The 57153-nt window shown below is 35.2% G+C and carries 62 protein-coding genes; 49 read left to right on the top strand and 13 right to left on the bottom strand.

Annotated elements, in window-relative coordinates:
• Positions 1 to 38 precede the first annotated feature (38 nt).
• The 13 genes from AC4BB2_RS00965 to lacC all read left to right on the top strand — a co-directional run bounded on the left by AC4BB2_RS00965 (position 39) and on the right by lacC (position 9826).
• Positions 39 to 431 carry a YxeA family protein gene (locus tag AC4BB2_RS00965; protein ID WP_490473606.1) on the top strand — a complete coding sequence of 131 codons (393 nt, stop codon included), beginning with the start codon at positions 39 to 41 and terminating at the stop codon, positions 429 to 431.
• Between the two features lie 64 nt (positions 432 to 495).
• On the top strand, positions 496 to 711 hold the full coding sequence (locus tag AC4BB2_RS00970; RefSeq protein ID WP_490473607.1) for a hypothetical protein: 216 nt from the start codon (positions 496 to 498) through the stop codon (positions 709 to 711).
• Positions 712 to 910: 199 nt separating this feature from the next.
• Positions 911 to 1636 carry a YebC/PmpR family DNA-binding transcriptional regulator gene (locus AC4BB2_RS00975; protein ID WP_490473608.1) on the top strand — a complete coding sequence of 242 codons (726 nt, stop codon included), beginning with the start codon at positions 911 to 913 and terminating at the stop codon, positions 1634 to 1636.
• A gap of 87 nt (positions 1637 to 1723) precedes the next feature.
• Positions 1724 to 2125: a DUF1801 domain-containing protein gene (locus AC4BB2_RS00980; RefSeq protein ID WP_490473609.1), complete on the top strand. Its 402-nt coding sequence runs from the start codon at positions 1724 to 1726 to the stop codon at positions 2123 to 2125.
• A gap of 470 nt (positions 2126 to 2595) precedes the next feature.
• The gene (locus AC4BB2_RS00985) at positions 2596 to 3036 is read left to right on the top strand and encodes a PTS sugar transporter subunit IIA (protein ID WP_490473610.1); all 441 of its coding nucleotides are present in this window, start codon (positions 2596 to 2598) and stop codon (positions 3034 to 3036) included.
• 2 nt (positions 3037 to 3038) lie between these two features.
• Complete coding sequence (yajC, locus tag AC4BB2_RS00990) at positions 3039 to 3311, top strand: preprotein translocase subunit YajC (protein ID WP_490473611.1); 273 nt, start codon at positions 3039 to 3041, stop codon at positions 3309 to 3311.
• A 28-nt stretch (positions 3312 to 3339) separates the two neighbouring features.
• Positions 3340 to 3816, top strand: coding sequence for a PTS N-acetylgalactosamine transporter subunit IIB (gene agaV, locus AC4BB2_RS00995; RefSeq protein WP_490473612.1), 477 nt, complete (start codon positions 3340 to 3342; stop codon positions 3814 to 3816).
• Between the two features lie 21 nt (positions 3817 to 3837).
• Positions 3838 to 4638 (top strand): PTS mannose/fructose/sorbose/N-acetylgalactosamine transporter subunit IIC, encoded by an 801-nt coding sequence (locus AC4BB2_RS01000; RefSeq protein ID WP_490473613.1) that lies wholly within the window; start codon positions 3838 to 3840, stop codon positions 4636 to 4638.
• Positions 4628 to 5653 (top strand): PTS system mannose/fructose/sorbose family transporter subunit IID, encoded by a 1026-nt coding sequence (locus AC4BB2_RS01005; protein ID WP_490473614.1) that lies wholly within the window; start codon positions 4628 to 4630, stop codon positions 5651 to 5653. Before AC4BB2_RS01000 ends, AC4BB2_RS01005 begins: the two co-directional genes overlap by 11 nt.
• Before the next feature lie 131 nt (positions 5654 to 5784).
• Positions 5785 to 6507 carry a GntR family transcriptional regulator gene (locus AC4BB2_RS01010; RefSeq protein ID WP_490473615.1) on the top strand — a complete coding sequence of 241 codons (723 nt, stop codon included), beginning with the start codon at positions 5785 to 5787 and terminating at the stop codon, positions 6505 to 6507.
• 55 nt (positions 6508 to 6562) lie between these two features.
• Positions 6563 to 7738 carry an SIS domain-containing protein gene (locus AC4BB2_RS01015; RefSeq protein ID WP_490473616.1) on the top strand — a complete coding sequence of 392 codons (1176 nt, stop codon included), beginning with the start codon at positions 6563 to 6565 and terminating at the stop codon, positions 7736 to 7738.
• 35 nt (positions 7739 to 7773) lie between these two features.
• The gene (lacD, locus tag AC4BB2_RS01020) at positions 7774 to 8769 is read left to right on the top strand and encodes a tagatose-bisphosphate aldolase (RefSeq protein WP_490473617.1); all 996 of its coding nucleotides are present in this window, start codon (positions 7774 to 7776) and stop codon (positions 8767 to 8769) included.
• 115 nt (positions 8770 to 8884) lie between these two features.
• On the top strand, positions 8885 to 9826 hold the full coding sequence (gene lacC, locus AC4BB2_RS01025; protein WP_490473618.1) for a tagatose-6-phosphate kinase: 942 nt from the start codon (positions 8885 to 8887) through the stop codon (positions 9824 to 9826).
• A gap of 78 nt (positions 9827 to 9904) precedes the next feature.
• On the opposite strand, the gene AC4BB2_RS01030 is transcribed toward lacC, so the two are convergent.
• Positions 9905 to 10831 (bottom strand): LacI family DNA-binding transcriptional regulator, encoded by a 927-nt coding sequence (locus AC4BB2_RS01030; RefSeq protein ID WP_490473619.1) that lies wholly within the window; start codon positions 10829 to 10831, stop codon positions 9905 to 9907.
• 21 nt (positions 10832 to 10852) lie between these two features.
• The gene (locus AC4BB2_RS01035) at positions 10853 to 11137 is read right to left on the bottom strand and encodes a hypothetical protein (RefSeq protein WP_490473620.1); all 285 of its coding nucleotides are present in this window, start codon (positions 11135 to 11137) and stop codon (positions 10853 to 10855) included.
• 249 nt (positions 11138 to 11386) lie between these two features.
• On the opposite strand from AC4BB2_RS01035, the gene lacD (AC4BB2_RS01040) reads away from it, so the two are divergent.
• The 6 genes from lacD (AC4BB2_RS01040) to AC4BB2_RS01065 all read left to right on the top strand — a co-directional run bounded on the left by lacD (AC4BB2_RS01040) (position 11387) and on the right by AC4BB2_RS01065 (position 17202).
• The gene (gene lacD, locus AC4BB2_RS01040) at positions 11387 to 12376 is read left to right on the top strand and encodes a tagatose-bisphosphate aldolase (RefSeq protein WP_490473621.1); all 990 of its coding nucleotides are present in this window, start codon (positions 11387 to 11389) and stop codon (positions 12374 to 12376) included.
• A gap of 194 nt (positions 12377 to 12570) precedes the next feature.
• The gene (gene ald / locus AC4BB2_RS01045) at positions 12571 to 13683 is read left to right on the top strand and encodes an alanine dehydrogenase (protein ID WP_490473622.1); all 1113 of its coding nucleotides are present in this window, start codon (positions 12571 to 12573) and stop codon (positions 13681 to 13683) included.
• A 116-nt stretch (positions 13684 to 13799) separates the two neighbouring features.
• Positions 13800 to 14294, top strand: coding sequence for a YehS family protein (locus AC4BB2_RS01050; RefSeq protein WP_490473623.1), 495 nt, complete (start codon positions 13800 to 13802; stop codon positions 14292 to 14294).
• 93 nt (positions 14295 to 14387) lie between these two features.
• Positions 14388 to 15311 (top strand): helix-turn-helix transcriptional regulator, encoded by a 924-nt coding sequence (locus tag AC4BB2_RS01055; RefSeq protein WP_490473624.1) that lies wholly within the window; start codon positions 14388 to 14390, stop codon positions 15309 to 15311.
• 84 nt (positions 15312 to 15395) lie between these two features.
• The gene (locus AC4BB2_RS01060; RefSeq protein WP_490473625.1) at positions 15396 to 15605 is read left to right on the top strand and encodes a hypothetical protein; all 210 of its coding nucleotides are present in this window, start codon (positions 15396 to 15398) and stop codon (positions 15603 to 15605) included.
• Between the two features lie 220 nt (positions 15606 to 15825).
• Entirely contained in the window at positions 15826 to 17202 is a 1377-nt protein-coding gene (locus AC4BB2_RS01065) for a MucBP domain-containing protein (protein ID WP_490473626.1), read from the top strand.
• Positions 17203 to 17283: 81 nt separating this feature from the next.
• On the opposite strand, the gene AC4BB2_RS01070 is transcribed toward AC4BB2_RS01065, so the two are convergent.
• Positions 17284 to 18282, bottom strand: a complete 999-nt coding sequence (locus tag AC4BB2_RS01070) for a linear amide C-N hydrolase (RefSeq protein ID WP_490473627.1) — start codon at positions 18280 to 18282, stop codon at positions 17284 to 17286.
• Positions 18283 to 18512: 230 nt separating this feature from the next.
• On the opposite strand from AC4BB2_RS01070, the gene AC4BB2_RS01075 reads away from it, so the two are divergent.
• From AC4BB2_RS01075 to AC4BB2_RS01085, 3 genes are all read left to right on the top strand, one after another.
• Entirely contained in the window at positions 18513 to 18830 is a 318-nt protein-coding gene (locus AC4BB2_RS01075; protein WP_490473628.1) for a hypothetical protein, read from the top strand.
• 22 nt (positions 18831 to 18852) lie between these two features.
• Complete coding sequence (locus AC4BB2_RS01080) at positions 18853 to 19410, top strand: hypothetical protein (RefSeq protein WP_490473629.1); 558 nt, start codon at positions 18853 to 18855, stop codon at positions 19408 to 19410.
• A gap of 95 nt (positions 19411 to 19505) precedes the next feature.
• Positions 19506 to 19706 (top strand): LPXTG cell wall anchor domain-containing protein, encoded by a 201-nt coding sequence (locus tag AC4BB2_RS01085; RefSeq protein WP_490473630.1) that lies wholly within the window; start codon positions 19506 to 19508, stop codon positions 19704 to 19706.
• Between the two features lie 194 nt (positions 19707 to 19900).
• Here the strand turns inward: AC4BB2_RS01085 and AC4BB2_RS01090 are convergent, their stop codons facing one another.
• Entirely contained in the window at positions 19901 to 20620 is a 720-nt protein-coding gene (locus AC4BB2_RS01090; RefSeq protein WP_490473631.1) for an SDR family NAD(P)-dependent oxidoreductase, read from the bottom strand.
• 261 nt (positions 20621 to 20881) lie between these two features.
• On the opposite strand from AC4BB2_RS01090, the gene AC4BB2_RS01095 reads away from it, so the two are divergent.
• Both AC4BB2_RS01095 and AC4BB2_RS01100 read left to right on the top strand, forming a co-directional pair.
• The gene (locus tag AC4BB2_RS01095; protein ID WP_490473632.1) at positions 20882 to 21559 is read left to right on the top strand and encodes a replication initiation protein; all 678 of its coding nucleotides are present in this window, start codon (positions 20882 to 20884) and stop codon (positions 21557 to 21559) included.
• A 243-nt stretch (positions 21560 to 21802) separates the two neighbouring features.
• A complete protein-coding gene (locus tag AC4BB2_RS01100) occupies positions 21803 to 23587 on the top strand; it encodes a collagen binding domain-containing protein (RefSeq protein WP_490473633.1) in 1785 nt (594 codons plus the stop codon).
• 127 nt (positions 23588 to 23714) lie between these two features.
• Here AC4BB2_RS01100 and AC4BB2_RS01105 read toward each other — a convergent pair whose 3' ends face one another.
• The 3 genes from AC4BB2_RS01105 to AC4BB2_RS01115 all read right to left on the bottom strand — a co-directional run bounded on the left by AC4BB2_RS01105 (position 23715) and on the right by AC4BB2_RS01115 (position 25264).
• Complete coding sequence (locus AC4BB2_RS01105) at positions 23715 to 24101, bottom strand: VOC family protein (protein WP_490473634.1); 387 nt, start codon at positions 24099 to 24101, stop codon at positions 23715 to 23717.
• 136 nt (positions 24102 to 24237) lie between these two features.
• The gene (locus AC4BB2_RS01110) at positions 24238 to 24846 is read right to left on the bottom strand and encodes a hypothetical protein (protein WP_490473635.1); all 609 of its coding nucleotides are present in this window, start codon (positions 24844 to 24846) and stop codon (positions 24238 to 24240) included.
• A 91-nt stretch (positions 24847 to 24937) separates the two neighbouring features.
• A complete protein-coding gene (locus AC4BB2_RS01115) occupies positions 24938 to 25264 on the bottom strand; it encodes a winged helix-turn-helix transcriptional regulator (RefSeq protein WP_069646005.1) in 327 nt (108 codons plus the stop codon).
• A 556-nt stretch (positions 25265 to 25820) separates the two neighbouring features.
• On the opposite strand from AC4BB2_RS01115, the gene AC4BB2_RS01120 reads away from it, so the two are divergent.
• Entirely contained in the window at positions 25821 to 27329 is a 1509-nt protein-coding gene (locus AC4BB2_RS01120; protein ID WP_490473636.1) for a DUF1846 domain-containing protein, read from the top strand.
• 1017 nt (positions 27330 to 28346) lie between these two features.
• On the opposite strand, the gene AC4BB2_RS01125 is transcribed toward AC4BB2_RS01120, so the two are convergent.
• Positions 28347 to 28766, bottom strand: coding sequence for a VOC family protein (locus AC4BB2_RS01125; protein WP_490473637.1), 420 nt, complete (start codon positions 28764 to 28766; stop codon positions 28347 to 28349).
• Positions 28767 to 28829: 63 nt separating this feature from the next.
• Complete coding sequence (locus AC4BB2_RS01130; RefSeq protein WP_490473638.1) at positions 28830 to 29603, bottom strand: helix-turn-helix domain-containing protein; 774 nt, start codon at positions 29601 to 29603, stop codon at positions 28830 to 28832.
• Between the two features lie 295 nt (positions 29604 to 29898).
• Between AC4BB2_RS01130 and AC4BB2_RS01135 the strand changes: the two genes are divergently transcribed.
• The 8 genes from AC4BB2_RS01135 to AC4BB2_RS01170 all read left to right on the top strand — a co-directional run bounded on the left by AC4BB2_RS01135 (position 29899) and on the right by AC4BB2_RS01170 (position 34944).
• Positions 29899 to 30165, top strand: coding sequence for a DUF3130 family protein (locus AC4BB2_RS01135; RefSeq protein WP_490473639.1), 267 nt, complete (start codon positions 29899 to 29901; stop codon positions 30163 to 30165).
• Positions 30166 to 30172: 7 nt separating this feature from the next.
• Positions 30173 to 30535: a hypothetical protein gene (locus AC4BB2_RS01140; protein WP_490473640.1), complete on the top strand. Its 363-nt coding sequence runs from the start codon at positions 30173 to 30175 to the stop codon at positions 30533 to 30535.
• Positions 30528 to 32069 (top strand): EndoU domain-containing protein, encoded by a 1542-nt coding sequence (locus AC4BB2_RS01145; RefSeq protein WP_490473641.1) that lies wholly within the window; start codon positions 30528 to 30530, stop codon positions 32067 to 32069. The genes AC4BB2_RS01140 and AC4BB2_RS01145 overlap by 8 nt, the downstream gene beginning before the upstream one ends.
• A gap of 21 nt (positions 32070 to 32090) precedes the next feature.
• The gene (gene cdiI, locus AC4BB2_RS01150) at positions 32091 to 32480 is read left to right on the top strand and encodes a ribonuclease toxin immunity protein CdiI (protein ID WP_490473642.1); all 390 of its coding nucleotides are present in this window, start codon (positions 32091 to 32093) and stop codon (positions 32478 to 32480) included.
• Positions 32481 to 32584: 104 nt separating this feature from the next.
• Positions 32585 to 32929 carry a hypothetical protein gene (locus AC4BB2_RS01155; protein WP_490473643.1) on the top strand — a complete coding sequence of 115 codons (345 nt, stop codon included), beginning with the start codon at positions 32585 to 32587 and terminating at the stop codon, positions 32927 to 32929.
• A 162-nt stretch (positions 32930 to 33091) separates the two neighbouring features.
• Complete coding sequence (locus tag AC4BB2_RS01160) at positions 33092 to 33814, top strand: hypothetical protein (RefSeq protein WP_490473644.1); 723 nt, start codon at positions 33092 to 33094, stop codon at positions 33812 to 33814.
• Positions 33815 to 33826: 12 nt separating this feature from the next.
• A complete protein-coding gene (locus AC4BB2_RS01165) occupies positions 33827 to 34462 on the top strand; it encodes a hypothetical protein (protein WP_490473645.1) in 636 nt (211 codons plus the stop codon).
• 266 nt (positions 34463 to 34728) lie between these two features.
• Positions 34729 to 34944: a helix-turn-helix domain-containing protein gene (locus AC4BB2_RS01170; RefSeq protein WP_490474653.1), complete on the top strand. Its 216-nt coding sequence runs from the start codon at positions 34729 to 34731 to the stop codon at positions 34942 to 34944.
• 160 nt (positions 34945 to 35104) lie between these two features.
• On the opposite strand, the gene AC4BB2_RS01175 is transcribed toward AC4BB2_RS01170, so the two are convergent.
• Entirely contained in the window at positions 35105 to 35437 is a 333-nt protein-coding gene (locus AC4BB2_RS01175) for a winged helix-turn-helix transcriptional regulator (protein ID WP_490473646.1), read from the bottom strand.
• Positions 35438 to 35561: 124 nt separating this feature from the next.
• Between AC4BB2_RS01175 and AC4BB2_RS01180 the strand changes: the two genes are divergently transcribed.
• Both AC4BB2_RS01180 and AC4BB2_RS01185 read left to right on the top strand, forming a co-directional pair.
• Entirely contained in the window at positions 35562 to 36086 is a 525-nt protein-coding gene (locus AC4BB2_RS01180) for an NAD(P)H-dependent oxidoreductase (RefSeq protein ID WP_490473647.1), read from the top strand.
• A 37-nt stretch (positions 36087 to 36123) separates the two neighbouring features.
• Complete coding sequence (locus AC4BB2_RS01185) at positions 36124 to 36192, top strand: cysteine-rich KTR domain-containing protein (RefSeq protein ID WP_490474654.1); 69 nt, start codon at positions 36124 to 36126, stop codon at positions 36190 to 36192.
• 541 nt (positions 36193 to 36733) lie between these two features.
• Here AC4BB2_RS01185 and guaA read toward each other — a convergent pair.
• Both guaA and coaA read right to left on the bottom strand, forming a co-directional pair.
• Positions 36734 to 38290, bottom strand: coding sequence for a glutamine-hydrolyzing GMP synthase (gene guaA / locus AC4BB2_RS01190; RefSeq protein ID WP_490473648.1), 1557 nt, complete (start codon positions 38288 to 38290; stop codon positions 36734 to 36736).
• 349 nt (positions 38291 to 38639) lie between these two features.
• Positions 38640 to 39563: a type I pantothenate kinase gene (gene coaA, locus AC4BB2_RS01195; protein ID WP_490473649.1), complete on the bottom strand. Its 924-nt coding sequence runs from the start codon at positions 39561 to 39563 to the stop codon at positions 38640 to 38642.
• 214 nt (positions 39564 to 39777) lie between these two features.
• Between coaA and AC4BB2_RS01200 the strand changes: the two genes are divergently transcribed.
• The 8 genes from AC4BB2_RS01200 (at position 39778) to AC4BB2_RS01235 (ending at position 46842) form a co-directional block, all read left to right on the top strand.
• The gene (locus AC4BB2_RS01200) at positions 39778 to 40368 is read left to right on the top strand and encodes a GDSL-type esterase/lipase family protein (RefSeq protein ID WP_490473650.1); all 591 of its coding nucleotides are present in this window, start codon (positions 39778 to 39780) and stop codon (positions 40366 to 40368) included.
• A 10-nt stretch (positions 40369 to 40378) separates the two neighbouring features.
• Entirely contained in the window at positions 40379 to 40984 is a 606-nt protein-coding gene (locus AC4BB2_RS01205) for a class I SAM-dependent methyltransferase (RefSeq protein ID WP_490473651.1), read from the top strand.
• Between the two features lie 149 nt (positions 40985 to 41133).
• Positions 41134 to 42093: a LacI family DNA-binding transcriptional regulator gene (locus AC4BB2_RS01210; protein ID WP_490473652.1), complete on the top strand. Its 960-nt coding sequence runs from the start codon at positions 41134 to 41136 to the stop codon at positions 42091 to 42093.
• 79 nt (positions 42094 to 42172) lie between these two features.
• Positions 42173 to 43054 carry a ribokinase gene (gene rbsK, locus AC4BB2_RS01215; protein WP_490473653.1) on the top strand — a complete coding sequence of 294 codons (882 nt, stop codon included), beginning with the start codon at positions 42173 to 42175 and terminating at the stop codon, positions 43052 to 43054.
• A complete protein-coding gene (rbsD, locus tag AC4BB2_RS01220; RefSeq protein WP_490473654.1) occupies positions 43051 to 43440 on the top strand; it encodes a D-ribose pyranase in 390 nt (129 codons plus the stop codon). Before rbsK ends, rbsD begins: the two co-directional genes overlap by 4 nt.
• A 20-nt stretch (positions 43441 to 43460) precedes the next feature.
• Positions 43461 to 44942, top strand: coding sequence for a sugar ABC transporter ATP-binding protein (locus AC4BB2_RS01225; protein WP_490473655.1), 1482 nt, complete (start codon positions 43461 to 43463; stop codon positions 44940 to 44942).
• A gap of 2 nt (positions 44943 to 44944) precedes the next feature.
• Positions 44945 to 45889, top strand: coding sequence for an ABC transporter permease (locus tag AC4BB2_RS01230; RefSeq protein ID WP_490473656.1), 945 nt, complete (start codon positions 44945 to 44947; stop codon positions 45887 to 45889).
• Positions 45890 to 45909: 20 nt separating this feature from the next.
• Positions 45910 to 46842 (top strand): D-ribose ABC transporter substrate-binding protein, encoded by a 933-nt coding sequence (locus AC4BB2_RS01235; protein WP_490473657.1) that lies wholly within the window; start codon positions 45910 to 45912, stop codon positions 46840 to 46842.
• 82 nt (positions 46843 to 46924) lie between these two features.
• On the opposite strand, the gene AC4BB2_RS01240 is transcribed toward AC4BB2_RS01235, so the two are convergent.
• Positions 46925 to 48364, bottom strand: a complete 1440-nt coding sequence (locus AC4BB2_RS01240) for a helix-turn-helix domain-containing protein (RefSeq protein ID WP_490473658.1) — start codon at positions 48362 to 48364, stop codon at positions 46925 to 46927.
• A gap of 166 nt (positions 48365 to 48530) precedes the next feature.
• On the opposite strand from AC4BB2_RS01240, the gene AC4BB2_RS01245 reads away from it, so the two are divergent.
• From AC4BB2_RS01245 to AC4BB2_RS01270, 6 genes are all read left to right on the top strand, one after another.
• Complete coding sequence (locus AC4BB2_RS01245) at positions 48531 to 51626, top strand: hypothetical protein (protein ID WP_490473659.1); 3096 nt, start codon at positions 48531 to 48533, stop codon at positions 51624 to 51626.
• Between the two features lie 99 nt (positions 51627 to 51725).
• Positions 51726 to 52355: a WxL domain-containing protein gene (locus tag AC4BB2_RS01250; RefSeq protein WP_490473660.1), complete on the top strand. Its 630-nt coding sequence runs from the start codon at positions 51726 to 51728 to the stop codon at positions 52353 to 52355.
• A gap of 111 nt (positions 52356 to 52466) precedes the next feature.
• Positions 52467 to 53489 (top strand): WxLIP family cell surface protein, encoded by a 1023-nt coding sequence (locus AC4BB2_RS01255; RefSeq protein ID WP_490473661.1) that lies wholly within the window; start codon positions 52467 to 52469, stop codon positions 53487 to 53489.
• A gap of 209 nt (positions 53490 to 53698) precedes the next feature.
• Positions 53699 to 54646 (top strand): ABC transporter permease, encoded by a 948-nt coding sequence (locus AC4BB2_RS01260; RefSeq protein ID WP_490473662.1) that lies wholly within the window; start codon positions 53699 to 53701, stop codon positions 54644 to 54646.
• A 15-nt stretch (positions 54647 to 54661) separates the two neighbouring features.
• The gene (locus AC4BB2_RS01265) at positions 54662 to 55582 is read left to right on the top strand and encodes a carbohydrate ABC transporter permease (protein ID WP_490473663.1); all 921 of its coding nucleotides are present in this window, start codon (positions 54662 to 54664) and stop codon (positions 55580 to 55582) included.
• A gap of 43 nt (positions 55583 to 55625) precedes the next feature.
• Complete coding sequence (locus tag AC4BB2_RS01270) at positions 55626 to 57092, top strand: ABC transporter substrate-binding protein (protein WP_490473664.1); 1467 nt, start codon at positions 55626 to 55628, stop codon at positions 57090 to 57092.
• Positions 57093 to 57153: the final 61 nt, after the last annotated feature.

Below are 57153 nucleotides of genomic sequence, written 5' to 3' on the forward strand. Positions count from 1 at the left end.
TGAATGAAACAAAAAAATGAAGTAGTGAGGGATCTCTGATGAAGCATTTCTGCAAATCAGTGTTAGCGATAATTGCTCTTTTTGCAATTGCTTTAGTTGGGCTTAGGATATATACATATAACAATACATCAACTACTGCTGCCATAATTGACCGTTTAAATCCGCTAGTTAAAACTGAAATTCTTTATGTTAAGACAACTAAAAGATATGAGTATAAATTTCCAGATGCAGTCAGTAAAATAGAGAATTTTACTTATGTTCAAACCTGCTATAATCGTAATGGTGATAAACGGAAGTTAGAATATATTTCGTTTGGAAAACAGCTAAAATCAGATAAATTTCTTCAACTAACAGTAAAGGGACAAGGGGTTTTAAACTGGAAAGAAATCAATCAACTAGACGTACCAAAAAGGATCATCCCACTATTGTAATTAAAAAAATTATAAATAAAATAGCTAAAATAAAAAAATCCTTCTATAATGATAAGGGGGAGTGATGGAAATAGAGAAGGTAGTTATTAATAAAAATAAAACAAGAGATACCTCAACAATCGCTAGTTTAGGGATGTTTGCTTATCGTATTTTTGCTGATACGCAATGCATTAATATCCAGTTGTTGACTGAACAACAAGAAGAATGTACCCTTCCTTTTAAAGAAGGAGAGGTATTTACATTAAGGAATACAGTACTTAGATTGTCGATTGTTGATTAAAAAACAGGGAACGCTACTTATTTTAGAATAGGTTGTATTCCCTGTTTTTTAGTTCGTTTAATAATAAATCATAATTTTATATGCTACGTTAGTGTAGGAAATGGCTGGAATGATAGTAAAGGTTGCAAGTATTAGGAACCATAGTAAAATAGAAGGTAAATGAACGTTTGAAAAGCGTATAATATAAGGAGGATTTCCAATGGCAGGACATAGTAAATGGAAGAACATTCAAGGACGGAAAAATGCACAAGATGCAAAACGAGGAAAGATTTTCCAAAAATTATCTAGAGAAATCTACGTAGCAGCAAAAGCAGGCGGGACTGATCCAGCAACGAATGCGGCGTTAAGATTGGTGATGGATAAAGCAAAAGCAGCGAATATGCCAAATGACAATATTGATCGTGCCCTTAAAAAAGCTGGTAGTGCTGGTGAGAACGAACACTATGATGAAATTACTTATGAAGGATATGGACCAGCAGGTGTTGCGATTTTAGTTTACGCATTGACTGATAATCGTAATCGTACAGCGACTAATGTACGAGTGGCTTTTACTAGAAATGGTGGTTCTTTAGGTGAGACAGGTTCTGTGAGTTACATGTTTGATCGTAAAGGTTATATTGCAATTGAGCGTGCAGGACTTTCTGTTGATGAAGATACGATGTTTGAAAATATTTTGGAAGCAGGAGCAGAAGATCTGGAAACATCCGAAGAAGTATTTGAAGTTTATACAGCGCCAGAAGATTTCACAACGGTCAGAGATGCATTGGAAAAAGACGGTTATACTTTAGCTCAAGCTGAACTGACAATGATCCCTCAAACTTTAGTAGAATTGGCAGATGATCAACAAGAGCAGTTACAAATTTTGATTGATAAACTAGAAGAAGATGATGATGTGTCGGAAGTCTTTACTTCTGCGGATATATGATTTTCTTGTTAGAGATTAAATGCTGACAAAAAGGTGTCATCATTTGTATGTTAATTTATAGGCATCAAATGAATGGAGATTATGCAAATGAAAGAAATGACAGATGTAAGTGTAGCTACTGTTTTTAAACATTATCCTGAAGGCTATCGCCAACCTTTACTGGAAATTAGGGAATTAATTTTTGATACTGCTGCGGGCTTGCCAGTTGTTGGTGAGTTGGAAGAAAGTTTAAAGTGGAATCAGCCTTCTTATGCAACTAAGGTGACAAAATCAGGTAGCCCCATACGTATTGATCGTTTTAGCACTGAAAAAATCGCAGTTTTCTTTCATTGCCAAACAACATTAGTAGAAGAATTTAGAGCTTTGTTTGGTGATATTTTTGAGTTTTCTAAGAATCGAGCAATCGTGCTTGATCCTGAACAAGAATTACCAATCAAAGAGTTAACGTTTTGTATTGAAAGAGCATTGACGTATCATCAAAAAAATTAAAACCAACGCGCTAATAGTTTCTTTAACGAATTTACGTTAGGATATATTAGTTAGTCTGGATAGTAGTCATAAGTTAGAATAAAGAGGAGAAGGGCACGGTAAAAGTATCTATCCCTTAGAAGCTGATATGATCGAAGTGTAGTCTACTTTTTTCTCACCATTTATTCCAGATTTAGGGAGCGAAACAAAACTGATTTGTCGTTTTGTTTCGCTCTATTTTTTTTGCTTAATGTTAAAACAAAAAATATGAATGTTACAACGTTGTGATTATAGAAAGTGGTTTGTTTTAAAAAAATATCATAAGAATCCTGGATCTATCTTTGTTTTTTTACATAAATACTGTCTTATTAAGCTTTAAAAGGTTTTTCTATTATGTTTATCGATAAAAATAGTTAGAAATTGCTTGACAAAGAAAGCGGTTTACATTATATTCGGTATGTGGTTACTACCAGTTGGAGAGGAGGATAAAAATGATTAGCTGTATTTTAACAGGTCATGGCAGCTTCGCTTTAGGAATGATGGGTGGATTGGAGATGATAGCAGGACCGCAGGAGTTATTTGAAGTGATACCATTTGAAGATGGTACTAGTCTAGAATTATTCGAAATGCAGATGAAACAAGCCGTGGAAAAATTAGGAAGTGAAAGTGACGGTGTTTTGATTCTTTCTGATCTTCTTGGCGGTACACCCTTCAAAACAGCTATGTTGGCATCAAATGGGAATGATAAGGCCACCGTGCTTACAGGTATAAACTTACCTATTCTGATTGAATTTAGTACTATGCGCATTGCAAGTGAAAATCTTCAGCAGCTAACAAAGCAAATGATGGATGTAGGCAAAAGGGGAATTATACAAGGTCAATTAATTATTCCCGCAACTAATCAGTCAAACAAAGAGGAAGAAGGGATTTGAAGATGTTTACGAAAATCATTGTTTATGCTGGAATTATGTTCGTTTTACTGGTTGTGATGGTGTTGTTTTACGTTTTCTTCAATTTAAAGAGAGTACACAAACAAAAAGAGCATTTTGCACAGTTACATCAGAATTTAGTTGTTGGCAAAAAAGTGATTTTTTTAAATGGGATTCGTGGAGATTTAACTCGTGTGGGAGATGAAACAGTAGATATTCGTGTGAAATCTGGAGAAATAATGGAAGTTTCACGTTATGCCATTTCCGAAATTATCTAACAAGCAAAAACGAAAGGAGCAACACATTATGCCAAACATTTTATTAACTCGTATAGATAATCGCCTCATTCATGGTCAAGTTGCAACTCAGTGGAATGGTTCCTTAGGATCGAATTTGATTTTAGTTGCCAATGACAAAGTAGCAAAGGATAAAGTAAGGCAAGGATTAATGGACATGGCGGCACCAGCAGGAGTTGCTACGCGTTATTTTTCGTTGGAAAAAACGATTGATATTATTGACAAAGCTTCACCTAATCAAAAAATTTTTATCATTGTAGAAAATCCAGAAGATGCTTTGATTTTGGTAGAAGGCGGAGTGCCGATCCAAAAGGTCAATATCGGCAATATGCATATGGCGGAAGGAAAGCGACAAGTGGCAACTACTGTTGCAGTGAATGCTGAAGATGTCTCGGCATTTAAAAAATTACAAGAGTTAGGCGTGGAGCTAGAGATCAGACGGGTTCCGACAACATCGATTGAAGACAGCAATAAATTATTTAGTTGATATAACAGGAGGGGACAAACAATGGATTATAGTTTCTTGCAGATAGTGTTAGTCTTTATTATTACGTTTATCGCAGCAATTGACCAATTCAGTTTTTTGGAATCGCTTTATCAGCCTATTGTTACAGGGATGGTTATTGGATTAGTTTTAGGAGATCTAAAAACGGGCCTGATCGTAGGCGGTACCTATCAGTTGATGACAATCGGCAATATGCCTGTCGGTGGAGCACAGCCACCTAATGCAGTTATTGGCGGAATCATGGCAGCCGTCTTAGCGATAACACTTAAATTAGAACCTACCGTTGCTGTAGCTACAGCAATCCCATTTTCTTTGTTGGGGCAATATGGCGTAACGTTAATTTTCTCTCTGATGTCACCAGTTATGTCTATAGCAGATAACTATGCGCATGAGGGGAATACAAAAGGGATTGATCGAATCAACTACCTAGCGATGGCAGCTGTTGGAACGATCTTCGGAATTATTGTTGTTTTATTCTTTATCGGCGGACAAGCCTTTGGACAAACGGTTGTTGATAGTATTCCAGCTTGGTTGATGGGTGGCTTAAGTGCTGCTGGTGGAATGATGCGTTACGTTGGTTTCGCTATTTTACTAAAAGTGATGGTTTCAAAAGAAATGTGGGGATTTTACTTCTTTGGTTTTGCAATGGCAGTAATTGTAATGGCCGCCCCTGCATTAAGCGGACCTGCTTTGATTATCTTGGCGTTTATTGGTTTTGCCTTAGCTTTCTGGGATTATCAAGTTCAAATAAAATTCAAACAACCTGCGACTGCTAATTTTGGAGGTGAAGAAGATGGCATATAACATTCCAGATACTTATAAAAATACGACGCCAGCTGCTAGCTTAGATAAAAAGACCTTGAATAAAATGGTATGGCGCTCACTCTTTTTGCAGGCTTCTTTTAACTATGAACGAATGCAGGCAGGTGGTTGGCTTTATGCGATTTTACCTGGCTTAAAAAAAATTCATGGTAAGGATAAAGAAGATCTTGCGGCGTCAATGAGTCATAACTTGGAGTTCTTTAATACCCATCCTTTTCTAGTAACCTTTGTTATGGGGATTGTCTTATCTCTGGAACAAAATAAAGCGGATATTCCAACGATTCGTGCCGTTCGTGTGGCAGCAATGGGACCGCTTGGCGGGATTGGTGATGCGTTATTCTGGTTTACATTAGTTCCGATTACTGCCGGAATTACGGCGAATATGGCGATTGATGGAAATATTGCTGCACCATTTATTTTTCTGTTGGTGTTTAATGTGGCTCAATTTGCTTTACGTTTCTTTCTAATGAGTTGGTCGTACAAACTGGGAACAGATGCAATCGGAGTTTTAACGGAAAATGCAAAAGAATTTACTCGTGCTGCAAGTATTCTCGGAATTTTTGTTGTAGGGGCATTAACTTGTGTATATGGTGCTACTAAAATAAATGTTCAAATTCCCAATGGTACAACCAATGAAGTAACTCAAGTGACGACAATCGTTCCAACAAATGAACAACATAAATATGATGAATTTGTCTATAAAAAAGAAGATAATGGCAGCTTAACAAAAGAACTTCAAGAAAATGCTGCTGTAAAAAAACTGGCTACTGGAGAATATCAAATTACCTTTAACCAAAATGAAAGCAAACCTGTTACCATTGATATTCAAAAAATCTTGGATGGCATTTTACCCCAAGTAATCCCGTTAGCTCTAACCTTGATTCTTTACTTTTTCCTATCCAAACGGGGCTGGACGCCTTTGAAATGTATTGGCTTAGTTCTCGTAATTGGTCTGTTAGGATCAGGTTTTGGTTTGTGGCCAACCATTTGGCCGTAGTTCATTTAGGCACTTGTAAATACAAAACTCCTCTATAAGGAAAAAGATACCAGACAGGATAATCAGTTGATTTTGCTATTAGAATAAGATAAGCTTGTCCTGTGGTAGATACCAGAAAAGGGGAGTCAAAAATGAATAAAAAAAATAAACAACCGTTATACGATCAGTTGGTGGAATTATTAAAAGAACAAATTGAAAATGAATTGGAGCCTCATGCAAAACTTCCTTCTGAACGTGAATTGTCCGATAAATATGGATTAAGTAGAACAACTGTCCGTTTAGCTTTACAGGAATTAGAAAAAATGGGCTACATTTACAGACAACATGGAAGAGGCACAATGGTTTCAAACATTAATCAGCAAGCAACTAACCTTGCGAGTGGCTATAGCTTTACTGAACAGATGAAAGCGTTAAAGAAGAAACCTGAAACGAAAATTCTCTCTTTTGATGTGATTGAAGCAAATAAATTTTTTGCAGAACATCTGGGACTGAATCTTGGCGAAAAGATCGTTAAAATGAAACGTCTCCGCTTAGCAGATGGTATGCCTATGATGGTTGAGCGTACGTATCTGCCATATCGAAAATTTTTACTCTTAAAAAAAGAACAGTTGGAACAAAAACCACTGTATAACCTATTTAAAGAAGACTTTGATGAAACAATCAAATTAGCAGATGAAGAATTTTATGCTAGTATAGCTAGCGATGAAGATGCTGAACTATTGCAAGTTCATTCAGGTGCGCCTAGTCTGAATCTAGTTCGAACAACCTACAATATAAAAAACGATATCATCGAATTTACATTGAGCGTTGCCCGTTCTGATCAGTTCCGTTATAAAATACGTCACACTCGTTAAAAAGTTTTTTTGCTGGTAGCTGATTATTCATTCTAATTATGAGGAGGAGTTTCCCATGTTTGAACAGAATCAAGCAGCTCTCAGCGCATTAGGAGCGCAAATCACTACAAGTGAAATAAAACAGCAACCTAAATTATGGCAGGAAGCACTGAAAAATTATAAAGAACAAAAACCTGTGATTACTGAGTTTCTTGAAAAAGTAAAAAAAGAATCAGATAAAAAAATCCGCATCATTTTCACAGGTGCAGGAACATCCCAATATGTCGGAGATACAATCGTCCCGTATTTAAATAAAAAAGGTGACAATCAACATTTTACCTTTGAAAGTATTGCTACAACAGATATTGTTGGAGCCCCATTAGAGTATTTACGAAAAGATGAAGTTACTGTATTAGTGTCATTTGCTCGAAGTGGTAATTCTCCAGAAAGTTTAGCTGCAGTCGATTTAGTAAATCAACTTGTGGAAACGGTTTATCATATTACTATTACCTGTGCACCAGATGGACAATTGGCGCAAGCTGCAAAAAATGAAGGACGTAATTTGTTATTACTAATGCCGGAAGGTTCCAACGATCAAGGATTTGCTATGACCGGCAGCTTTAGTTGTATGACATTAACTGGATTATTGGTTTTTGATGTAACCGAGATTGAAGTGAAAGAAACCTATATCAGTGCATTAGTGAATATGGGAGAAGAGGTTATCCAGCGGGAAAATGAAATCTTAGAGTTGATTGGCAATCAGTATCAGCGAATTGTTTATCTAGGTTCTGGTAGTTTATCAGGACTGACTAGAGAAGCGCAATTAAAAGTGCTGGAACTGACAGCAGGTAAAATTGCGACGGTGTTTGATTCTTCTTTAGGATTTAGACATGGACCAAAATCATTTGTAGATGAAAAAACAATCGTCTTTGTTTTTGTCAGCAATGATCCTTACACAAGAAAATACGATAATGATATCCTTACAGAACTTGCTAGGGATGAAATCGCTGAAGCTGTAATAAGTATCAATCAAGCTGGTTCAAAGGATAACGATCAAGGAAACCATTTTACTTTTAACGAAAAAAAAATTTTGTTACCGGATGCTTATTTAGCATTGCCGTATGTTATGTTTGCTCAAACAGTGGCTTTAAATAGTTCTATACAAGTCAAAAATACCCCAGATACACCTTCAGCTACAGGCAGCGTTAATCGTGTAGTAAAAGGGGTCACGATTCATCGACTAACCACTTAAATAATTGAAGTATAAAACATAAGGGAGCGGAATATATGCTGAAAATAAGTAAAGAAAAAAAAGCTGCAATGGATCGTTTATCTACAACTGATGGATTAATCGAAGCGTTAGCAATTGATCAACGAGGCGCTTTGAAAAAAATGATTCAGGCGTTAGGAAAAGAAGCGACGGGAGAACAAATTAGTGACTTTAAAGAACTTGTTTCAACAGAACTCACATCCTACTCTTCATCGATCTTGTTAGATCCTGAATATGGACTCTCAGCAGCAAAAGTTCGTAAGGATAATGCAGGACTTTTACTGGCCTATGAAAAAACGGGTTATGATGCGTCTACACCAGGCCGTTTGCCAGATGTGCTAGAGGATTGGTCTGTGATAAGCTTGAAAGAACAAGGGGCAGATGGGATTAAATTTCTTCTATATTATGATGTTGATGAATCAGTTGAAATCAATCATTTGAAACATGTTTTTGTGGAGCGTTTAGGCAGTGAATGTTTAGGTGAGAATATTCCTTTTTATTTGGAACTACTTTCTTATGACGCTGAAAATAGTGATACAGGATCAAAAGAATTTGCAAAAGTGAAACCCCATAAAGTAATTGAAATGATGAAAGAATTCTCAAAACCTCGCTATCATGTGGATGTCTTGAAAGTGGAAGTCCCTGTAAATATGAACTTTGTAGAGGGATTTGTAGAAAAGGCTGAGGACGTTATCTATTCAAGAGAGGAAGCTTTAAAGTATTTCAAAGAACAAAGCGATGCTACTCAATTACCTTTTATATTTTTAAGTGCGGGCGTTTCTGCAAAATTATTCCAAGAAACACTATTATTGGCTAAAGAAGCAGGTTCTACATTTAATGGCGTACTTTGCGGTCGGGCAACATGGAAAAACAGCGTAGCACCATTTGTTGAAGAAGGCGATCGAGGAGCAGTAGAGTGGTTGATGTCTAAAGGCAAAGAAAATATTAACACGCTAAACGCTGTTGTTAAACAAACAGCAACTTCTTGGCATGACAAAATAGAAGTTGGCTAAAAATAATCAGTAGAGCAAGATAAAAGCACAAACTTTAAGGGATGAAAGATCGGGTTTATTTCTAAAAAGTTCCTTTTATCTTGCTTTTTAATCGCTTAAAGAAAAGGAGAAAGCCATGATCTTAACAGTAACAATGAACCCTTCTGTGGATATCTCATACCCATTAACGCATTTTCAACTAGATGACGTGAATCGAGTGACAAAAACATTTAAAACAGCTGGCGGAAAAGGCTTGAATGTTACTCGTGTTCTTCATTTATTAGGAAAACCTGTGATTGCCACAGGGGTAGTTGGCGGTTATTTAGGAGAATCTATCAAAAATAAGTTGACGGAATCTGGCATTAAGCATCAATTTTATACGATTCAAGAAGAAACGAGAAATTCGATAGCTATTTTACATGACGATGGGCAGCAGACGGAGATTTTAGAAAGTGGACCCAGTGTTACTGGGAAAGAAGAAGAAGGTTTTTTAGAACACTATCAAAACCTTGTACGTGAAGTTAGGACAGTAACGATTTCAGGGAGTCTAGCTAAGGGATTATCAGTTGATTTATACACGACGCTGATAGCAATTGCTAGGCAAAATAACTGCGCTGTTTTATTGGACACTTCAGGAGAAGCTTTAAAACACGCTGTTCAATCAAAGGAAAAACCAGCATTGATTAAACCAAATGAAACAGAAATTAGCCAATTACTTGGAGAAAAAGTAGAAGAAGTATCAACAGCAGAATTAGTAAAACGCTTAAAAAAACCGCTTTTTGACGGCATTGAATGGATTGTTGTTTCTATGGGAGCTAAGGGAGCAATAGCGAAACATGAGGGGGATTTTTATAAAGTCCATATTCCAAAAATCAATGTAGTAAATCCTGTAGGGTCGGGAGACGCCACTTTAGCTGGATTTGCTTTAGCTATGGACCAGCATTGTTCAGATGAACATCTATTGAAAACAGGAATGACGACTGGAATGCTGAACGCTATGGAACAGCAAACGGGTTGGATTTCAGCAGAATATTTTGAAACGTATTATGATCAAGTAATTGTGGAGGCAATTTTTTAATTCTAAATGACATCTAAAATGCAACCAGCTTCTTATTCGTTAGAAGATAAGAAGCTGGTTGCATTTTACTCTATTTTTCTAGCCTCGTTCAATGAAAGTATAAGGAATCGTTACGGTTTTATTCTGCTCTTGCCAAAGTAAACGAAAAGCTTCTTCGCCGCACTGATCCAAATGATGTTCAACTGTGGAAAAGTTTAGTAGTTGGCTGGATAATAAATTTTCTTCACCAATCACTTTTACCGTATCGCTAGAAACATGCTGCAAGACACCAGCAGCGACATCATCTCCATTCGTAACGATTACTTCAAGATCCTCAATTTTTGAAAAGTGTTTGCCAGCTGTTATTCCATCTGAATACTCTCGGCAATTTCTCACAATCAGAGAATCATCCAAATCCCCAATGATCATTTTATAAGAATCTAAAACCAAACTAGTACTGGCGCTGACCTTTTCAGTTCGTCCAACCGTCAACCCGATCTTTCGGTAACCTTGTTTTTTCAATGCAGAAAACAGGTCGATATATGATTTTTCTCGTTTGATTGAAATACAAGAAATTGGAAATTTCCCTGTATCTTCGCAACAAACGATGGGGGCATATTTCAAATATCCGGCAATGACATCAAAAGATATTTTCTTTGATGTAATAATCATTCCATCCCAAGCCTTGGCGGCAAGATGATCCAAGTATTTTTTCTCAACATCAGGATCATAATTTGTCGGCAGTAAAGTCACCTGATAACCATCATCAAAAGCAGCTTTCAGAATACCACTGACAAGCTTATCCGAATAAGGATGTTTCGTATAAGGGATCATAACTGCGATATGTTTGGATTTTCCAATACTCAAATCCCGTGCTTTAGCATTTGGGATATAATCTAGCTCCTGCATGATCGCTAGTATTTCAAGCCGCTTTTCCTCAGTTACATAAGGATGATTGTTCAACACACGGGAAACAGTAGACACAGAATAACCAGATATTCTAGCGATATCTCGAATATTTGCCATAAACGACTCCTTTCCAAATGACTAACGAATGTTTAACGGTAGGAAGATAGTTTTCAAAAACGGCATTAAATGATTGCCATAATCGATAAATTGATAGTGTTCGTTTTCATAATCAAAACAGACAGAATCAAGATCGCCTTCTTTTTCAAACATTAATCCTTCTATTTCAGCCAATTTTACTGCTTTATAGATAGGTTTGCAATAGTTATTCAAACTGCGGATAAAGAGTGAATCATCTTTAGTTGATAAAGAAACAAAATAATAATCTAATCCTAAATCATCTGTTAATTCAAGCATGCTATTCATTATAAATCGATTCCTCCTGTCTTTTTTTAAACTATAAAGTATGAAACGCGTATCAGGTCAAGGCGAAAGAGATATAAAACTGAACTAGGTGAGATTGAGTAAAGAAAGGACAGTTAAAAAAACGATTTAGTAAATCTGATGTCGTTATATATATATTTATTCAATTAAGAGGGCTTCTTTTTGTTTTTATAAATAACGGCTAGTATACTCAAGGTAAGAGTAAGATAAAAAAGCAAAGGAGTCGTTACCATGATTAAAATTAGTCAAGCAAAAATGGATGCATTAAACCGCCTATCTAATGAAAAAGGATTGATCGAAGCTTTAGCAATCGATCAACGAGGTTCCTTGAAAAAAATGATTGCCTCAGCTAGTACGATGGCAACTGGAGAAGAAATTGTGGACTTTAAAAAGGTTGCTTCAAAAGAGTTAACACCTTATGCGTCAGCCATTTTACTTGATCCAGAATATGGCTTGCCGGCAACGAAGGAACGAGATAAGAACTGCGGATTATTATTGGCTTATGAAAAAACCGGTTATGATACGACAATACCTGGCAGAATGCCGGATTTATTAGAAGATTGGTCTGTTTCACGATTAAAAGCAGCGGGGGCCGATGCAATCAAGTTTTTACTCTACTATGATCCAGATGAGCCTGCAGCAATTAATCATTTAAAACATGTTTTTGTCGAACGTTTAGGCAGTGAATGTCTCGGTGAAGATATCCCGTTCTTTGTAGAGATTGTGACCTATGACACTGAAATTACAGATGCTAACTCAGCGACATTTGCCAGAGTCAAACCTCATAAAGTATTAGAATCAATGATTGAATTCTCTAAGCCACAGTATCATATTGATGTGTTGAAAATGGAAGTACCAGTCAATATGAATTTCGTGGAAGGTTTTGCTGAAAACGAAGTTGTTTATAGCAGAAAAGAAGCATTAGGTTATTTTAAAAAACAAAGTGAATTAACAGAATTGCCTTTTATTTTTCTTAGCGCAGGCGTTTCCACAAAATTATTCCAAGAAACAGTAGCATTTGCCCACGAAGCAGGCTCTAAGTTCAGTGGTGTTTTATGCGGACGAGCAACTTGGCGTGAAGGCGTAAAACCATTTGCGGCAGAAGGTGAAGCGGCTGGTCGTGATTGGTTTAAAACACAAGGGAAAGAAAATATCGAAACATTAAATGAAATCGTTGATCGCTGCGGAACTTCTTGGCGTTCAAAGGTTGAGGTTGGATAAAAAGAAAAAATGTCTAGAGTAGATCAGTTACTGGTTTATTTTAGACATTTTTAGCTATTTAAGGGCTAAAAAAGAAAGAAAAACTATTTATTTTTTCTATGTATTGCAGATGAACTTTCATTAAACTATAATCTAGTATGTAGCGTACAAAATAAAACAATAAGTAATGAGTTCGTTAGAAAGGGTCCTGAACAATGAAAATTGGTATTCCAAAAGAAATAAAAATTGGTGAAAATCGAGTAGCGTTACCAGCCGCAGGCGTTTTAGATCTCATCAAACATGGCCATACAGTTTTTGTGGAAACAAATGCTGGACTGGGTGCTTCAATTCATGATGAAGAATATGTTGCGGTAGGTGCCACAATTGTCCAAACGGCTGAAGAAGCTTGGGCACAAGAACTAGTTTTAAAAGTAAAAGAACCATTAAAAGAAGAGTATCAATATTTAAGAGAAGACTTGATATTATTTACTTATCTTCATTTAGCAGCAAATAAACCATTAGCGGAAGAATTAATGAAGCGTAAGACCAAAACACTTGCTTATGAAAGCGTTCAATTAAGTAACGGGGAATTACCTTTACTAGCGCCAATGAGCGAAATCGCTGGACGTTTAGCAGCCCAAATCGGTGCTCAATTTTTAGAAAAAGTTCCAGAAGGAAAAGGAATTTTACTAGGTGGAGTACCTGGTGTGCGAAAAGGGAAAGTAACAATTATCGGCGGTGGAAATTCCGGCTATAATGCAGCTAAAATTGCGTTAGGACTGGGCGCTGATGTAACGATTTTAGATGTCAATATCAAGAAACTACAAGACATCGATAACCAATTCAACGGAGCAGTAAAAACACTTGTTTCAAACCATTTTAATATTCAAGAACAAGTTAAAGACGCTGATCTTGTCATTGGAGCGGTCTTGATTCCAGGACGCAAAGCACCTGTTTTGGTTACAGAAGAAATGGTAGTTTCAATGCCGAAACATTCAGTGATTATAGACATCGCCATTGATCAAGGCGGAATTTTTGAAACCATCGATGAAGTGACGACACATGAACGCCCGACTTATGTAAAGCATGATGTAATTCATTATGCGGTGGCAAACATGCCAGGAGCTGTTCCCCAAACAGCAACATTTGCTTTAGCTAATGCGACATTACAATATATAGTAGAGTTAGCAGATAAAGGGTTTGAAAAAGCTGTCGAACAAAATTCTGCATTGCTAGCTGGGGTTAATACCTTAAATGGTGCGATGACCAATCGTGGGGTTGCAGCGGATTTGGATTTAACCTATTCTTCTGTCCAATCTGTACTATAGGTATGTACAATTAAATAGATTGTTACTAAAGAATACTAAATTGAAACAAATGGATGCATTCTCCGAAAAAAAGCTTTATACTAAAGAAATGATGATACGTTTTTTGGAGGAGAAAGATGAATAATAATGATATACTGATTCGTTTGCGCTATGCGTTAGACATCAAAGATACAGATATGATCAAGATTTTTAAACTAGGTGATTTAGAGATCACAAGAGAAGAGTTGCGGGTATTATTAACCAAGCAAAATGAAGAGGATGAACTTCCACGAGATGCTGTTTGTGATAATCGTACATTAGAAGCTTTTTTTAATGGTTTGATCACATATAAAAGAGGGAAACCGCCTGTAAAAAATGGTGTAGCGCCTAAACCTACATTTTTGATTACTAGCCAAAGTAATGTCAATAATGTGTTGCTTAAGAAAGTAAAAATTGCTTTAGCTCTTACAAGTGACGATATGCTAGATGTACTGAGACTTGCGGGTGTTTATGCTTCTGATAGTGAATTAAGTGCCATTTTACGAAAAGAAGGGCATCGAAATTATAAAGAGTGTGGCGATCGCTATGCGAGAAACTTTCTAAAAGGTTTAGCAATCAAGTATCGGGAATAACAATTAGATTAGGACAAAACTAGCTGAAATGTGCAAGTTTTGTCTTTTTTTAAGTTTGATTCATAAAATAGCAAAAGTTTGGGAGGCGAAAGTATGCAGAAAATTGAACGGATATTAGCAATCATCGTTATGCTTTTAGATAACGAAGTGGTCTCAACCGCTCAGTTAGCGCAACGTTTTGATGTAACGAAACGAACGATTTTTAGGGATTTAGAAACAATCGAAATGGCTGGATTTCCAATTGTTTCTCATCAAGGCCGTAATGGCGGTTTTTCCATAATTAATTCATTTAAGTTACGAACCTATACCTATAGCGACACAGAGAAAGAAGCTATATTGAGCGCTTTGAATGTCAAAGAAGGGCTATTTGGCATCGTTGATGATGAAGAGCTGATAAAAGAAAAGATTACGCAGCTGCAAGGGAAGCCATCCAGCGAAAATAAAGTGAAAAATCGTTTTTCATTCGAGTCACCAACGATGCATCGCCCAGAGATTGAAAGAGAAACAAAGGGGAAGATTAATCAAATCAATCTTGCGTCGAAACAAGATAAAAAGATTTCGATTGATTACATAGATAATAAAGGTGAACATACACACAGAGTGGTTCATCCATATGAATTAATGCTTCTGAACGGTAGTTGGTACATCTATTCTTTTTGCGAAAATCGGGAAGCGTTTAGGTATTTTAAAGTAACTAGAATTCGCCGAATGGTCATTCAGACAGATACTTTTGAACCTGTTGAGTACTCAAATAAGCAACTACCCCTTACCGAAACGGAAGAAGAAAACATTCAACTACGCTTTAAAAAAGAAGACTTAGGCAAACTCTATGATTACTATACTGAAAATGAAATCGAAGTAGGAGATAATCATGTAGATGTAAAGGTTTATACAAACCAACTAAAAACGTTAGTTCCCTTTTTATTGATGTTTGGTAACGGTGTAAAAGTGATTGCACCAGAAAAATTGAAAAAGTTACATAAACAAGAAATAATCAAATTAAGTGAAACATATTAAAGAAGGCTGATGTGGAGCTACTATTTTCTAGGGTCAATTGTTATATAGTGAATCAATACGGTTTAAGTTTATCTCGTCTAATGGATGCAAGATGATTACCAATACTCAGGGAGTTATGCTTTAGAAATAGGATTCAATCCTATCCCCTTAAAAGAACACAATCTATGGGTTATCGCTCGAAAAGACAAGTTAGTGGTTGAAGTCAAAGAGGATAACAAACACTGTGTAATGATTTCAAAAGTGAATGCTCCAAAAGTAAAATATGATGCAACAGTTGAAGTAGACGGTAGATAAGGCTGGAAACTTAAGAAAGAGCGCTACGCATTGGTTAAACAAAAAAGAATATGTAGAATTGGTGAATGAGACGGTAGGTAAAAGAAATGATTAACGAATGATTCTAGTTAGAAAGCCTCCAATATAAGTCATAGATTGGAAAAACTGAGTTGTCAAGACAGGTTTAGTGTGATAGAGTCAATGTTCACCAATGTAATTTTAGAAGGAGAGAATAGTAGAAATGAAACAAAAAAAATGGATGAGTATTGTAGCAACAGTGATAATGCTTATCTTAATGACTTTTACTCACGTTGATCATGCAGCAGCTTTTGAATTACCTCAGTCCAATTCTTCAGCAAGAGCAGGGAGAGTCAGTATGCCAGGTGAAGTTGCGGTGAATTATCAACTACTCCAAGAAAATGGTCAGCCAATAGACGCAAATACACCATTAAAGATAGGCGAAACGTATCTTGTTTCTATGAGATACCAACTAAAAGAATACGACAATAATCAAGAGATTTATGATCATAATATTATTTTCTCATTTAATGAAGGATTGGATTATGTGGCGGACTCATTTTATATTGGTTCCAACTATTTGCCTCCAACTCATCTTGATGACGAAAGTCTTTCTAGTATCATGCCTGATTTTCCAAATGAAATGAATCTTCCCTTTGCAGGGGTAATGTCAGGTGCTATGGAAATATTTTACCATTTAAAAGTAAAAGTAGGTGATGTTACCGGGAATGTTGACCTGCCTGGTTTGTTCACTGGTGAGACCTCAGATGGTGCAGGCGGTATTAAGCCACTTTCACCAATTACACTATCTTTAGCGGAGCCAAACTTTTTTGTAGCCCCTGATTTTCAGATTCCGCTAACTGTTAGTCAGTCAGAAGCTCAAGTAGGAGATATTTTGACGTATAACTTAACAGTAGAAAATAATGGAGGTAAAGTTGGGGAAAGTGTCCTTAAAAACAGTTTACCTGCTGGCGTTGAATATCTTCCAAATACGACCAAAATCAATGACTCTCTGATTGCCGATAGTGCTTGGAATGGTCGTGAGTTTGCCTATTCATTTACTGACATACCCGAAAATGAAAAGATAGCCTTTAGTTATCAAGTAAAAGTAACTGGAGAAACTCAACTTTCAATCGAGCAAAATGTATTATTAGAAGGTGTGACTAGCAGAGGGCAACAACCTTTCACAGTACAGTCTAATAACGTAACAACAACGATAATTAATGTTCCTGTACTATCAAGTGTTACTGCTTATTTCAAAGATGAAGAGGGTCAGATCTTAAAGCCAAGTATTACCTTAACAGGAGAATCAGGAACTACTTATGAAATTGATAAAGAAATCACTGGTTATCAGTTAAAAGAAGTAATTGGGGATGACAAAGGAATTTTTACAGACCAATCTAAAGAAGTCACTTATATTTATGAAAAAGTAGCGCCAATTGAGCAGGAAATAACTAATACAAATGAAGAACAACCACAAAAAAATTCACAATTACCCAAAACAGGAGAATTGGAACAAAATAAACTATTCCTCTTTACTGGAATGGTTAGTTTACTTCTATTTAGTTTGCTTTTTGGTTTACGAATGAAAAGAAGATAGCTCTAGAATAACGAGAGCCGCACACCACTAATTTTTAGTGGTGTGCGGCTCTTTTCAATCGTTGTTTTGCTTTTTTACGGTCTATTTTTTGCTATTTCGATACAAAATATCTTCGGAATCACCATTAGACCAGATTTTTCCATTTGCAGCATTAAAATCTTCATTAGATAGTTGGATACAGCGGATTCGCTGATTATTGTATGTTTTATAATAGTAATTTAAAGAACTGTTTACCATGATAGATGTGTATTGAGTGTAGTCATAGGCTTGAGATGTTTTTACAACCCCTTTAGGAATATCAACGTTAGATAAAACATGAAACATTGAAATGACGCCGTCCATCTCTGTTTGAACATCTTCCAGACAAGATTTTAAGAAAGCCGCTCTCACAAACCTTGATGGCGGAGTAAAGTCACCTGGAAGTCCAAATGCGCCTGATCCTTCACCAAAAGGTTTCATCACCATGTTTTTTAAATGAACTTCTGATTTTTGCTCAGGTTGCAGACCGATGTAATTTCTTAAATTTGTTGTATGCCATTTATAATCAGGACTATTTGTCATTACACCAATATCATTTTTATAAATGTGTAATTTCTGATCAGTATATTCAATCACAATACTCTCACCAGTCTTTTCAGTGACAACCCAATGAAGAGGCAAGACGATACCTAAAAAATCCAACGTTGCATTTTCAACTTGAGCGTTTTCCATTATCTTAGTCACTTCTTCAAGACTTGAACAAGTAGAGAGTAAAAACGGAACAACATCATGAGGTGCTAAAGAGTATTTTTTATCACTATCCTGGCTGTTATAATCAGCATAACCTGAAAAATAAAGAGCCGCACAAGAAAGTCCTTTTTCATTTAAGCCGTCAGCAAAAACAAAGTGTTTCTTATCTGCTTGACGAGCCATTCCTACAAAGGCATATTCGTTTTTACGATCATAGCTTTTATCATTAGCGAATACAAATTTCTTTCTTGGAATAAAAGTTGGTTCAGCATCTAGAACAACTGCAAAATCCATTGTTCTACCTAATAAAACGTTTTGATCTTTCGTTGTCATCGTAACACTTGTACACATCGATTATCGCTCCCTCTTTTTGTGAAATAAAAGATATATTTAAAAAATAAGATTATATAAGCTAAAGTGAACTTTCTAAAAGTTTAACGTAGTTTAAAATTATAATCAAATAAATACTATAAAATTTTATATAAGAAACATTCAAAAAAGTATATTAATACAGGCTTTTAATTTTTAATGATATGATGGATTTATAGTTTATCGGTTAACAAAAAAGAGGAGGATTTATTATGGGGGAACAGCGATTGGCTAAAAGTGTTCGTATACGAGCAATAGTTCATTTTAGTAGTTTGATTTATCTTGCGTTGTTGTTGTATTTAGTAATCAATCAGCAAGGATTTATTGAAGGGATCATTCGGAAAAATTTCCGACTCACTTTTAATAACGTATTAACTTTTTTTTCATCTAAAAACTGGCAAGAAGGACTTGTCGATAACGTACGGCAAGTGATCTATCAATTATCAATAGTAGTACTTATTCAAAGTGTGGTCATATTAGCAGGATTAGTGCTGATCGGCTTTTTTTTATGGCGATTGAGAAAAAAATGATCGGTGGCATTTGAGCGAAAAAATGCTTGTTATTGGTTATTTATTTTTAGTACTGAGCCTATTGACGATTTTAACGAAAATGACGTTAGAAACGTATCAAACATACGCCGTTATCGATCAACGAATCAACAGTTTGAGTCTAAATGAACTAAACGTATTTCAGGAAAAACTTTCCAGTATTTTTCTTCACGCTACTTTTACGCTAGATCAGCTGATTCCCAGCGTATTATCACTGTTGGAGCAAATGAGAGACTTGATTCAGACAACAAGAAATATCGCAGGTATTCCTAATTTGGTACAACAAACGTGGGAGCAGTTACTTGTTTTGAAAAATTGGTTGGTTGGATTGAGTGTTAGTGCAGTTGGGATTATCTTGGTAGGACATATAGTTGAAGGGCTTCATATCTTAAAAAATAGTCAGTGGGTAGAAACAAAATTGCAACGGACGAAAAGAAGTCGGCAAATAGAAGTAAATGAACGATTGGTAGAAGTGATTGAACAGCAACAACAGCTGATTGAGCTTTTGTCAGAGGGGAAAGGGAGCAACAAAATTAATAAATCTTCAGATAGTCATAAGTAGTCATACAAAAATTAAATAAATTATACAATGAAATAAAACTCTTGGTAGGATAGATAAATGGAACCGGGATACTGAGAGAAACCGCACAAACAATCGTGTATGTATATACAAAAGTTAATAAAGCTTTCTCTAATAATAAGCAAAATCAATCTTTTACGGAAAATAAAGTACATGACAAAGATACCGTCTTCCCCAAGACAGGAGAATTAACAAATAGTCTACTCATATTATTTGGGATAGGATGTATGTTACTCACAGCTTTATTCGCCTGGTTTAGATATTCAAAAAGTAAATAAACTCGTTACATCTAAATGTACCTGCTGACATTGTTAAACCAGTGTCAGCAGGCATTTTTTATTATAATCGGAGTGGCATAGAAAAAATATAACTCTTTGACCACTTCTGTTAATAACGTAACAGTATTTTTTTTCAAAATAGTAAAGCTAATTAGCCTCTAAATAAATAGACACATTTTAATCATAGATGAATGTTAATCTTTTTTGATGCGAACATCAAAGTTTTCTCTAAGTGCATCTTCTTTGAAAATTACTTCTGCCACATCTGTAGCTGTAATTCTCATTTCTTTAGTTAATTCAAAACCGCCAGGCAAATCTTCACGTTTGGCTTCTTTTTTCTCATCAGTAATCAAAGGAGGATTATCTAACGGGAAGTAACCAACAAAGATATCCTTCTCTTTCAACTCCTGATTTAAGTGCGTCATTAGCATTTTCAAAGCTGCTTGAGCGGTACCCATAATACCAGTGTATGGATAAGCGATTCGATCTGACTGTCCGCTAGTAGTCAAAACAGAGCCATGACTTTCTTCTAAATAAGGTAAAACATGTTGAATAGAACTTAAGACAGAGGTCACTCTTAATTGTAAAAACAAAGAGAACAATGATTCAGAAGCATCTGTCATTGGCATATATGATTTGCCTAAAGGTCCGGGAACATTATAGAAATAAGTTGTCAATCCGCCAAGTTGATTAACCAACTGATCAATTGCTCTATTTAGTTCTTCTGTATTGCTAGCATCTGCTGCTTCATAGAAAACTACGATATCGTCTTGTTCCAATTCGTCCTTTAACTCAACTAAAACAGGTTCTGAAATATTGATCAAACCTACTTTATAGCCTTCAGTACCATATTTTTTAGCTGTCTCATAGCCAACGCCTGGACCTGCGCCGACAATTATAATTGATTTATTCATAAAAATCATCCTTCCATGGTGTTTTAAATTACCACCAAAGAATAGCACCGTTTTTATGCTTTGTCAGATGGAGTAAAATTAAGAGGAATCGGTAATTTAATGGAAAGATAGATGCAAGAAGGCTTTTATAGATGTTTCATCCTAAGTAGATATCATAGGTTATAGGAAGTAATCAGTACCTTTTTGTATGTAAGTTTGCTTTATGAAAAAGAACGAACTATAATGAATCTTCAAACGAAGCAGTAGAAAGCAGGCGTGGATATGAATGGCTATGTAAAGTATAAAAATGAGTTGAATACAGTCTCGCTAGGTACTTTTAGCGCGAATGAATTTAACTTGTTTTTCTCGATTTTAAGTAAAATCCAAGAAGACCAACAGAAAAAAATCCATTTAAACTGGGATGAACTGAAGCAATTAGCTCATTACACGTCAACATCGAATGTAAGATTTTTAAACGATTTAAATAGTATGTTTCAAAAGTTGAATGATTCTAATTATATCCACCCCTACGCTGAGGATAGCCAGCTTGGTTTGGAACGATTTACTATGTTTGAACACTTTACGTTTTTTAAAGAAGAGAAAGCATTAGAGGTCCAATTTAATCCAAGGTTTACTTGTCTTTTAAATCAAGTACATACGAAAGCCACTTGTTTTTCTTTGGAAGAATTTATTTCTTTGAAAAAAAAGTATTCGAAGAACCTTTTTCGTTTTCTGAAACAAGTTGAGAAAAAAGGAATTTGGGAAGTGTCATTTGAAAATCTGATTTTTTTATTGGGAATTCCTAAAAATTATCAAGTAGGGCAGATCGATCAAAAGGTTTTAAAGCCAGCCATTGAAGAGTTGGGTGCGTACTTTAAGCATTTGTCCGTTGAAAAAAAATATAGTAAAACACAAGGGAAAAAGGTAGAGGGATATATTTTCCTATTTGACAGAGAGTAATTAACTCCCTAGAATAGCCGCTGAAATGTTCAGTAGGCTTTTTTTAGTACAAAAAGATTTTCTTGAAAGGGAATATCGCGTTACTTATGCGAATTTTCAGACAAAATCATCATAATTTAATCTAATATGTATATGATTTGACACGAATTTATTTATTGTTTACCATCGAAAAAGTTGCTAATTTATCTAGGTAACAAAAAAATTGGTCTATATCAATAGTGGGAAAGGGACGATGTATAAAAGATGTTAAAAAAAATATCATGGTGTTTTGTAATGTTTGTAGGTTTCTTAGGATTATTTGGATTTAGTGAGCATTCGTTGGCTGCAGAGTTAAATAGTGGAGGATTTGTTGATACGATCCAGTTTGACAAAACAGAACTGATGAATGGTGAATTGACCTCCATTCGAGTAACTTTTAGCGAAAAAGCCAATACAAAGCTAAAAGCAGGAGATGAATTAACATTGTCACTGCCTAAAGAACTTGAAGGATTAATAGAATCAGATGGCACACCACGAGAAATTGATTTAAATGGGTTGGGAACAACGCGTGTTTATAAAGATAAAATTGTTTGTACATTCAATGAAAAAGTAAGCCAGTTAGATCGTGTTCGCGGCGAGTTTACTTTTGGGGTTCGTGTGACAAACGTTGAAGAAAATACAGTAAAAGAAATACCTGCGAATTTGGGAACCTCTGTCACTGTGCCAAACATTATTGTGAGAGGACATACTGGTGGTGGTGAAGAAGGTCAGCTTCCTTTCTTTTATAAAACAGGAGATTTATTGGGTAAGTCAGGTCAAATTCGCTGGTTTTTATGCGCAAACTTAACCAAGAGCGACTTGGCTAATGATATTGTTTTGACTGATAAATCAGGTAATGGTCAAGTACAAAATAAAGATAGTTTTGTGTTTACTGTCGATAATTACTTAGGTCAGTCAAGTTTGAGTTTAGAAGAATTTGAAAATCAAGGTTATGGGACAGTTAATTTTGGCTCTGGTAATGATTTTGTTATTCGTATTTATCAGGAAAAAGCCCGTTTAGCTGCCTTCACAATTATGTATACCGCAACAATAACTGACGCTGGGAAAAAACAAGCAGCATTTACAAATGATTGCCAAATCGACTACCAAATTTTATATCAAAAACCAAGCAATGAACAAGTGACGCATAAGGTGAAAAATATCTTTTCAGATGGAAATGCCACAGGTGATGAAAATAAGTCCATCAAAGAAGGATTAGAGCAAGAAGAAATTATAGAAGATGAATCAGGTGAGCTGGAAGAAATCACACCGTTTGATCCAGAAAAAGTAACAGAAGGTAAAGAAGAAGAGCTAAATGATCCGAAAGAAGAACGTCCAGAAATCCGTGTTGATGAACAACTAGAAGTGATAGAAGACGAATCTGATGAACTAGGAGAAATCCAACCAATCGATCAAGATCAAGCAAAAGAAAGTAAAGAAGAAGACCTAAACAAAGCTAAAGAAGAACAACCAGAAATCTATGTTGATGAGCAAGAAGAAATCATAGAAGACGAATCTGGTGAATTAGAAGAAATTCAACCAATCGATCAAGACCACGCAAAAGAAAGTAAAGAAGACGAATTAAACAAAGCCAAAGAGGAACAACCAGAAATCCACGTTGATGAGCAAATAGAAACAAACGAAGATGAATCAAGTGATCTCGAGGAAATCAAACCTCTTAAACCAGAGATAGTGGAAGTAACAGAAATTCCTACGTTAGAACCTACAATCACTGGTAAAAAAGTAGAAGTACGTCAAGACAAGTCCTTAAAAGACGACAAAGTACCAAATGGGCAAACAGAAGATGAATTAGTAGCTGTAAAAGAAGAAAAGAAACAACCAAAAGCAGATAAACTACTTTTGAATGCTTCTAAAAATAGCCCTGTCCAAGCCAAAGAACAATTACCGAAAGCTGGAAGTAAAGAGAGTTATGCTACAATGATTGCTGGATTTGCAGTTATTGCACTAACTATGGGTGGGTTTGTATTAAACCGTAAAAAATTACAGTAATTTACTAAAAAATAGAACAACACATAAAAGAATAATCTGTATAAGCAGCCCTGTTTAGGCGAGTTGCTTATACAGATTATTTTGTGTCCTTGCTGTACTTCTTGAGTCCAGCAAGGACGGACCAAGTTTATTTTCCAGCAAATACTAATTGCCACGTAACGCCAAACTTATCCGTTAACCACGCTACCTTTTGAAAAATCCCCGTAGCTTCAGGTCCCATAATAACAACGCCTTCTGCAGAAAGTGCTGAGAAAATTTGATCAAACTCTTCTTCACTGTCCATCTCTACAAATAAAGAAAGATTCCACCCATTCGTAACAGGATTTTCAGGACCCATTTCCAAAAAGTAAATCAAGGTACCATTCAAATCTAACTGTCCATTTAAAACACGTTCAGGATAATCCTCGTAATAAGTAACCGATTGAATCGTCGTATTTGGAAAAACGTCAACATAGAAATCCATTTGCTTTTTTGCATGCTCCGTTACTGAAATAAATGTTATTGGTTGTTTCATCTTATTCACGCTCCTTACCTGTACGATAACAGGTTTAGTAAGAATTTCAATTGATGTGCTCAATATCTATCAAATAGATAAATTCATACAAAAATAAAGAGTCTCAAAGAAATGTAAGAAAGTTTGAATCGTTTTTTTAATCAGTTGTTGTAATCTTCAACTCTTTAAAGAAAGCCTCTGTACCAATATCCACAAACAAACCAATCGCTCCTTTGGCACCAGCACCATGTTTCATGTCTTCAACCACTAAGACAGGTTCTTCACTGTCGTTTAAATAAAATTCTCCTCTAGCGCCATTAATAACCGCTTTTAAGGTGATCCATTCATCAAGACCAATATCAGCTGGACCTTCAAAATCAGTGATTCCAAGATTTCTGAAATAGTCAAAGGTATATTTAGGATAAGAAAAATATTGGACACCACGATTTTTTCGTACAGGATCAGTTATGCGACCATTTGTAGGACGTACGTAGAACGATTCAAAGTTTGTATCGTCGTCATTGATTCTAAAGGCAATACCGATAAAACCACGTGCAAAATCGGGTGCATCGGGTAATAATCGGCTTAACATTTTCACTTCGATTGTCCCATTATGGAAAGTTGAGCCAACTAATTTAGCATACGTATTTTCGTCAAATTCCATTAATTTGTCTTTTTTTACAACTCTTAAAACAGGTTCGTTGTTTAGCGTTGTATACTCCACGTTGGTATGAACGGCCTCAATGGGTGTCATTTCACTATTCATTTAGATATCCTCCTCAATAATTGCGTATCTCTTTAATAAAAGTATAGACAATTTTTTAGAAAAAGGTAAGTAGGCACAAATTTGTAACTATTTATCCAAGCTGCTTTTTATAAAACTGCCCCCATTGTCTCATAGATTCAATAACAGGGAGCAACGTTTCTCCTAGTGGTGTTAGTTGATATTCAACGTGAGGGGGTACTTTTTGAAAATCCACTCGTTCTACAATACCATCTACTATCATGGAATTAAGACTCTCAGTCAAAACTTTTTGGGAGATTCCAGATAATGAGCGTTTTAGTTCAGAATTTCTTTTTGGACCAGTGATGAGATCTCGTAAAATCAATGTTTTCCATTTACTGCCGATCAATTGAACAGTTGTTGCTACGTCGCAAAGCGGCATTTCTTCTTTTTTTATCATTGAAAATCACTCCTATGTATGATGTCTAAGATGCTAGTACCTAGGCTTATTATAGTTTTTATAGCTACCGAAAATAGAGGGTTAGATTTAGGGAAATTGACTCTAAAGGCAAAAGCAGTTACACTAAATCTGAACGTATATTTAGATATACGATAAAAAACAGTGCGCTAACACTGACTTGTCAGCTGAGTTTTGACCAAAGCTCGAAGGTATTATAAAATGGTCACTATCTCACTTTAGTCGAGAGGATAGTGGTCTTTTTTACTTAAAGAGTAGAGTGACAAAGATTTTAATCACTTGTACAATATAGTAAGCAACAAGTGTTCTACAATTTTAGAAGTAATAACTTTAGTATATCAAAGTAATGGATGGATAGGAATGGAATACTTCACTGTATACATTAGTTATAATAATAAAAAAAACGCGAATCCTGTAGTGTTAAAGCTTCGCGGCTTTTATATTATTCTTCATTATTAAATTATGAAATTCTATATCGTAATCAGTCGTAAATAAGTTTATAATAGATGGCAGTATACAAATATCGGAGGGTTCTCACGTGAAAAAACTGGGTTTTGATCCACAAAAGTACATCGAAGAACAATCAAAATATATTCTTGAAAGAGTTAATCACTATGACAAGTTATATTTAGAATTTGGCGGCAAATTAATCGGCGATATGCATGCAAAACGTGTTTTACCAGGATTTGATGCGGATGCTAAAATCAAACTTTTACAAAAACTAAAAGATCAAGCTGAGATTTTGATTTGTGTTTATGCAGGCGATATTGAGCGTAATAAAATTCGTGGCGATTATGGGATTACCTATGACATGGATATTTTACGCCAAATTGATGAACTAAGAGAATACGGCTTAGCAGTCAATAGTGTGGTTATTACCCGCTACAGTGGACAACCTTCTACAAAAATGTTTATTAACAAGTTGGAGAGAAGAAATATCAAAGTTTATAAACACGCGGCAATCGAAGATTATCCATCAAATCTTGAAAAAATCGTCAGCGAAGAAGGCTTTGGTAAAAATGATTATATCCCAACAACGAAACCAATCGTGGTCGTGACAGCACCAGGACCTGGTAGTGGGAAATTAGCGACTTGTTTGAATCAACTGTATCATGAAAGTCGTAACGGAAAGACTGCTGGCTATTCAAAATTTGAGACCTTCCCAGTTTGGAATGTACCGTTGAAACATCCATTAAATATTGCCTATGAAGCAGCAACTGTTGATTTAAAAGATGTGAATATGATCGATTCATTCCACTTTGATAAATACCAAAAAGTTGCGGTCAACTATAATCGTGATGTTGAGACCTTCCCTGTGATCAAACGAATCATTGAAAAAATTACGGGAGAAGAATCTGTCTATCAATCACCGACTGATATGGGTGTTAACCGTGTTGGCTTTGGGATTATCGATGATGATGTAGTGAAAGAAGCGTCTAAGCAAGAAATTATCCGTCGCTGTTTTGCCACAGAATGTGACTTTAAAAAAGGGTTGATCGATGAAGAAACAGTCAACCGCATTAAATTGATTATGGAAGAAGTCGAGCTTAAAAAAGAAGACCGAAAAGCGGTGCTTCCTGCTAGAGAGTATTCAGAACGATTAAGAGAACAAACTCAAAGTAATGATACACCTGCCGTTATTGCGTTTGAGCTAACAGATGGCAGAATTGTAACAGGAAGAACAAGTAGTTTAATGGATTCTTGTTCATCGGCTATTTTGAATTCTATTAAGACATTAGCCAATATATCGGATGAAATTTTATTGCTATCTCCAGTGATTCTCGAAACCATTCAAACAATGAAAAGAAAAGATCTACACAGTAAAATTACGGCTTTAAAAGCCAATGAAATTTTGATTGCCTTAGCAATCAGTGCTGTGACGAACCCGACAGCGCAATTAGCCTATGATAAATTATCGGAATTGAATGGTGTCCAAGCGCATTCTACTGTGATGTTGAGCAAGAATGATGAGCAAACACTAAGAGAATTAGGCTTGGATATTACCAGTGATGCGGTTTATCCGTCTGAGAATTTGTATTATATTTAGTTAGATTGAAAAACAAACTGATCAGAAAACAGTTGAAGTTGAATGAATAGATATATATTTATATAACAGTTAAACAGCTGAATATCGGCTGTTTTTTTGTTTTACCAAGAGGGAATATAAAATCAGTCATAACTATATCTAACTGTAAAATAGAATTAGGGGGACAACAAAGATTATAAAAATTATCAGAGGCATTCTAATATAGAATACCTCTGATAGTTTAAGCTAAAAAAATCAATGTATCATTGTTTTAATAACTCTAAATACTTCTTACTTGAAAAACAATGATATTTTAAAAACAGGCATATAAAAACATAATATTAAAACAATACTAGCGAACTTTCATCGGATATTATTTGTGCTCAAAATCTGTATTATCTTTTGGTTATAATCCAACTGCGATTAAAATTTTTCTAGAAATACTTCATTTTCACAATCTAGACATATAATTGGCGCATTTTGGTATTCTAATGCTTTTATAGGTTTATCTTGAAAAGAATTTACTTTACTAGGAAATTGCCACTTAGTCCAGCATTTTTCATAGGTTACTATTTCCTTTTTACATCTATTACAATAAAATTTTTTGGTTTTGTTATCATACATAGTATATACGCTCTCTTTCTCAAATGCTTTTTTATTAGTGGCCTATGGAAAGTGTAAATTAAGCATCGCCTAATTCTTTAAATTTTTAGATGGTTAATTCAGGCGATATGTCGTTAATTTCATTTTTCTGTGAAAGTTCCTAGTAAGTATTACAATCGTTAGTTTCTTTTATATTAGCATATTTCAATATTATCCAAAATATTAGTGAATAAATAGGCTAGTTCTGCCATATTAATAAGGGTGAAGCCGGTTTATTAAATGTTTAAGTTCGCTTCGGCCCTTGAAAACTCGAAAGGTACTACTTAAGTATTTCTGAAAACTTGAGCATGTGAACCTGTTGTAAGTAACTACAATTCTAAACAGCTATTATCAATTCGATAAACAAGTAACCAATAATCAGCATTTTCTGACGCCTTACTTTTGAGCATTCAATTCCCAAATAATCCCAAATTTATCTTCGATTTTAGCATAGAATGAATCCCAAAAAGTCTCTTCAAGTTTTGTAATGCTCTTTGAACCAGTTGCTAACATCTTTTCTTCCAGAAGCTTTATGTCAGCAGTCTTTTCAATCTCAAGCCAGATACTAGTCTGTGAGCTTGCAGAACAATCCTCTTTGCTTTTCTTTTCAAGAAAATCATTTGCTAGAATAACACTTTCTCCAAGTTTAAAACTAGCATAAGCAATACAATCTTTTCGACTTTCATCTTCCATAAACTCCACATCTTCAAATGTAGATTTTTCTAGAATTTCAGCTCCAAAGATATCGACATAATAATTTAATGCATCGTCACACTCGTCATAAAAATATAGATAAGGGGTTCCTGTTTTAATCATTTTTCCATCTCCATTCCATCAACTTACGACTAGTTTATCATTTCATGGTCGAATAATATTGTTCTAGATTGTGTTCTTTAAACGGGAGATCAAAAATTTTCCCACATTCACTAATATTGGTGGGTCTTCTGGTATCGGTTCTCTCAGTTTAATCGTGTAATGATTGCCAGAACAGTTTGGAAAAGATAGACGTTCATCTTCTTTACCTCGTAAACTATTTCCTAAGTTAAAGTAAGATAAAATATTATTGGAACGGCTTATTGCACAAGCTAATAAATAATAGTCTCCACTTGGAATATTTTTCAATTTATTTCCTATTAAATTTTTAGTAGCTAATCCAGATATAGGCATATGATTCGGTATAAGTGTACGGAAAAGTCCAATAAATAGGATCCCCGTTTCAAATCCATCAGGTACTTCAATCGTTACTGTACAAAAAGAATGACTCTTTTCTTCAAAATGCGCTATCGACTGATCCTTATCATCCGTTTCAAAACGTTTCATATCATCAAAAAGTTCACTCATTTCAGTTTTGTAGGCTCTAGGTGAACTACCAGTGTATTTTTTAAACGTGTTCGTGAAACTACCACTGCTTTCAAAACCTGAATGTTCTTGTAGATCGATGACTCTCTTTTCTTCATCAAGTTCAATAATCGCCTTTTCAACTTTTAAACTAGAGAGGAATTCAACAACACTGAATCCATTTATTTCTTTAAATTTCCGACTAAAGTGATGTTTATCATAACCAAAGTGAAGGGCAATTTCCTCACTCGTCATTTTTCTACTAACAGCTTCTTCTGAAATGAAAGAAAGAATTTCAGGCATCTTCGTTTTCATTTTTATCCCTCCTTCTCAGAGAACTATCTTCTAATAAATCGTATCAATAAATAAACTATATCACTACTTAGTTTACACAAAAAGAAAGAGTTTTCCAATAAAATTTAAACTATTCAATGGTTTATCAAAAAGTTACAGGCACACTGAATAATCTGATAAAGTCTATAGTTTTCAATATGTTATTCTTATCTTACGTAATATTTACAAAAGTGATTATATGGTTGGTCGATTTAGCTAAAAAGATGAATATTATGTAGTGGATAAAATTAACTGATTTACCAAAGGAGACATTCAGATGGAAGATAAAATTAGTACCGATGCAGCGACAGTAAATTCTTTAACAAGTAAATTTACAAGAAGCCTCTCATCATTATCATTCAAAGCAAAACAAACAAATAGCATGAGCTTTTCTGAAAGTAGTGCTGCTAGCGCGATGAAAAGCAGTGTTTCTTCTCTAAGTTCTATCATATCAACATTCAAAAGCAACGCGTCTAAAGACATTGGAAACTTAGAAAAAATACACCAAGCTATCAAACAGGCTGAAAAAAATGCAGTAAAGTAGGTGCTTTATGGAAGAAAAACAACTACAAGTAAAAATCGAAGAATATGAAGAGCGAAAAATAGCGTTAAAGAAAAAAGATACCGAAAGTGATTTTCTAATCAATGATCTACAGCGTGTTTACCAACAACAAGCCGCAATATTAGAAGAATTTCTTTATTACAGCAAAGGAACAGAAGCAGAACGTTCTGCCAGAATAGACTTAGAAATGCTAGAAGACGAACGAACAGAAGCATTCCGAACCTTTGATGCAGGAAAAGAAGAGCTAACAGAATTAGTCAGTGAAACAGAACGTAAAAGAGTTCAAGCAGAAGACGACCTCCTATGGCTGCAGAAAAAGAAACTAGCACAAGAGGAGGAAAAAGATGCCTAAATTTAGATATACGGAATGGCAAAATGTTGCCAGTGAAGTCCAAACGTTGCGTTTAACTGTGTTAGATCAACTAAATTCTTTTAAAGAGGCGCAACAAGCATTTCAAAGTGCAGGAAAACTATCTGGTACAGGGTGGGAGTCTACCAAAAGTTATTTCGATGCTTACTCAGAAGTGTCAACGACAGTGGGCAATGCCTTAAATACTCTTGATGATGCGATTACCTCTTATTTGAGCGCTTTTACATCAGAAGTTGGACCTGCAGAAAATGATTTAGACACTGCAAAAATGGAAGAGTTGAAAGCTGAGTTACGTCGTCTACAAGCAGAAAATGATGTAATCATGGAAGCTTTGGCAAAAGCCTTTGAAGATGTGCCATTTGTGAATCAATTTTTTAATAAACAAAGTATGCTAGGAACCGCAAAGAAAATTGAAATTCTCGAAAAATATAGCGCTTTTGAAGCAGCGCATGGCAGTGATTTCTCAGAGGTACAAACAGTTATTGCTTCGATTGCCGAAGGATTAGCCTTTCTAGGCAGTGCTGGAAATTTTTCAGGCGGTAAAGATGGTTATAAAACCATTGATTTTAAAAATCAAAAATGGTATAAAGCACTAAAGGACTTTAACAAAGCACAACCGAAAGACCGGATCGATGTGGTCATCAAAGAATTATCGAATGGTGTCGAATATCAGATTTATCGCAATGGGAAACTGGATGTTCAAAAAACAAAAGAGTTACATGAACTGTTTCGTGCCCATAATATTGAATTGTTTAAAGAGTATGGACCAGAGATTTTTAAAATCCTTACCAATATTGATGATATTGAGATCCTGTTTGGGAAGGATTCTACAACGATGCAGCGTTCATCTTCTGGTGTTTTCTTACTACTCGCAGTATTGCCGATCGATCGAGTGAAGGATATTTTGAAGTCGGCTAAGTTGCTTAGAAATGGTGATTATACGCTGGATGCGATTAAGTTGACTGCTAAAGAGTGGGAAGCGTTGAAAGAGTTTGAGAAGTCAGCGGATGTTGTTAAGACTGTTGATAGAGGGAAAGATGCAGGGAAAGTTAGTGGGTTGGATAATTTAAAATTTGGAAAAAATTCGAGGAATCATTTAAAAAATGTAGAAGCTGTTAATACTAAAAAAGGTGTTGTTGGCGGTCACAATATAAATGATTTCAATCATGCACTGCAAAATCAAGGATTTAATCCAGAAAACTTGATTGTTTCAAAAAGACCACACCCAACTGTTGAAGGTATTTATGAAATAGAATACAAAATTCCTAGAAAAGATATGACTGGTAATGTTGCAGAACCAATATCTTATAAGAATATTGAAAAACCAAAAACAGTTTATGACCCCGCAAAAATTAGTGATAATCAAATGTTTGAATGGGGACAGTCTGCCATGAAAAATGGAAAAATTCAACCAGATGGGCGGACAATTATTGGAAATTCTCCAAACGGGATAAAGTTTATAGGTTATTTAAATGGTGCAGGAGAAGTAACTAATTTTTTCCCTGTATTAAACTAGAATGATTGGATTGTGAATAATATGGAAAATGAATTTCAACTTTTAGATGATAAGAAAAGTATAGATCAATTAATGTTGACCTATTTTTCAATAATAAGTGGAAAAGATTTAAAAAGAGCTTTATATGCTTTTGAAGAAAAAAAAGGGTATGGAGTAGAAATAGTTTTCGCTTCATTTAAAAACGATTTAGATGACTACGATATGGCACAATTACCTAAACCACTAGATGATAAACATGTTTTGGTTGAATTAGGTTCTCCAGCTGTAGAAGTAGACCAACTAGCATACTTAGATTTTAAAACTTTTTATAATTATTTAGAAGAGAATGTAAAAAAAGAGATAGAAAAAAATTTAGGAGAAGGTGAATTAATAGAGCTGTTAAAAAAAGTTAAAAAAAGTTTGGGAATATAGTTTTTGTAAAATAAAAAAGCTACTCTATCACTCAGCGGCTGTTGTTAAGGTCATGTTTAGCTTTATAGCAGTAGGAGGGGATATAAGATGATTATTGTAAAAAAGTGAATTGGATAGATATAGATTCAAAAGAGGCAGATATTTTACTTTCAGATGGTACGTATTCCATTGAATGTTTTTGTAGTGATTGTAATTTTTCAGAAGGTGACGCATTTTCAGATATTCTTTATGGATTTAATGTTAGAAATATCGTGAAAAGCTTCAATGAGGAGTATGTAATAGTTGAAAAAAACGGTAGCTACTCTATTCAAGGTAAACTTGTAGATAAGGACAGTGAGATTTTACAAATAGGAGAGCTTAAAATAGATATATCTGATGGTGATATACCTAAGGACATTGACGAGAATGATTATGTAGAAGTTGACGTTTCAAGAATTGACAGTTATTAAAATAGTAGTTTCTTCACTTTCCAAAAGTATTATCCAACTCAAAAAAGTCTAAAGAATTTTTGCTAGACTTTTTTGAGTTGGAAGTGAATTTAAATACATAGAAGTTGGTATAAAGCACTAAAGGACTTTAACAAGGCACAGCCGAAAGGCCGGATCGATGTGGTGATCAAAGAATTATCGAATGGTGTCGAATATCAGATTTATCGCAATGGGAAACTGGATGTTCAAAAAACAAAAGAGTTACATGAACTATTTCGTGCCCATAATATTGAATTGTTTAAAGAGTATGGACCAGAGATTTTTAAAATCCTTACCAATATTGATGATATTGAGATCCTGTTTGGGAAGGATTCTACAACGATGCAGCGTTCATCTTCTGGTGTTTTCTTACTACTCGCAGTATTGCCGATCGATCGAGTGAAGGATATTTTGAAGTCGGCTAAGTTGCTTAGAAATGGTGATTATTCGCTTGATGCGATTAAGTTGACTGCTAAAGAGTGGGAAGCGTTGAAAGAGTTTGAGAAGTCAGCGGATGTTGTTAAGACTGTTGATAGAGGGAAAGATGCAGGGAAAGTTAGTGGAGTTGGAAACTCTAAATATAACTATAGTCATAGTGTGATTGAAAAGGCGAAATTAGATCCTTTGTATCATGATTTTCCTAAGAACTTGGATATTGATATTTTATCTAATCCAGTAATTACTAGAGCTGATGGACGAATAGAGCATTTGGCTAAAGGAGCTGTAAATGGTGAAAGTGGAGTTTATCAAGTTACAGTAAAAGGAGATAGTATTATACATCGTACTTTTATTCCTGAGTCTGACTGGGCAAGGTTCTCAAAAGTAAACGAACTACCAGAATTTATAAAAATACCTTCATTGAAGTAAAGGAGAATTAGAATGGAACAATATAGATATACTATATCAGGTGAATATAAAGATTGGTGTGAAATTTATAAAAATGATATTCTCATTCACAGTGGCTCATTATTGGGAATTATAAAAAAATTAAATAATGAAATTCTGTTAAAAGTGAATTATGGTACTGAACAGTATTTTTACTCGGTTTTGAAAAGTTTCAATGATCTTGTAGTAGCAGTACCTCGAGATTCTGATGTTGTTCAAAGCGAATATAAGTATCAACCTATACTATTTAACCCCAAAGAGTTTCAAACATTTGTTGACAATATTTATTTTGATGAAAAACTATTAGAAAATCTGTCAAGAGTATCTAAAGAGGATATCATAAATATGTGGTTGTTATCCAATCCCAAGCACAAAAATTATTCTAATATATCTGAAATGAGGAAAGATGTATTAGATAATATATTATTTTTTTCTGATGATAATTACGATATGACTTGTTTAAAAGAGAGTATCAATGCTTCAAAATTTTCAATTAATCCAATTTCCATTGAACATGAATCAATAATAATTTACATGGATAGTGAAGAAGGAGTCTATGAATGGAATAGCTTAATAAAAATAGATAATAAGGTATATTTAAAAATAGATAATAATTATTATATAAAGTAACTACACTATTGAATAAATTCAAGTTTCTAGAGCATTATTCAATTCAAAAAAAGTCTAGAGGAAATTCTTCTAGGCTTTTTTGAATTAGAAATGAATGATACTAAACACAAAGATAGGTGATCATTTTTACTGGGTGAGCCATGTTGAACCTCCTAATGATTTCTATTTTTTCATTCATTGTTTTTGTTCTTAAGTCTATTTTAGAGTTTATAACTCTATCTTGAAATGATTAAAAAAGGAGATAAGTCATGCAATATATATAGCGGATAAGAGAATTATGTGAGGATAACGATTATACGCAAAGAGAAGTCGCAGCGCTGTTGAATGTTGGACAAAGAACTTATGCTGATTATGAATATGGAAAAACGAGGATACCTTTAGGTTCTATGGTTATCCTTGCCAAATTTTATGACGTTGATATGAATTATATTTGTGGGGTTAGTGATGCGAAAATGCATTTTCCAAATAAGAAGGGAAAATAAAATTATCGTGTTAAAGATTTTTTAAGAGGGGCTATATCAAGGAGCTCGTTTTAAAATTACAGAGTTTATCTTAGCAAATTTTTTAAGTAGAAGAAATATTATCTATCAATACTAAAAAAAGCATAAGCTCTCTTAGTTCGCTCATTATTATATATATAAACTAGCGATTTAATTCTCCCCAATCGCACATCCCCTCTAATATTGGAATTAAAGTTTCGCCTTTTTTGGATAAACTATACTCAACTTTTGGTGGTATCTGAGGGTATTCCTTTCGAATAATAATCTCATTTGCTTCTAATTCCTTTAGTGAATTTGTTAGTGATTTAAATGAGATTGAACCAATACACCTTTTAAGTTCATTATATCGTAATACACCTTTTTCAAATAACCAAAATAAAATGATGATTTTATGTTTCCCGCCTATAATTGATAAAGTATAGCCAAAACCTGTATTTTCAATATTCTCGTTAGTTTTACTGCAACCATCAATCATGCTACACTCTCCTTTAAGTTAGTATCTAACTTTTATTTGCGTACTGTTCAGCAAAGATAATATATCATATACTTGATAAGTAGTAAATATTAAATACACATAGATGGTATAAGGGGAGAAAAATATGAGTACATTGATAGTCGTGGCACATCCAAATATAAATGATTCAAAAGTAAATTTAAGTTGGGTCAAAGAATTGAGAAATTATCCGGAAGAATTCTATGTTCATAATTTATATGAAACTAGAAATAAAAATGGTTTTAATGTTTTGGAGGAACAAAAACTAATTGAAAATTACGACAAATTAGTTCTCCAATTTCCAATTTATTGGTTTAACTGTCCGCCATTAATGAAAAAGTGGTTGGATGATGTCTTTCTAGAGGGCTGGGCTTATGGAAATAATAATAAAATGAAAAATCATGATGTTCGTTTAATCGTGACAGCTGGTATTAAAGAGAGTAGTTATGCCAAAGATGGGCGATATAAGCATACTCTCGATGAAATTTTAATACCTTTTGAAACTACGTTTAATTATATGCAAGCTAACTACAAAGGCTTCTATGCCTTTTATAGCGCAGAGCATGAGTCAACAAATACTCGCATTAAAGCCAGTCTTCCAGAAATGCTAAAATTCATAAGAAAGACATAGAGTTCTGAGTAGGTGAAATATTGATAAATGAAAGTAACTGGATACGTGTCCTATTTGTAAAAATAAGACACGAATTAAAGTACGTGAAAATACGCAGAGCCAATAACTTGGAAGAAAGATTCCTTGTTATTGGCTCTTTTTGATTGTATTTAGATAGTTTATGACTGCGGCAATGGCTCATAGGAGCATTGCTATGCCCAAAATAATAAATAACCTTAATATAGAATCTCCATACACATTTTTGCTGTGAAGCTTAAGTGTGTATTTTTTTATCTTTTTTTTCAATTTTCTCGAACTTTTCACCTTTTTCTCTGTTATAGAAGCGAGCAAAGAGTTCCTCTCCTCTCCTCTCTTTGCAACAGAAAAGGGGTGAAAACTTATGTCGAATACTTCTCCTCATCAAAGAACGACTAGGACATGAAGATATCGAGACGACACTGGGAACTTAGGATCATTTATATCCAAACAGTAATTTTGAAGTAGCCGATATGTTGAAAGGTAGTATTGCTGTTAATTTATCAAGTGAAAATTTAGTACCTGAAACTAAAAATCAATTTTCAAAAAACAAACTGTGACTATATTGTGACTATGTAAAAAAGAAAAGTCGTTAAAACATTGATAAAACAACGTTTTAGCGACTTTTATACTTATTCCCATTCAACAGTAGCAGGTGGCTTACTAGTAATATCATAAACAATCCGATTCACATGATCCACTTCATTCACGATCCTCACAGAAATCTTCTGCAACACATCCCAAGGAATTCTCGCAAAATCAGCTGTCATCCCATCAATCGAAGTCACTGCACGAATGCCCACAGTATAATCATACGTACGGCCATCACCCATCACACCTACACTACGGATGCCAGGTAACACAGTAAAGTACTGCCAAATATCACGATCTAAACCAGCATTGGCAATTTCTTCACGTAAAATCGCATCAGAGTTACGCACGATTTCTAATTTTTCTTCGGTAATTTCACCAAGTACACGAATTCCTAAACCAGGACCTGGGAAAGGTTGGCGCCAAACAAGTGCTTCCGGCATACCTAATTCGATTCCTAAAGCACGAACTTCATCTTTAAATAACGTATTCAACGGCTCGATCAATTCAAATTGCATATCTTCCGGCAATCCGCCCACATTATGGTGAGATTTGATTGTTTGCGCTGTTTCAGTGCCGCTTTCTACGATATCTGTATAAAGGGTACCTTGTGCTAGGAAGTCGATACCGTCAAGTTTTGTTGCTTCATCGTCGAAAAGATAGACGAATTCGTTCCCAATGATTTTACGTTTTTTCTCTGGATCAGAAACGCCAGCTAATTTATCTAAGAAACGTTCTTTTGCATCTACTTTAATGATGTTTAAGCCAAATTTTCCGCCTAAACTATCCATTACTTGTTCTGCTTCACCTTTGCGCAATAAACCATGATCTACAAAGATACAAGTTAATTGATCGCCAATGGCTTTTTGTAACAGCACACCAACAACGCTTGAATCCACACCGCCTGAAAGGCCAAGAAGGACTTTTTTATCGCCAACTTGTTCACGGATTTTGTTGATTTCCATGTCGATGAAGTTACCCATTGTCCAGTCGCCTTCACAATGACAAATATCAAAAGTAAAATGACGCAATAAGTCATTCCCATATTCAGAGTGACGAACTTCTGGATGGAATTGTACGCCGTAAAGGTTGCGAGCAGTATCTTCAACTGCAGCAAACGGACAATCTGCGCTAGTTGCGACAGTTTCAAAGCTATCAGGGATAGCAGCGACTAGGTCACCATGACTCATCCAAGCGATTTGTTTTTCAGGTGTTCCTTTAAAGATAGGTGAATCAGGAATCAAAAGTGATAGCTCTGACTTGCCGTATTCACGGTTGCCAGCAGGCTCAACTTTTCCGCCTAAATTATGCATCATCAGTTGCATACCGTAACAAATCCCTAGAATTGGAATGCCTAATTCATAAATTTCAGGATCGATACTAAACGCATTTTCATCATAAACACTATTTGGGCCACCAGAGAAAATAATTCCTTTTGGTGCCATTTCGCGAATTTCATCCGCTGTGATTCGGTGGCTCAATAATTCTGAGAACACGCCAAATTCACGAATACGTCGAGTAATCAATTGGTTATATTGACTACCAAAGTCTAAAACAATAATTTTTTCGACAGTTGTCAAATCGGCAACATTGGTCACATTTATTACCCCTATCCATTTAGATTTATCTAATAAGAGGTTGTAAAAAAAGCGTTTAGGTTCGAGCGTAGAAGGAACAACACGCAAATGTTGCGTCTTGTACTTTTCAACATCAAATCGCTAGGCTCTTTGTGTTTCAAAGCAAGAAACCTGCATTTTTTACACCGTTTATGGAGAACTTACCGTTAGGAAAGTTCTGACCCCTTTAGAATCAAGTTAAGTACTACTTTGTGATCTAGCTCCATGAAGCAATCCACAAGGAAAATAGACAATCTTCAACTGGAACAAAAAGCGTTCCACTTTCAGATTCCTAATTTTCATGCGGATTAAACGCTTCATTCCGCTTTTCTTAGTATTTACGCATAAATATCTCATCAATAATATGATTTTCAGTCTTATGAAGTATAATATCCGCTCTGCCTCGAGTTGGCAAGATATATTCCTCTAAGTTTTTCAAATTCACCGTTTTCCAAACTTCTTTAGCCATCGCAAAAGCATCTTCACGATTGCCGATCGCATATTGATAATAGTAATTATCTGGATCAAGAAAGGCCGTATCGAGTAATGCACCGAAACGTTCAAGATACCATTTTTCGATCAGCTTTGGTTCAGCATCTACAAAGACGGAAAAGTCAAAGAAGTCACTGATGTAAATTTGCTGATTGGCAGGTAATTGCAGTGTGTTGATTCCTTCAACAATCAAAATATCTGGTTGTTGAATCACTTCATATTCGCCTTCCACAATATCATAAACACTGTGAGAATAAAGTGGTGCTTTGATTTCTTCTTGGCTATTTTTGACTTGGTTTAAAAAGTCGATCAACTTCTCCATGTCATAGCTTTCAGGAAATCCTTTACGATCCATAATGCCTTTTTCTTCCAACACTTTATTTGGATACAAGAAGCCATCGGTCGTAATTAGTTGGACATTGCGGCGTTTAAAGGTTCTGGATAAAATCAGTTGCAGTAAGCGGGCGGTGGTACTTTTCCCAACAGCTACACTACCAGCAATTCCGATGATAAAAGGCGGAACAGGTACATATTCATGCAAAAATAATCCTTTGCTAACAGTCAAAGACTCAAATTCTTTCATATATAAATGAATCAGATGGGTCAATGGAACATAAATGTCCTGCACATCCTGCAAGGAAATCTGATCATTGAAGCCTTTAATATCTTCTAATTCTTCTTCTGTCAGCGGCGCTTTGCCGTTATGATAGAAGCCCTGCCATTCCTTTCTGGAAATAGGGTAGTAATTCATTTTATCGTCCATTTGCTCCTCCAACAAAGCCAGCATTTCGTTATTTAAACTGTAAGAATCGATTTTTTTTAAAATAAGAAATAAAAAAGGGTTCTTTCCGTTTTTATTTTAACACAATTTGCCTGCAGCTAACACCAATTCCTAAAAGAATTCTTTGCTTCGTAAAAACTTATCATTTAATGGTATGATAAATAAAGAAAATTCATAGATGAAAGGAAAATGTCCAATGAAGAAAATCGTCTTATTTGGTGATAGTATCACTGCAGGGTATGGTGAAGAAGCAATCACACCGATTTTACAAAACTTGATTGTTGAAGATCTAGCTGCACTAAATCTAGAAGAGGTTATGATCGTAAATGCAGGTATGCCAGGAGACACAACCGAAGATGCAATGAAGCGTCTAGAAAAAGAAGTGCTTGTTGAAAAGCCTGACATTGTGACAATTTTCTTTGGCGCCAATGATACTAATATGGATAATCTAGTTTCTTTGGAAAAATATGCTGAAAATATTGAACAAATGATAAATAAAATAGGGAAAGAAAAGGTCATTTTACTAACACCTCCTTACGTTGATTGCGCTAGAAAACCCAATCGGGAGGATGATTATATTCGTGAGTATGTGGAACGAGTGAAAGTAATCGGCGAAAGAGACAAGATTCCTGTGATTGATTTATATAAAGCGATGGTTGTTTATCCTGGAACAGATGAATTCTTGCAAGGGGACGGCCTGCATTTTTCAAAAACAGGATATGACTTATTAGCAGCCTTGATTGTTCGGGAAATAAAAGGTAGACTGGTGACAAAAGAAAATAGTTAGGAAGAAGAAAATGGCGAATCATTATTATACAGAAAATCCAGAGCTTGCTCATGATTTAGAGCAATGGTCATTTGAATTAAGAGGAAAGAAATTTCAGTTTTTAACAGACAGTGGTGTGTTTTCACGGAACACAGTAGATTTTGGTTCACGGGTTTTGATTGATGCCTTTGAGTGGGAGACTTTGCCAGAAGGTAGACTGCTTGATGTGGGCTGCGGTTATGGACCAATTGGGCTGACACTAGCTTCAATCACTGGTAGAACGGTAGAGATGATTGATGTGAATCAACGAGCGGTTGCTTTAGCTAAAGAGAATGCTAAGAAAAATCACGTCGAAAATGTGGATATCCACGCTTCTAATATTTATGCGGATGTCCATGAAAAACAATACGCTGCAATTATCAGCAATCCCCCCATTCGTGCTGGAAAAAAAGTGGTCCATGAAATTTTAAGCGAAGCACATCCGTTACTGGCTGTCGGCGGTACATTGACTGTAGTTATCCAGAAGAAACAAGGAGCGCCAAGCGCTGAAAAAAGAATGGAAGAAGTCTTTGGTAATGTGGAAATCGTAACGAAAGACAAAGGCTATTATATTTTGAAAAGTATCAAAGAAGCATAAACGTGTGTTAGTGAAAGAGCAATGGTCAAGTGTTCCTGAACAAGGAGTGTTGCCATTGCTTTTTTTGCTAGGTCTAAGCTATCTTTTTATAGCGCTTTCCTCTAAAATGAATATACAAGAAAAAATGGAGTAAGACAGGAGTGATCCGAGTGGTAACAATCAAGGATGTAGCAAAACACGCTGGGGTATCTGTGGCTAGTGTTTCTAGATATATTAATAAAAATGGCTATGTGCGGACGGAAACAGGGAAGAAGATTGCAGAAGCAATTCAAGAACTGGACTATGTACCAAATGAAGTGGCCCGATCATTGTTTCAAAAAAAATCCAAAATCATCGGCGTGTTACTACCAGATATCGCCAACCCTTATTTTCCATTATTAGCCAAAGGAATTGAAGAAACACTGATAAAAAATGGCTATATGATGCTTTTGGCAAATACGTCGGATTCAGAAGAACAACTAAATCAATATATCACAACATTTATTCAAAATAATGTCAGTGGAATCATCACAGCTCTTCCCATCAAGGCTCTCCCGGATATTTCAGTTGTAGGAATTGATCGGGTCTATGAAGGGGACATTAATAAAGTGTTGCCAGATGATTATTTAGGTGGAAAATTGATTGGTGAAGAGATTTTAAAAACAGCTTTTAAAAATATCCTAATCATCACAGGGAGCCTTTCTTTTAATAGCGCAAAGAAACGTTTGGAAGGCTTAACCGATGTGTTGGACACTCAGGCAACAAGCTATGAAATTTATGAAACATCCTCTTTTAACGTGAATGAAGTAGATAAAATATCGGATGTATTTTTTGAACAATATCCCTTAGTGGACACAGTGATTGCTTCAAATGATTATTTGGCTTTAAAAATCATGCAAAAAGCGCAGCAACGAGGATTGAGTATTCCAGAAGATTTACAGATTATTGGCTATGATGGGATTCCCTTTGCCGATATGACCTATCCCAAATTAACAACCATTAAACAACCTGTTTATGAAATCGGTGAGATGGCAGCAGAGGTAATGATCCAAATGCTGACAGGAGAAAATACAACGTCATTGCAAAAGATATTACCCGTTTCTCTACAAAAAGGAGAAAGTTTACGTTGAAAAGGTTTACATTTTCCTTGGAAAGTGGTAATGTACGCATATAGGTAACCGGTTACACATTGTGAATGGAGATGAAATAATGAAAAAAGCAGCAGTCATAGGCAGTATTTCCACGGATTTTGTCGTCACAACAGAAGTCATTCCCAATCAAGGAGAAACGGTTGTAGGAGAAAGTTTTCAAACGTTTTTTGGTGGTAAAGGAGCCAATCAAGCAATTGCTTTAAGTAGATCTGGTGTTGATGTTTTTATGTTAGGCGCAGTTGGAGATGACAGCTTTGGTATTGAATTGCTGGAAAATTTAAAAACCAACGGGATTGATACTAAAATGATCCAGACAGTTGATAAAAGTGAAAGCGGATCTGCTCATATTCAGATAAATGATGGAGACAATAGAATTGTGATTATTCCAGGTGCAAATAATCTAATTTCAATAGATGTCATCAAACAATATCAAAAAGAATTACTGGAAATGGATCTAATTATTCTACAAAATGAAATCCCTATGGAGACTGTTCAGTATATCATTGGATTTTGTTTTGAACATCAGATTAAAACGATTTATAATCCAGCTCCAGCCAAAGAGATTGATGAAACATTTATTGAGAAAGTCACCTACATCACACCTAACGAACATGAGACAAGCCTTTTATTTAAAGGTGAGAAGTTAGAACAATCTCTTAGAAGATACCCAAATAAATTGATCGTAACACTAGGTGAACAGGGAGCTATTTTTTATGACGGGGAAAAAGAAGTGACAGTTCCAGCACATAAGATAGCTAAAGTAGTCGATACGACAGGCGCTGGAGATACCTTCAATGGTTATTTTGCCAAAGGAATTTTAGACGACTTATCTTTAGAAGAAAGTTTAGCATTAGGAAATGCAGCATCGGCTCTGGCAATTCAAGCCAAAGGCGCACAAGACGGTATTCCAGTATACGAAAAAGTGGTGGGGACGTTATGAAAAAAAGAGGGTTACTAAACTCAGAAATCGCTAAAATTGTAGATGATTTACGCCACACAGACCGAATCATTATTGGTGACTGTGGTTTGCCTGTACCAGATAATGTAAAGCAAATTGATATTTCTTTAAAACAAGGCACACCATCTTTTTATTCTGTGTTGGAAACAATATTGGAAGAAGTGGCGATTGAAAAAGTAATATTAGCTGAGGAAATCAAGGAAAATAATTCAGAGCTTCATGGAAAGATGACTGATTTGTTTTCTACTATCGATTACGTCTCACATGAAGAATTTAAGCAGTTAAGTCAAGAAGTAAAAGCAATTATCCGCACAGGGGAAGATACGCCCTACGCAAATATTATTTTACAATCAGCAGTGATTTTTTAGAAAGTGAGAGGAGCGTTCTCATGGAAGTGAAAATGACAGGGATCAATAAAAGCTTTGGCACCAATAAAGTATTAGCAGGCGTTGATTTTGAATTAAAATCAGGAGAAATCCATGCTTTAATGGGAGAAAATGGTGCGGGTAAATCGACGTTGATGAATATTTTAACCGGACTGCACAAACAAGATACTGGAAAAATTTATATTGATGGAAAAGAAACGTACTTTAAAAATCCTAAAGAAGCAGAAGAATTTGGATTAACATTTATTCACCAAGAAATGAATACGTTTTCTGAAATGACGGTTTTAGAAAATATGTACCTAAACCGAGAAATAAAAACGACTTTTGGATTACTTGATACGAATAAAATGGCTGAAAAGGCTAAAGCTATCTTCGATGAACTGCATATCTCCCTTGATTTACATGAACAAGTTGGGAGACTTTCTGTTGGGCAAAAGCAAATGCTTGAGATTGCTAAATCATTGATGCTTAATGGGCAAGTGCTGATTATGGATGAACCAACGGCTGCTCTTTCAGAAATGGAGATTGCTAATCTATTTACCATCATTCGAGGCTTGAAAGAAAAAGGAGTAGCGATTGTTTATATTTCTCATCGAATGGAGGAAATTTTCACTTTATGTGATCGAATTACGGTGATGCGGGATGGGATTTCAGTTAGCTGTTATCAAATTTCAGATGTCGATGTGAATCAAATTGTCCGTGACATGGTAGGAAGAGACATCGGGGATTTTTATCCAGAAAAAACAACGCCTATCGGTCCTATAAAGTTTGAGGTGAAAAATCTTACGGCAAATCAGGTGTTCACTGATGTTTCGTTTTCGGTCAGAGAAGGAGAGATTCTAGGTTTTTCAGGATTGATGGGTTCAGGGCGGACGGAAATCATGCGGGCGATTTTTGGTATTGATTCACATGATTCTGGTGACATTCTATTAAAAGGTGAAAAACTAACAATTCGCAAGCCGTCTGATGCTATCAAACAAGGGATTGGCTTTTTAACGGAAGATCGTAAAGAAGAAGGACTGATTCTTGATTTTAGTTTGGAAGATAATATTGTATTACCCTCTGTGAATGAGTTTGCCAAACATGGTCTGTTGGAAAAGAAAACGATGGATGAATTTGTTGAGCTGTTATTAAAACGTTTGACGGTGAAAGCTGAAAATAAAGAAGTACCTGCCAGCAGTTTATCAGGAGGAAATCAGCAAAAAGTTGTTTTAGCTAAATGGATTGGCATAGGCCCTCAAGTATTGATTTTAGATGAACCCACAAGAGGTGTCGATGTTGGGGCGAAAAGAGAGATTTATCTGCTGATGAATGAACTGGCAGAACGAGGAGTTGCAATTATCATGATTTCTAGTGATTTACCAGAAGTTATGAGTGTCAGTGATCGAGTACTTGTCGTAAGAGAAGGGCAAATTGCAGGAGAAGTCAGCAAAGAAGAAGCGACGCAAGAAAAAATTATGAACCTAGCTACAGGAGGAAACTAATTATGGAAAAGACAACAAAGAAAAAAATTGCTCTTGGCTCATTAGGACCATTACTTGCATTAATAGCGTTAGTGATTGTGGTGACAGCTTTAAATCCTAGTTTTATTACAGCTAATAATTTATTGAACTTACTGCGACAAGTGTCGATTAATGCATTGATTGCATTTGGAATGAGTTTTGTCATCTTGACTGGCGGAATTGATCTTTCTGTAGGTTCTACATTAGCTTTATCAGGTGCATTAACAGCGGGATTGATTGCCAGCGGACTTTCGCCTATTCTAGCTATGCTTTTTGGAGTAATACTAGGCGCGTTTCTTGGTATGATCAACGGACTTTTAATCACTAAAGGAAAAATGGCGCCTTTTATTGCTACACTAGCAACTATGACAATTTATCGAGGAGCAACACTGGTTTATACAGATGGGAATCCAATTACTGGGATTGGTAAAAGTTTTATCTTTCAGTTTATGGGAAAAGGATATTTATTTGGTGTTCCATTCCCAATCATCGTGATGTTGCTATTTTTCGTACTATTATATACATTGCTTCATAAGACAGCGTTTGGTAAGAAAACATATGCTGTAGGAGGAAATATCAAAGCGGCAGAAATTGCTGGGGTTAAAACAGACAAAGTTCAAATTATCATTTATACTATCTCAGGATTGATGGCCTCTATTTCAGGTATTATTCTTACGTCACGTTTAAACTCAGCACAACCAACTGCTGGACAGTCTTACGAAATGGATGCTATTGCAGCTGTTGTTTTAGGCGGTACTAGTTTGTCAGGAGGGAAAGGTCGTTTGGTTGGTACCTTAATTGGGGCATTGATTATAGGGACGATCAACAATGGATTAAATTTATTAGGAGTATCAAGTTTTTATCAACAAATCGTTAAAGGACTTGTGATTATCGTAGCAGTATTGTTAGACCGTAAACAAAATAAATAGAAACGAAGGAGAGAATCAGAATGAAAAAATTTTTAGTTTCGATGATGGCAGTAGGTTTACTTTTAGCAGGTTGTGGGGCAGCAACATTAGGAGACAACGACACCAAATCAGATACAAAAATAGAAGAGAAAAAAGCAGCAGATCTAAAAGTGGGTGTAAGTATTTCTACATTGAATAATCCGTTCTTTGTTTCTGTAAAAGACGGGATTACAAAATTGGCAGATGAAAATAAGACAAAAACAATCATTTCTGATGCACAAAATGATGCGTCGAAACAAAGCAATGACATTGATGATTTAATTCAACAAAAAGTAGATGTTATTTTAGTAAATCCTGTTGACTCATCTGCGATTCAACCAGCAGTAGAAGCGGCAAACGAAGCGAATATTCCTGTAATTACATTAGATAGAAGTTCTGATGGCGGTAAAATCTTAACATTAGTTGCTTCTGATAACGTCAAAGGGGGAGAAATGGCAGCCCAATTTATTATCGATAAAGTCGGTAAAGATGCAAAAGTCGTTCAATTAGAAGGAACACCAGGTGCTTCTGCAACGCGTGAACGTGGTAAAGGTTTTGAAAATATTGCTAAAAAAGACTTAAATATCGTTCAAAGCCAATCTGCTGACTTTGACCGTGCTAAAGGTTTGACGGTAATGGAAAATATCTTACAATCAAATTCTGACATCACTGCAGTCTTTGCGCAAAATGATGAAATGGCTTTAGGAGCAGTAGAAGCCTTAAAATCAGCTGGTAAAAAAGATGTCTTAGTGGTAGGATTTGACGGTAATGAAGATGGATTAAAAGCAGTGAAGGCTGGAACACTGGCCGCAACGGTCGCTCAACAACCAGTTGAGATGGGTAAATTAGCACTGCAAGCGGCTTATGATCATTTTGAAGGGAAGAAAGTCGATAGTAAGATTGATTCACCTTTAGAATTGGTGGAAGCAAAATAATTAAAAGTATAGAAGTGTGATAAATTTTTAAAGGATGAGCTAAAAGTAAAAAAATACTTTTAGCTCATCCTTTTTTGTTTAGTTACTCTTTTACAAGCTGTAACAGCTGTGTATAAATTGCTTTCCACGTTCCAGCATCATTGAAGTTTTCCACCAGTAAAAAGGCGGTATCTTTTCTTTCGATAGGGGCGACGTAGTTAGCAATGATTACGTTAGCGATTGTATCATCTGTGGTGAAAACGAAGGTGTCTGGGTTGAGAATCTTCATCAATTTCCGTTTTAACGCTAGTTCAGCAACGATATTTCCACCGAAATCGATATAAATCATGACTTGTTGTTGATGCTCACCTAAAACGAGCAAATAAAGAGTATCAATCAATACTTGCTTACTTTCTTCTTTTTTCGACCAAGGAATTGCCGGGGTGAATTGATCATAAAAATCAATTAAATGTTTATAAAGAATCGCATGGCTTTGGATACTTTCCTTAGTTAAAGCTTGAGAGTAAAAGATATTTTTAACGTCATGACCAAAAAATTCAATATAACTTAAGTGTAGAGTCAAGATATAGAGACTGGCATAATAATTTTTATGAAGACGTGGCAAGGATTCCAATGTAAAGGTTTCAAACACAGAATCCAACATCTGTTTAGAAAGAACAGCTAAATCAAAATCAATCATTCCTTCCAGCGTTTTGCCAAATTGAATCATCTCCTCGAATGTATAAAGTCTAGGAATAAAGATTCGTAGGAAAAAGAGTAAAAATGGATGCTCAAGATCAATCTCTCTAGCGTTAAAAATAGTTGTTAGCGGAAAGACAGAAGATGATTGAATCTCAGCTAATAACCGATCTAAATCAGTGGGTGTGTGCTCTAGAACATAGAAAAAAGAATTTAAACTATGAAGTTCGGAATACGTCATTTCTTTCGCATAAGGGATTGTTTTTTCATTGGCTATACTTTTTTTACGTTCAGCTTCTATCGCTGGATACGGTGAGCGGTAGAAAAATAAAAAGCTAAAAACTAAAAAACGAAAAATAAATATATCAGACGTTCGTCCTTTAAGAAAAACAGTTTTGTTGGCAACCGTTAATTTCAAGTTGAACTGATTTAAAAAAGGATTGACTTGGCGAATCACATAATAAGTATGGGATTGGGAGAACAGTAAGTCCTGTGCGATATCAGTAATGGGCCATTCTTCTTCATGTAAAAAGAGATAAGTCAGTTGAAACATAGCGGAAGAATTCAAATAATGTTGAATTAATTCATAAATTAATAACGAAGGATGATGATCGCTTGTGGTTTCTTCAATTAAATATTTATTTTCTTTATAGCTAATCGTAATTGGGATTTGATAAATGGCTAAATCTCTATTTAGTTGAAGCACAAAATGATATAACCGATTCTTAGATAAAGATAACTGTGTTTGTAAAACGTCACCTTCTACCATCGGGGTATTTACAATTCTAGTAAACAAATCTAATTTTATTTGTTCATTCTTTTTAATTAATTGAGTCATCAACATAACAATCCCACCTTTATCCATTTATTATAAACGGCTTTAAATGTTTTTCATATTAAAAAAACAAAAAAAAATAAAAAAAGCTAATACGAGATTATCTTGAAGTTGGACGTGAATTCTTTTATATTTTGTATACAGAAACATTTTGACAAAAACAAGAGGTGATTAAGTGAGAGTTATTAAACGATTCAATTTATGGATGCTCGTGCTTTTTTTAGTTGTCAGTCCCTTATGTCAAAGTACAATGATCGTATTCGCAGAAACATTAAATGAACAGACTACCTATTTGAAAATACATAAAAATGAAAATGACCAAGCCGTTGTTACTGTCCCACAAGTTGTTTCGGGGCAAGAGATAACAATCAAGTCCCAAACACCAATTGATGTTCTGACCTTAGAAAATAAACAAACGATTCAACAGTTACAAAGTAATGAAGAGAAACAGACGATTTCATTTGTCTATCAAGGAACAGAACCTTTTCAATTATATTTTGATGTAAATCAGGTAAAAGAGCAAGAAGTTGTCGTTGAGCAAAATAATCAAACGTTCACCTATCAATTGCAATTAGACGAAAGTTTTACTGAAACGACCGAGACAAGTTCACAAGATACTGAAACACAAGACACAAGTCAAGGAACTTCAGAAACTGAAACAACTGATGAACAAACAGCTCAGACAGAAACCGAAACAAGCTTGACGACAGAAACACAAATCAGTAGTGAAGTTGAAACCAGTAAAACAAAAGAAAGTACAACACCAACGTCTGAAAGAAAAGAAAGTAAAGAAGCAAGATCCGGTGATCTGATGAAAGAAATTATTGCCGATCGAGAAGCTGGTTGGAAAATGCAGCTGGATAAACAAACGATTTTATCAGAATCATTACCATCAGGAAGCCAAGTTTCTTACGGCTTTGCTAAAGAAGAAGACCTATTTCTTACGAATATTTTCTTAACAGGCGAGAATGGCCAACGTGTTGATTATCGAAATGGAAGTAACTCATCCAATAGTAGAGGGATTCGTTTTTATTCATTTGAAAAAGCAGGGGATTATACACCTATTGAAAATGTTGCATTAAATACTGTAGCAGTCAAGGGGAATCAAATCAGAGGATATGGAGAATTCACTCTGGATCACAATCTAGTTTATTCCTATAAAGTTGTCGTACGTGTGACCCTAATTTTTAATGAAAAAACTGGAGATATTCAAAAGCAAATTGAGATTAAACGTGTGGATAAACCATTAATAGGTGATCCACAACCGATGAACGTCGGCTTTTCCGAAATTGTCGATACTAAGCTGAATAACAGAGACAGTGCTGACGTTGCCTACATTGGAAATGGTCGTGGACTTTCCATTGGAAATGATCCATATAATGTCCAGTTTAAAGTAGCAGATGAGAATACCAGTGGAACGAATCCTGATAAATGGGGATCTGCTAAAGCAACATTTTTAGATTTAAGTATCGGTATCCATTGGTGGTATCGCTATGCAGAACCAGGTGACTTTTTCAAAAGCCACTCAATTATTGGTGGTGAAGTTCACGGGCTGGAAGAGAATAACGGTCAGCCAGGTGAAATTGTTGAGCATTATTCCGATGCAGCCGTTTCTATGATGTGGAACAAACAAAAAGTCAAACTACAAGAAACAAGAAAAATGTCTTATACGATTCATTTAGATGAAATAAGTAAACCGGAAATCAAGTTGCAGTCAGATATTCCTGCAAGCTTGCTTGAAGGGAAAAACCTAGAAAAAATCACCGGTACAGTCCAGTCTGACAGAACGAACACGATTAATCTGTTATATGCAATTGATGATAATGAGTATACAAAAATTAAAGAGATTGCAAATACCAATAAAGGTGAGAAACAGGAATGGTCGATTGATAACATTGATTTATCTAGCTATAAAGCAGGGAAACATACGTTGACTTTCATGGCTCAAGATAGTGATGGAAACTTATCAGAAAAAATCACTCGTACATTCCGCATCGTTTCAAAAGATACAAAATATGTTTTTGATTCGACTGTCACTAATACCAATGGTTTATTATCTAAAGTACATCCTGGAGATCGGCTGCACTATGAGATCTATTTAGAAAATAGAGGGAAAAATATTTATTTCCGATGGGAAAATGAATTTTCGAAGTATTTAACACTAGATGAAAAATCAATTCATATCGCAAATAAGCGAGACCCTAACCCAAATGTTCAAATCAAAAATCAGACAATCACCTATGATGGTGCCATGGCTTTGAATGAAGTGATTACTTTTAGCTTTGATGCAATCGTTAAAGACGAAAGCTTAGGTGTGAAGCTAGCAACTATCATGAATAAAGCCAGTTTCTATGAAAAAGATAGTTACAATAAGCCTTTAGTAAAAAGTGAAATTAGTTTAGCAAATGAAGGAACCGTCACAAACTTCCCCAAAGTATATATAGATGGTCAATTGTTAAATCAAGAAATCAAAGAAGAAGATGAACTAATTTTTGAAGGTAAGATTGGTAACTCGGCGTTAGCCAAAGAAACTGATTCTGGCGCTTGGAAACAAGCGCAGTATATATTCCCAGAAGAAGAAGGCTTAGAACTTACAGAAATTCAGGTTCTTGATAAAAACAATCAGCCATTACCAGATAGTCAAGTCGAATGTGCGATTATATCTGAAGATGATGGACAACAGATACAGAAAAATTATCATAGAATAGCAACGGCCCGCTTTAAAAAAGATATTCTACCTCAAGAAGAATACCGTATTCGAGTAAAAGCCAAAGCAGCAAAAGATTCTTCCAAATTAAAAGAACCAATCGTTGTTCAAACATCGGCTTTAGGTACTGACAAAACAGAAGAAGACATTGAAGTGGTAAAAGAAATCAAGATGCCTAAGATCCAACCAAAAGAAATGTTAACGATAGCCGATGTAAGTGGTGAGCTGAACTTTGGAGAATGGACATTAAAAAGAGAAGTACAAAAGAAATACGCAGAAGATTTAAGCATAAAGATCCAAGATACACGTGTGGGCAGTAATGAATGGTCACTGCAGGTTTCTGGTGAAATCAAAAATGATTCTGGCGATTTATTGCCATTATTCTTTGACGATGGAAAACAAAAACAATCCCTTGAAGATGGTATCATCATTAGCCATAAAGGGATGAAAGAATTAACTTTTGGAGAAAAAAGTGAGCAAAAAATTTACGCTGAACTTTCTCCAACAATGAACAAAGGGCATTACCAAGGAACAATTTCTTGGAATTTGATGGATGTGCCATAAAAAGCAAACATTCACTATAGTCGTGTTAAATAGATAGAACTGACAGTGTCTATCGTTAAAATAATCAATTCGTTAAACAAAATTAGGAGGAATTTTATTATGAAAACAAGCAAGTTAACAGTAGGAATGATTTTATTAGCAACAGGAAGCATGTTTGCAGTAACAGCAAATGCAGCAGAAGTACCAGCTAAAGAAGCAACAACAAAAGCAGAAGCATCAGTTAAAGGTGGAGATCTTTATTTAACAGGATTTACAAATAACGTGAATTTTAATTTTGACTTGAATGATGCAGTAACAACTGACGAAAATGGAAATACAACAATCAATTCAATTATCAAATCTAAACCGATGGAAAATGAATCAGGAATCATCCAAGGTCAAGTTGTCGATTTATTGGGTTCTAACGAAAAATGGACAGTAAATGTAAAATTATCAGAGTTTGTTAATGCAGAAAATAAAGAACAAAAACTTGCAAATCCATTAATTGAAGGATCAAAAATTTTAGGTCAAGAAGTACCAACGACAAAAGCAGGGGACTTAATCATTATCGATCAAGTAGGTGTGAATATTGTTTCTGATAGTGAAACGTCTGGATTAGGTGTGAATACAATCGGACTTTCTAATGCGATGATGACATTCGGATACACTAAAAACAAAAAAATGGTTGCTGGAGATTACGCTGGCGAACTTAACTGGAACTTAGTTGATGCTGAAACTGGACAAGAGTAATAACTAGCTTGTAATATAGAGTAAGAAAATGGATTTGGGACAGTGAATGCTATTGTTCCAAATCCATTTGTACATAAGAAATTATTTTAAGAGTAGAAGGGAATTATTGAAATGAAAAAATTAATTATGGTATTGGGTCTTATTTTTATGCTTGGTTTTATTAATACTACTGAGGTAAATGCAGAAGAGATGGCTTATTCTGTTCAAGCTGTACTGCCAGACAACCAAAAGACTGATGTTAGTTATTTTCATTTAACAATGAAGCCTTCTCAAGAACAAGAGTTAAAATTAAAACTTATCAGTTATTCGGATAAGCCTTTAGAAATTGAAGTCATTCCTCGAGATGCTTTTACCAATGATAATGGAATGATAGATTATAGTGTAGATAACCCAACTTTGGATCAAACAATGCCTCACTCTTTCACTGAGTTAGTTTCGGAAAAACAAGTTGTGACGTTGGAACCAAAAGAAGAAAAAGAAATTAGTTTTCAATTGAAGATGCCGGCAAAGGTTTTTGATGGAGAAATTTTAGGTGGGTTCTTTGTTCATGAGTTTAACGGCAAGGGCTCTTCAACGTCTGAAAAGGATAGCCAACAAACTCAGGAAAGCGCAACTGGCGTACAATTAGAGAATCGTTTTTCCTATACGATCGGTGTGAAACTCACTGAAACAGATCAAGTTGTCAAACCAGAAATTAAACTTGGTGATGTGACTGCTGGACTTGTGAATGGTAGAACGGCTTTCTTAGCAACACTTAGAAACGTCAAAGGGACAACATTGAAAAAAGCAACAGTCGAAGGTAAGATATACAAAAAAGATGAGTTACTTTATACGACAAAGAAAGAAAAACTAGCGATGGCTCCTTACTCAGTCTTTGATTTTAATGTTTCAGCAGAGAACGAAGAGTTGCTTGCTGGGGATTATACATTAAAGATAAATGTTACTAGCGGTGAAGATAAGTGGGATTTTACAAAAGAATTTAAAGTAGATAAAAAAGAAGCTGACAAATTTAATGAAGAAGCGGTAGAGGTTGTCAAGAAGCCAACCAATTATTGGCCTTGGGTTGTTGGTGGAATGGGAATTGTTCTAGTTGGATTACTAGGATACATTGTTTACCAAAAGAAACGTAACTAAATTTAGAAACTAAAAAGGATCAGGTATAAATATCGTAGATATTTATGGCTGATCTTTTTTAGTTGCAATGTATGAATATAGTAGATCTTTAGTTTGTTTTTATGAACATCTATATTTTTTATAACAATATCTATATTTTGTTTATTTTTATTTCTGATTGTAAGCGCTACAATTCTAGTGTAGAGAAGTTGATGAAAGGAGTTGAGTAAATGAAAAGAAAGTCAAAAGGCTCGGTTTTTCTTTCCAATGTTTGGCGATACAAGGCATTGATTTTAATGGCGATTCCAGCTATGGTTTGGATGATTTTTTTCTTTTATATTCCAGTATTGACCAACGTTGTAGCGTTTAAAGATTTTCATATTTCCCCTGATGGATTTATCGCTAGTTTAAAGGCAAGTCCTTGGGTTGGATTAGAGAATTTCAAGTTTTTATTTTCTTCTAATGATGCGTTTTTGATTACTAAAAATACAGTGCTATACAATGTGACGTTTATTATTTTGAATTTGATTATTTCTGTATTTTTTGCAATCGTAATGAGTGAGCTGAGGAATAAACGTTTGGTAAAAGTGTATCAAACGATGTCTCTTTTGCCGTATTTTTTATCTTGGGTAATCATTGGGTATTTCGTTTATGCTTTTTTAAGTCCTGATAAAGGGATTTTCAATCAGTGGATTACCAGTCATGGGGGAACACCAATCAATTGGTACAGTGAACCGAAATTTTGGCCGTTTATCTTGGTCTTTATCGGTACATGGAAAGGAATTGGCTATAATAGTATTATTTATTTTGCTTCTGTTATGGGAATTGATCCTACTTATTACGAGGCAGCAATGGTGGATGGTGCTAGTAAATGGCAGCAAATCAAAAATGTGACGATTCCTCAATTATTACCTTTGATGACGATTCTGACGATTTTAGCTGTGGGGAATATTTTTAGAGCGGATTTTGGGTTATTTTTTAATGTGCCTAGAAATTCAGGTTCCTTATATCAAGTTACCTCAGTTTTAGATACGTATATCTTTAATGGGTTGACTGCTACTGGGGATATCGGAATGACTGCAGCAGCTGGTTTGTATCAATCAACAGTTGGTTTTACTTTGTTGATGATTACCAATGGAATCGTTCGTCGATTTGACAATGAATCGGCATTATTCTAAGGAGGAGTGAAAACATTGAGGAAAAAGTCTGTTTCAAAAGTAGAAATTCGCTCGTTTAATCGACCAGTCAATTTATTTTTTAACCTGTTGATCGCTGTTTTTGCACTATCCTGTATTTTGCCATTCATATTTGTTGTGGCGATTTCAGTTACTAATGAAACAGCTTTAGCCGCACACGGGTATAGTTTTTGGCCGAAAGAATTTAGTTTTTTTGGATACACCTATTTGTTCGATCAGATGCATGAAAAAATCTTTCAAGCTTTGTTTGTGACTGTCTTAGTTACAGTAATGGGAACCTTGATCAATAGCACGGCAACGTCATTATATGCTTATGTGATTTCTAGATCCAATTTTCCCTTCCGACGTTTTTTTACTGTATTTTGTCTGATTACTATGTTATTTTCACCAGGGATGGTGGCAAATTATTTAGTAATGACGAATTTACTTCAGTTAAAAGATACGATTTGGGCGTTGATTTTGCCAATGGCGGTCAGTCCATTTAATATTATTGTGATGCGGACATTTTTCAAACGTTCAGTATCTGATTCAATTATCGAGTCGGCTAGGATCGATGGTGCTTCTGAAATGAGAATATTTATTCAAATTGTGTTGCCGTTAGCAGTGCCTGGAATTGCAACGATTAGCTTGTTTGCAGCTTTAGGTTATTGGAATGACTGGTTTAATGCATTGCTTTATATTCAAAAAGATAGTTTGGTGCCACTGCAGTATTTGTTGATGAAGATTCAAAATAATATTCAATATCTAACACAAAATGCGGGAGCCAGTAGTCAGCTATCAGGTGGTATGGCGGCGATACCTGGTGAATCAGCTCGTATGGCGATTGTAGTTATCTCTACTTTGCCGATTGCGATCAGTTATCCATTTTTCCAAAAGTATTTTGTCAAAGGATTAACGATTGGCGGAGTTAAGGAGTAAAATAACGAACTCATAAAGCTTTTAAAATTAGGGAGGAACAAAAATGAAGACCTGGAAAAAAATAATCGGTTTAAGTACAGCAGTAGTTCTTTTAGGTGTTTTAACAGCATGTGGTGGGGGAAGTAACGAAAAGACGGATGGTAGTAGTAAAAAAGCGAATGAAAACACGTTGTTGATGTATCAAATTGGCGATAAACCTGACAATTATGATGCCTTGATGGAAGTGGCTAATAAGAGAATCGAAGAAAAAACAGGCGTTAAATTAAATATCCAATACATCGGTTGGGGAGATTACGAGAAAAAAATGAGTGTAATCGTATCCTCTGGTGAAAACTATGACATTGCATTTGCTGATAACTATGTGCCGAATGCACAAAAAGGAGCATTTGCTGATTTAACAGAATTAGCACCTAAGTTTGCGAAAGATGCATACGACCAGTTGGATGAAGCCTATATCAAAGGAAACTTAGTTGACGGTAAATTATATGCATTTCCAGTTAACGGCAATGTGTATTCTCAACAAGTATTAACCTTTAATAAGCAATATTTAGACAAGTATAATTTATCAATCGATGATATCAAATCTTACAAAGATGCAGAAAGTGTGCTTAAAACTTTCCACGAAAAAGAACCGAATATAGCAGCTTTTGCGATTGGACAAGGATTTAAAGCACAAGGGAATTTTGATTTTCCGATTGGCAATAATTATCCGTTTGCTATCGATTTAAATGGCGACTCGAAAAAAATCGTTAATCAATATGAAAACAAAGATTTCATGGATGTTTTAAAAACAATGCATAAATGGTATAAATCAGGCTACATCCCGTCAGATGCTGCGACGAGTAATACTGAATTTCCTTTAGAAGGAAACACTTGGTTCATTCGTCAAGAAACACAAGGTCCTTACGATTACGGTGATACAATTTTAAGTAATGCAGCAGGTCAAACATTAGTATCTAAAGCATTTACAACACCATTGAAATCAACAGCGCAAGCACAAATGGCAAACTTTGTTGTTTCAAATACGTCTAAAAATAAAGAAAAAGCAGTAGAAGTTCTAGGGCAAATCAATAGTGATCCAGAACTGCTGAATGGTTTAGTTTGGGGAATCGAAGGCGAAGCTTGGGAAAAAATTCCTGATAAAAAAGATAAGATCAAACTGTTAGACGGGTACAAACCAAACATGCATCTACCTGCTTGGAATACTGGAAACAATAAAATTTTATACACACAAGATAGTATCACTGATGATATGATTAAAGAACGTGATGAATCAATCGCTAAAGCAGAAACATCACCGATTTTAGGTTTTAATTTTGTGACATCAAATGTGAAAACAGAATTAAGTAATATCGCAAATGTTATGAGTCAATATCTGGATGGCTTAAATACAGGAACAGTTGATCCGGAAGTGACCGTTCCTAAGTTGAAAGAAGCGCTTGATAACGCTGGTTACGAAAAAGTCTTGACAGAAATGCAAAAACAATACGATGACTTTTTGAAAAAATAAAACATAAATAATAACCAGAACCAAGTGATTCGATGATTCATCGTTTTTGCTTGGTTCTTTT

It is taken from the genome of Enterococcus sp. AAFC-DPL-5146 (assembly GCF_058216635.1).

What these genes read in the sequence shown, in the direction of transcription:
- AC4BB2_RS00965 (WP_490473606.1), top strand. Translation starts at nt 39, where the DNA reads ATGAAGCATTTCTGCAAATCAGTGTTAGCGATAATTGCTCTTTTTGCA.
- AC4BB2_RS00970 (WP_490473607.1), top strand. Translation starts at nt 496, where the DNA reads ATGGAAATAGAGAAGGTAGTTATTAATAAAAATAAAACAAGAGATACC.
- AC4BB2_RS00975 (WP_490473608.1), top strand. Translation starts at nt 911, where the DNA reads ATGGCAGGACATAGTAAATGGAAGAACATTCAAGGACGGAAAAATGCA.
- AC4BB2_RS00980 (WP_490473609.1), top strand. Translation starts at nt 1,724, where the DNA reads ATGAAAGAAATGACAGATGTAAGTGTAGCTACTGTTTTTAAACATTAT.
- AC4BB2_RS00985 (WP_490473610.1), top strand. Translation starts at nt 2,596, where the DNA reads ATGATTAGCTGTATTTTAACAGGTCATGGCAGCTTCGCTTTAGGAATG.
- yajC (WP_490473611.1), top strand. Translation starts at nt 3,039, where the DNA reads ATGTTTACGAAAATCATTGTTTATGCTGGAATTATGTTCGTTTTACTG.
- agaV (WP_490473612.1), top strand. Translation starts at nt 3,340, where the DNA reads ATGCCAAACATTTTATTAACTCGTATAGATAATCGCCTCATTCATGGT.
- AC4BB2_RS01000 (WP_490473613.1), top strand. Translation starts at nt 3,838, where the DNA reads ATGGATTATAGTTTCTTGCAGATAGTGTTAGTCTTTATTATTACGTTT.
- AC4BB2_RS01005 (WP_490473614.1), top strand. Translation starts at nt 4,628, where the DNA reads ATGGCATATAACATTCCAGATACTTATAAAAATACGACGCCAGCTGCT.
- AC4BB2_RS01010 (WP_490473615.1), top strand. Translation starts at nt 5,785, where the DNA reads ATGAATAAAAAAAATAAACAACCGTTATACGATCAGTTGGTGGAATTA.
- AC4BB2_RS01015 (WP_490473616.1), top strand. Translation starts at nt 6,563, where the DNA reads ATGTTTGAACAGAATCAAGCAGCTCTCAGCGCATTAGGAGCGCAAATC.
- lacD (WP_490473617.1), top strand. Translation starts at nt 7,774, where the DNA reads ATGCTGAAAATAAGTAAAGAAAAAAAAGCTGCAATGGATCGTTTATCT.
- lacC (WP_490473618.1), top strand. Translation starts at nt 8,885, where the DNA reads ATGATCTTAACAGTAACAATGAACCCTTCTGTGGATATCTCATACCCA.
- AC4BB2_RS01030 (WP_490473619.1), bottom strand. Translation starts at nt 10,831, where the DNA reads ATGGCAAATATTCGAGATATCGCTAGAATATCTGGTTATTCTGTGTCT.
- AC4BB2_RS01035 (WP_490473620.1), bottom strand. Translation starts at nt 11,137, where the DNA reads ATGAATAGCATGCTTGAATTAACAGATGATTTAGGATTAGATTATTAT.
- lacD (WP_490473621.1), top strand. Translation starts at nt 11,387, where the DNA reads ATGATTAAAATTAGTCAAGCAAAAATGGATGCATTAAACCGCCTATCT.
- ald (WP_490473622.1), top strand. Translation starts at nt 12,571, where the DNA reads ATGAAAATTGGTATTCCAAAAGAAATAAAAATTGGTGAAAATCGAGTA.
- AC4BB2_RS01050 (WP_490473623.1), top strand. Translation starts at nt 13,800, where the DNA reads ATGAATAATAATGATATACTGATTCGTTTGCGCTATGCGTTAGACATC.
- AC4BB2_RS01055 (WP_490473624.1), top strand. Translation starts at nt 14,388, where the DNA reads ATGCAGAAAATTGAACGGATATTAGCAATCATCGTTATGCTTTTAGAT.
- AC4BB2_RS01060 (WP_490473625.1), top strand. Translation starts at nt 15,396, where the DNA reads ATGCAAGATGATTACCAATACTCAGGGAGTTATGCTTTAGAAATAGGA.
- AC4BB2_RS01065 (WP_490473626.1), top strand. Translation starts at nt 15,826, where the DNA reads ATGAAACAAAAAAAATGGATGAGTATTGTAGCAACAGTGATAATGCTT.
- AC4BB2_RS01070 (WP_490473627.1), bottom strand. Translation starts at nt 18,282, where the DNA reads ATGTGTACAAGTGTTACGATGACAACGAAAGATCAAAACGTTTTATTA.
- AC4BB2_RS01075 (WP_490473628.1), top strand. Translation starts at nt 18,513, where the DNA reads ATGGGGGAACAGCGATTGGCTAAAAGTGTTCGTATACGAGCAATAGTT.
- AC4BB2_RS01080 (WP_490473629.1), top strand. Translation starts at nt 18,853, where the DNA reads ATGCTTGTTATTGGTTATTTATTTTTAGTACTGAGCCTATTGACGATT.
- AC4BB2_RS01090 (WP_490473631.1), bottom strand. Translation starts at nt 20,620, where the DNA reads ATGAATAAATCAATTATAATTGTCGGCGCAGGTCCAGGCGTTGGCTAT.
- AC4BB2_RS01095 (WP_490473632.1), top strand. Translation starts at nt 20,882, where the DNA reads ATGAATGGCTATGTAAAGTATAAAAATGAGTTGAATACAGTCTCGCTA.
- AC4BB2_RS01100 (WP_490473633.1), top strand. Translation starts at nt 21,803, where the DNA reads ATGTTAAAAAAAATATCATGGTGTTTTGTAATGTTTGTAGGTTTCTTA.
- AC4BB2_RS01105 (WP_490473634.1), bottom strand. Translation starts at nt 24,101, where the DNA reads ATGAAACAACCAATAACATTTATTTCAGTAACGGAGCATGCAAAAAAG.
- AC4BB2_RS01110 (WP_490473635.1), bottom strand. Translation starts at nt 24,846, where the DNA reads ATGAATAGTGAAATGACACCCATTGAGGCCGTTCATACCAACGTGGAG.
- AC4BB2_RS01115 (WP_069646005.1), bottom strand. Translation starts at nt 25,264, where the DNA reads ATGATAAAAAAAGAAGAAATGCCGCTTTGCGACGTAGCAACAACTGTT.
- AC4BB2_RS01125 (WP_490473637.1), bottom strand. Translation starts at nt 28,766, where the DNA reads ATGATTAAAACAGGAACCCCTTATCTATATTTTTATGACGAGTGTGAC.
- AC4BB2_RS01130 (WP_490473638.1), bottom strand. Translation starts at nt 29,603, where the DNA reads ATGAAAACGAAGATGCCTGAAATTCTTTCTTTCATTTCAGAAGAAGCT.
- AC4BB2_RS01135 (WP_490473639.1), top strand. Translation starts at nt 29,899, where the DNA reads ATGGAAGATAAAATTAGTACCGATGCAGCGACAGTAAATTCTTTAACA.
- AC4BB2_RS01140 (WP_490473640.1), top strand. Translation starts at nt 30,173, where the DNA reads ATGGAAGAAAAACAACTACAAGTAAAAATCGAAGAATATGAAGAGCGA.
- AC4BB2_RS01145 (WP_490473641.1), top strand. Translation starts at nt 30,528, where the DNA reads ATGCCTAAATTTAGATATACGGAATGGCAAAATGTTGCCAGTGAAGTC.
- cdiI (WP_490473642.1), top strand. Translation starts at nt 32,091, where the DNA reads ATGGAAAATGAATTTCAACTTTTAGATGATAAGAAAAGTATAGATCAA.
- AC4BB2_RS01165 (WP_490473645.1), top strand. Translation starts at nt 33,827, where the DNA reads ATGGAACAATATAGATATACTATATCAGGTGAATATAAAGATTGGTGT.
- AC4BB2_RS01175 (WP_490473646.1), bottom strand. Translation starts at nt 35,437, where the DNA reads ATGATTGATGGTTGCAGTAAAACTAACGAGAATATTGAAAATACAGGT.
- AC4BB2_RS01180 (WP_490473647.1), top strand. Translation starts at nt 35,562, where the DNA reads ATGAGTACATTGATAGTCGTGGCACATCCAAATATAAATGATTCAAAA.
- coaA (WP_490473649.1), bottom strand. Translation starts at nt 39,563, where the DNA reads ATGGACGATAAAATGAATTACTACCCTATTTCCAGAAAGGAATGGCAG.
- AC4BB2_RS01200 (WP_490473650.1), top strand. Translation starts at nt 39,778, where the DNA reads ATGAAGAAAATCGTCTTATTTGGTGATAGTATCACTGCAGGGTATGGT.
- AC4BB2_RS01205 (WP_490473651.1), top strand. Translation starts at nt 40,379, where the DNA reads ATGGCGAATCATTATTATACAGAAAATCCAGAGCTTGCTCATGATTTA.
- rbsK (WP_490473653.1), top strand. Translation starts at nt 42,173, where the DNA reads ATGAAAAAAGCAGCAGTCATAGGCAGTATTTCCACGGATTTTGTCGTC.
- rbsD (WP_490473654.1), top strand. Translation starts at nt 43,051, where the DNA reads ATGAAAAAAAGAGGGTTACTAAACTCAGAAATCGCTAAAATTGTAGAT.
- AC4BB2_RS01225 (WP_490473655.1), top strand. Translation starts at nt 43,461, where the DNA reads ATGGAAGTGAAAATGACAGGGATCAATAAAAGCTTTGGCACCAATAAA.
- AC4BB2_RS01230 (WP_490473656.1), top strand. Translation starts at nt 44,945, where the DNA reads ATGGAAAAGACAACAAAGAAAAAAATTGCTCTTGGCTCATTAGGACCA.
- AC4BB2_RS01235 (WP_490473657.1), top strand. Translation starts at nt 45,910, where the DNA reads ATGAAAAAATTTTTAGTTTCGATGATGGCAGTAGGTTTACTTTTAGCA.
- AC4BB2_RS01240 (WP_490473658.1), bottom strand. Translation starts at nt 48,364, where the DNA reads ATGTTGATGACTCAATTAATTAAAAAGAATGAACAAATAAAATTAGAT.
- AC4BB2_RS01250 (WP_490473660.1), top strand. Translation starts at nt 51,726, where the DNA reads ATGAAAACAAGCAAGTTAACAGTAGGAATGATTTTATTAGCAACAGGA.
- AC4BB2_RS01255 (WP_490473661.1), top strand. Translation starts at nt 52,467, where the DNA reads ATGAAAAAATTAATTATGGTATTGGGTCTTATTTTTATGCTTGGTTTT.
- AC4BB2_RS01260 (WP_490473662.1), top strand. Translation starts at nt 53,699, where the DNA reads ATGAAAAGAAAGTCAAAAGGCTCGGTTTTTCTTTCCAATGTTTGGCGA.
- AC4BB2_RS01270 (WP_490473664.1), top strand. Translation starts at nt 55,626, where the DNA reads ATGAAGACCTGGAAAAAAATAATCGGTTTAAGTACAGCAGTAGTTCTT.